The 57,135-nt window shown below is 49.0% G+C and carries 56 protein-coding genes (2 of these 56 only partly in view); 39 read left to right on the top strand and 17 right to left on the bottom strand.

Going from position 1 to position 57,135, the window contains the following annotated elements:
- A protein-coding gene (ppc, locus tag LRP49_RS13090) for a phosphoenolpyruvate carboxylase (RefSeq protein ID WP_274142735.1) crosses the window boundary here: on the bottom strand, positions 1 to 1,453 show its 5' portion. The gene continues 1,178 nt to the left of window position 1, outside the view; only the first 1,453 of its 2,631 coding nucleotides appear in the window; the start codon lies at positions 1,451 to 1,453; its stop codon lies off the left edge, out of view.
- A 471-nt stretch (positions 1,454 to 1,924) separates the two neighbouring features.
- Here ppc and argC point away from each other — a divergent pair, with 471 nt between their 5' ends.
- The 4 genes from argC (at position 1,925) to argH (ending at position 6,915) form a co-directional block, all read left to right on the top strand.
- Entirely contained in the window at positions 1,925 to 2,932 is a 1,008-nt protein-coding gene (gene argC, locus LRP49_RS13095) for an N-acetyl-gamma-glutamyl-phosphate reductase (protein ID WP_274142737.1), read from the top strand.
- A gap of 10 nt (positions 2,933 to 2,942) precedes the next feature.
- Positions 2,943 to 3,722, top strand: a complete 780-nt coding sequence (argB, locus tag LRP49_RS13100) for an acetylglutamate kinase (RefSeq protein ID WP_274142739.1) — start codon at positions 2,943 to 2,945, stop codon at positions 3,720 to 3,722.
- Between the two features lie 62 nt (positions 3,723 to 3,784).
- Positions 3,785 to 4,996, top strand: coding sequence for an argininosuccinate synthase (locus LRP49_RS13105; protein ID WP_274142741.1), 1,212 nt, complete (start codon positions 3,785 to 3,787; stop codon positions 4,994 to 4,996).
- Between the two features lie 41 nt (positions 4,997 to 5,037).
- The gene (gene argH / locus LRP49_RS13110) at positions 5,038 to 6,915 is read left to right on the top strand and encodes an argininosuccinate lyase (protein ID WP_274142743.1); all 1,878 of its coding nucleotides are present in this window, start codon (positions 5,038 to 5,040) and stop codon (positions 6,913 to 6,915) included.
- 31 nt (positions 6,916 to 6,946) lie between these two features.
- Here argH and LRP49_RS13115 read toward each other — a convergent pair whose 3' ends face one another.
- The 3 genes from LRP49_RS13115 to LRP49_RS13125 form a co-directional block, all read right to left on the bottom strand.
- Complete coding sequence (locus tag LRP49_RS13115) at positions 6,947 to 7,219, bottom strand: DUF3624 domain-containing protein (protein WP_274142744.1); 273 nt, start codon at positions 7,217 to 7,219, stop codon at positions 6,947 to 6,949.
- A 119-nt stretch (positions 7,220 to 7,338) separates the two neighbouring features.
- The gene (locus tag LRP49_RS13120; protein ID WP_274142746.1) at positions 7,339 to 8,790 is read right to left on the bottom strand and encodes a dihydrolipoyl dehydrogenase; all 1,452 of its coding nucleotides are present in this window, start codon (positions 8,788 to 8,790) and stop codon (positions 7,339 to 7,341) included.
- Between the two features lie 105 nt (positions 8,791 to 8,895).
- Positions 8,896 to 9,627 (bottom strand): glutathione peroxidase, encoded by a 732-nt coding sequence (locus LRP49_RS13125; protein WP_274142748.1) that lies wholly within the window; start codon positions 9,625 to 9,627, stop codon positions 8,896 to 8,898.
- Positions 9,628 to 9,775: 148 nt separating this feature from the next.
- On the opposite strand from LRP49_RS13125, the gene oxyR reads away from it, so the two are divergent.
- A complete protein-coding gene (gene oxyR, locus LRP49_RS13130; RefSeq protein WP_274142750.1) occupies positions 9,776 to 10,681 on the top strand; it encodes a DNA-binding transcriptional regulator OxyR in 906 nt (301 codons plus the stop codon).
- 88 nt (positions 10,682 to 10,769) lie between these two features.
- Here the strand turns inward: oxyR and LRP49_RS13135 are convergent, their stop codons facing one another.
- Positions 10,770 to 13,292 carry a penicillin-binding protein 1A gene (locus tag LRP49_RS13135; RefSeq protein WP_274142752.1) on the bottom strand — a complete coding sequence of 841 codons (2,523 nt, stop codon included), beginning with the start codon at positions 13,290 to 13,292 and terminating at the stop codon, positions 10,770 to 10,772.
- 146 nt (positions 13,293 to 13,438) lie between these two features.
- Between LRP49_RS13135 and pilM the strand changes: the two genes are divergently transcribed.
- The 9 genes from pilM (at position 13,439) to LRP49_RS13180 (ending at position 22,202) form a co-directional block, all read left to right on the top strand.
- A complete protein-coding gene (pilM, locus tag LRP49_RS13140) occupies positions 13,439 to 14,377 on the top strand; it encodes a type IV pilus biogenesis protein PilM (protein WP_274142755.1) in 939 nt (312 codons plus the stop codon).
- Entirely contained in the window at positions 14,367 to 14,960 is a 594-nt protein-coding gene (locus tag LRP49_RS13145) for a PilN domain-containing protein (RefSeq protein ID WP_274142757.1), read from the top strand. The genes pilM and LRP49_RS13145 overlap by 11 nt, the downstream gene beginning before the upstream one ends.
- Positions 14,950 to 15,543, top strand: a complete 594-nt coding sequence (locus tag LRP49_RS13150) for a type IV pilus inner membrane component PilO (protein WP_274142759.1) — start codon at positions 14,950 to 14,952, stop codon at positions 15,541 to 15,543. Before LRP49_RS13145 ends, LRP49_RS13150 begins: the two co-directional genes overlap by 11 nt.
- On the top strand, positions 15,540 to 16,058 hold the full coding sequence (locus LRP49_RS13155) for a pilus assembly protein PilP (protein WP_274142761.1): 519 nt from the start codon (positions 15,540 to 15,542) through the stop codon (positions 16,056 to 16,058). Before LRP49_RS13150 ends, LRP49_RS13155 begins: the two co-directional genes overlap by 4 nt.
- A gap of 10 nt (positions 16,059 to 16,068) precedes the next feature.
- Entirely contained in the window at positions 16,069 to 17,811 is a 1,743-nt protein-coding gene (locus LRP49_RS13160) for a type IV pilus secretin PilQ (RefSeq protein WP_420791566.1), read from the top strand.
- Between the two features lie 283 nt (positions 17,812 to 18,094).
- Positions 18,095 to 18,613, top strand: a complete 519-nt coding sequence (gene aroK, locus LRP49_RS13165) for a shikimate kinase AroK (protein ID WP_274142810.1) — start codon at positions 18,095 to 18,097, stop codon at positions 18,611 to 18,613.
- An 18-nt stretch (positions 18,614 to 18,631) separates the two neighbouring features.
- Positions 18,632 to 19,708, top strand: coding sequence for a 3-dehydroquinate synthase (gene aroB, locus LRP49_RS13170; RefSeq protein ID WP_274142763.1), 1,077 nt, complete (start codon positions 18,632 to 18,634; stop codon positions 19,706 to 19,708).
- A gap of 30 nt (positions 19,709 to 19,738) precedes the next feature.
- Positions 19,739 to 21,265: an AAA family ATPase gene (locus LRP49_RS13175; RefSeq protein ID WP_337992949.1), complete on the top strand. Its 1,527-nt coding sequence runs from the start codon at positions 19,739 to 19,741 to the stop codon at positions 21,263 to 21,265.
- Positions 21,266 to 21,368: 103 nt separating this feature from the next.
- On the top strand, positions 21,369 to 22,202 hold the full coding sequence (locus LRP49_RS13180; protein ID WP_274142766.1) for a Dam family site-specific DNA-(adenine-N6)-methyltransferase: 834 nt from the start codon (positions 21,369 to 21,371) through the stop codon (positions 22,200 to 22,202).
- A gap of 18 nt (positions 22,203 to 22,220) precedes the next feature.
- Here LRP49_RS13180 and LRP49_RS13185 read toward each other — a convergent pair whose 3' ends face one another.
- Positions 22,221 to 22,436 carry a DUF2970 domain-containing protein gene (locus LRP49_RS13185; RefSeq protein WP_274142768.1) on the bottom strand — a complete coding sequence of 72 codons (216 nt, stop codon included), beginning with the start codon at positions 22,434 to 22,436 and terminating at the stop codon, positions 22,221 to 22,223.
- Between the two features lie 173 nt (positions 22,437 to 22,609).
- On the opposite strand from LRP49_RS13185, the gene rpe reads away from it, so the two are divergent.
- The 11 genes from rpe to LRP49_RS13240 all read left to right on the top strand — a co-directional run bounded on the left by rpe (position 22,610) and on the right by LRP49_RS13240 (position 38,162).
- A complete protein-coding gene (gene rpe / locus LRP49_RS13190; RefSeq protein WP_274142770.1) occupies positions 22,610 to 23,284 on the top strand; it encodes a ribulose-phosphate 3-epimerase in 675 nt (224 codons plus the stop codon).
- A 3-nt stretch (positions 23,285 to 23,287) separates the two neighbouring features.
- A complete protein-coding gene (locus tag LRP49_RS13195; RefSeq protein ID WP_274142771.1) occupies positions 23,288 to 23,986 on the top strand; it encodes a phosphoglycolate phosphatase in 699 nt (232 codons plus the stop codon).
- 71 nt (positions 23,987 to 24,057) lie between these two features.
- Positions 24,058 to 25,074, top strand: a complete 1,017-nt coding sequence (gene trpS, locus LRP49_RS13200) for a tryptophan--tRNA ligase (RefSeq protein ID WP_274142772.1) — start codon at positions 24,058 to 24,060, stop codon at positions 25,072 to 25,074.
- Positions 25,075 to 25,308: 234 nt separating this feature from the next.
- Positions 25,309 to 28,122, top strand: a complete 2,814-nt coding sequence (locus LRP49_RS13205; RefSeq protein ID WP_274142773.1) for an ExeM/NucH family extracellular endonuclease — start codon at positions 25,309 to 25,311, stop codon at positions 28,120 to 28,122.
- A gap of 176 nt (positions 28,123 to 28,298) precedes the next feature.
- Positions 28,299 to 31,637, top strand: coding sequence for a PAS domain S-box protein (locus LRP49_RS13210; RefSeq protein ID WP_274142774.1), 3,339 nt, complete (start codon positions 28,299 to 28,301; stop codon positions 31,635 to 31,637).
- Positions 31,627 to 32,595, top strand: a complete 969-nt coding sequence (locus LRP49_RS13215; protein WP_274142775.1) for a response regulator — start codon at positions 31,627 to 31,629, stop codon at positions 32,593 to 32,595. The genes LRP49_RS13210 and LRP49_RS13215 overlap by 11 nt, the downstream gene beginning before the upstream one ends.
- 93 nt (positions 32,596 to 32,688) lie before the next feature.
- Positions 32,689 to 33,264, top strand: coding sequence for an aminodeoxychorismate synthase component II (locus LRP49_RS13220; protein ID WP_274142776.1), 576 nt, complete (start codon positions 32,689 to 32,691; stop codon positions 33,262 to 33,264).
- Positions 33,265 to 33,594: 330 nt separating this feature from the next.
- Positions 33,595 to 34,809 (top strand): aspartate aminotransferase family protein, encoded by a 1,215-nt coding sequence (locus LRP49_RS13225; RefSeq protein WP_274142777.1) that lies wholly within the window; start codon positions 33,595 to 33,597, stop codon positions 34,807 to 34,809.
- Between the two features lie 43 nt (positions 34,810 to 34,852).
- A complete protein-coding gene (gene astA, locus LRP49_RS13230; protein WP_274142778.1) occupies positions 34,853 to 35,869 on the top strand; it encodes an arginine N-succinyltransferase in 1,017 nt (338 codons plus the stop codon).
- A gap of 11 nt (positions 35,870 to 35,880) precedes the next feature.
- Complete coding sequence (astD, locus tag LRP49_RS13235; protein WP_274142779.1) at positions 35,881 to 37,338, top strand: succinylglutamate-semialdehyde dehydrogenase; 1,458 nt, start codon at positions 35,881 to 35,883, stop codon at positions 37,336 to 37,338.
- A 23-nt stretch (positions 37,339 to 37,361) separates the two neighbouring features.
- Positions 37,362 to 38,162: a DUF1338 domain-containing protein gene (locus LRP49_RS13240; protein WP_274142780.1), complete on the top strand. Its 801-nt coding sequence runs from the start codon at positions 37,362 to 37,364 to the stop codon at positions 38,160 to 38,162.
- Here the strand turns inward: LRP49_RS13240 and LRP49_RS13245 are convergent.
- Positions 38,159 to 38,350 carry a hypothetical protein gene (locus tag LRP49_RS13245; RefSeq protein ID WP_274142781.1) on the bottom strand — a complete coding sequence of 64 codons (192 nt, stop codon included), beginning with the start codon at positions 38,348 to 38,350 and terminating at the stop codon, positions 38,159 to 38,161. The two genes, LRP49_RS13240 and LRP49_RS13245, sit on opposite strands and share 4 nt — an antisense overlap.
- A 164-nt stretch (positions 38,351 to 38,514) precedes the next feature.
- The gene (crp, locus tag LRP49_RS13250) at positions 38,515 to 39,147 is read right to left on the bottom strand and encodes a cAMP-activated global transcriptional regulator CRP (protein WP_002535199.1); all 633 of its coding nucleotides are present in this window, start codon (positions 39,145 to 39,147) and stop codon (positions 38,515 to 38,517) included.
- Positions 39,148 to 39,383: 236 nt separating this feature from the next.
- On the opposite strand from crp, the gene LRP49_RS13255 reads away from it, so the two are divergent.
- Positions 39,384 to 39,791: an OsmC family protein gene (locus tag LRP49_RS13255; RefSeq protein ID WP_274142782.1), complete on the top strand. Its 408-nt coding sequence runs from the start codon at positions 39,384 to 39,386 to the stop codon at positions 39,789 to 39,791.
- A gap of 126 nt (positions 39,792 to 39,917) precedes the next feature.
- Here the strand turns inward: LRP49_RS13255 and LRP49_RS13260 are convergent, their stop codons facing one another.
- The 5 genes from LRP49_RS13260 to LRP49_RS13280 all read right to left on the bottom strand — a co-directional run bounded on the left by LRP49_RS13260 (position 39,918) and on the right by LRP49_RS13280 (position 44,522).
- Positions 39,918 to 40,787, bottom strand: coding sequence for a phosphoribulokinase (locus LRP49_RS13260; RefSeq protein ID WP_274142783.1), 870 nt, complete (start codon positions 40,785 to 40,787; stop codon positions 39,918 to 39,920).
- Positions 40,788 to 40,927: 140 nt separating this feature from the next.
- The gene (locus LRP49_RS13265) at positions 40,928 to 41,143 is read right to left on the bottom strand and encodes a YheU family protein (RefSeq protein ID WP_274142784.1); all 216 of its coding nucleotides are present in this window, start codon (positions 41,141 to 41,143) and stop codon (positions 40,928 to 40,930) included.
- Positions 41,144 to 41,151: 8 nt separating this feature from the next.
- A complete protein-coding gene (locus LRP49_RS13270; protein ID WP_274142785.1) occupies positions 41,152 to 42,132 on the bottom strand; it encodes a DUF3187 family protein in 981 nt (326 codons plus the stop codon).
- 27 nt (positions 42,133 to 42,159) lie between these two features.
- Complete coding sequence (locus LRP49_RS13275; RefSeq protein ID WP_274142786.1) at positions 42,160 to 43,131, bottom strand: hydrolase; 972 nt, start codon at positions 43,129 to 43,131, stop codon at positions 42,160 to 42,162.
- 8 nt (positions 43,132 to 43,139) lie between these two features.
- Positions 43,140 to 44,522 carry an aminotransferase-like domain-containing protein gene (locus LRP49_RS13280; RefSeq protein ID WP_274142787.1) on the bottom strand — a complete coding sequence of 461 codons (1,383 nt, stop codon included), beginning with the start codon at positions 44,520 to 44,522 and terminating at the stop codon, positions 43,140 to 43,142.
- A 123-nt stretch (positions 44,523 to 44,645) separates the two neighbouring features.
- Here LRP49_RS13280 and LRP49_RS13285 point away from each other — a divergent pair, with 123 nt between their 5' ends.
- Both LRP49_RS13285 and LRP49_RS13290 read left to right on the top strand, forming a co-directional pair.
- Positions 44,646 to 45,248, top strand: a complete 603-nt coding sequence (locus tag LRP49_RS13285; RefSeq protein ID WP_274142788.1) for a LysE family translocator — start codon at positions 44,646 to 44,648, stop codon at positions 45,246 to 45,248.
- A gap of 10 nt (positions 45,249 to 45,258) precedes the next feature.
- Entirely contained in the window at positions 45,259 to 45,552 is a 294-nt protein-coding gene (locus LRP49_RS13290; protein WP_274142789.1) for a DUF1330 domain-containing protein, read from the top strand.
- Here the strand turns inward: LRP49_RS13290 and LRP49_RS13295 are convergent.
- Together LRP49_RS13295 and LRP49_RS13300 are read right to left on the bottom strand one after the other, a co-directional pair.
- A complete protein-coding gene (locus LRP49_RS13295; protein ID WP_274142790.1) occupies positions 45,534 to 46,052 on the bottom strand; it encodes a TIGR02444 family protein in 519 nt (172 codons plus the stop codon). The genes LRP49_RS13290 and LRP49_RS13295 overlap by 19 nt on opposite strands.
- Positions 45,995 to 47,917, bottom strand: coding sequence for an ABC transporter ATP-binding protein (locus LRP49_RS13300; protein WP_274142791.1), 1,923 nt, complete (start codon positions 47,915 to 47,917; stop codon positions 45,995 to 45,997). Before LRP49_RS13300 ends, LRP49_RS13295 begins: the two co-directional genes overlap by 58 nt.
- Before the next feature lie 287 nt (positions 47,918 to 48,204).
- Here LRP49_RS13300 and kefG point away from each other — a divergent pair, with 287 nt between their 5' ends.
- From kefG to LRP49_RS13325, 5 genes are all read left to right on the top strand, one after another.
- Entirely contained in the window at positions 48,205 to 48,768 is a 564-nt protein-coding gene (kefG, locus tag LRP49_RS13305; protein WP_274142792.1) for a glutathione-regulated potassium-efflux system ancillary protein KefG, read from the top strand.
- On the top strand, positions 48,768 to 50,564 hold the full coding sequence (gene kefB, locus LRP49_RS13310; RefSeq protein WP_274142793.1) for a glutathione-regulated potassium-efflux system protein KefB: 1,797 nt from the start codon (positions 48,768 to 48,770) through the stop codon (positions 50,562 to 50,564). The genes kefG and kefB overlap by 1 nt, the downstream gene beginning before the upstream one ends.
- 18 nt (positions 50,565 to 50,582) lie before the next feature.
- On the top strand, positions 50,583 to 50,792 hold the full coding sequence (locus LRP49_RS13315) for a YheV family putative zinc ribbon protein (RefSeq protein ID WP_274142794.1): 210 nt from the start codon (positions 50,583 to 50,585) through the stop codon (positions 50,790 to 50,792).
- A gap of 109 nt (positions 50,793 to 50,901) precedes the next feature.
- On the top strand, positions 50,902 to 51,477 hold the full coding sequence (gene slyD, locus LRP49_RS13320) for a peptidylprolyl isomerase (protein WP_274142795.1): 576 nt from the start codon (positions 50,902 to 50,904) through the stop codon (positions 51,475 to 51,477).
- Between the two features lie 80 nt (positions 51,478 to 51,557).
- Entirely contained in the window at positions 51,558 to 52,523 is a 966-nt protein-coding gene (locus tag LRP49_RS13325; protein ID WP_274142796.1) for an isoaspartyl peptidase/L-asparaginase family protein, read from the top strand.
- A gap of 73 nt (positions 52,524 to 52,596) precedes the next feature.
- Here LRP49_RS13325 and LRP49_RS13330 read toward each other — a convergent pair whose 3' ends face one another.
- Positions 52,597 to 52,821 carry a SlyX family protein gene (locus tag LRP49_RS13330; RefSeq protein WP_274142797.1) on the bottom strand — a complete coding sequence of 75 codons (225 nt, stop codon included), beginning with the start codon at positions 52,819 to 52,821 and terminating at the stop codon, positions 52,597 to 52,599.
- Between the two features lie 13 nt (positions 52,822 to 52,834).
- Positions 52,835 to 53,812, bottom strand: a complete 978-nt coding sequence (locus tag LRP49_RS13335; protein ID WP_274142811.1) for a WD40 repeat domain-containing protein — start codon at positions 53,810 to 53,812, stop codon at positions 52,835 to 52,837.
- Between the two features lie 121 nt (positions 53,813 to 53,933).
- On the opposite strand from LRP49_RS13335, the gene fkpA reads away from it, so the two are divergent.
- From fkpA to rpsL, 6 genes are all read left to right on the top strand, one after another.
- On the top strand, positions 53,934 to 54,722 hold the full coding sequence (fkpA, locus tag LRP49_RS13340) for an FKBP-type peptidyl-prolyl cis-trans isomerase (RefSeq protein WP_274142798.1): 789 nt from the start codon (positions 53,934 to 53,936) through the stop codon (positions 54,720 to 54,722).
- A gap of 169 nt (positions 54,723 to 54,891) precedes the next feature.
- Entirely contained in the window at positions 54,892 to 55,614 is a 723-nt protein-coding gene (locus LRP49_RS13345) for a helix-turn-helix transcriptional regulator (protein WP_274142799.1), read from the top strand.
- A complete protein-coding gene (tusD, locus tag LRP49_RS13350) occupies positions 55,611 to 56,003 on the top strand; it encodes a sulfurtransferase complex subunit TusD (RefSeq protein WP_274142800.1) in 393 nt (130 codons plus the stop codon). The genes LRP49_RS13345 and tusD overlap by 4 nt, the downstream gene beginning before the upstream one ends.
- Before the next feature lie 7 nt (positions 56,004 to 56,010).
- Positions 56,011 to 56,367, top strand: a complete 357-nt coding sequence (gene tusC / locus LRP49_RS13355; protein WP_274142801.1) for a sulfurtransferase complex subunit TusC — start codon at positions 56,011 to 56,013, stop codon at positions 56,365 to 56,367.
- A gap of 9 nt (positions 56,368 to 56,376) precedes the next feature.
- Entirely contained in the window at positions 56,377 to 56,667 is a 291-nt protein-coding gene (tusB, locus tag LRP49_RS13360; RefSeq protein ID WP_274142802.1) for a sulfurtransferase complex subunit TusB, read from the top strand.
- Positions 56,668 to 56,848: 181 nt separating this feature from the next.
- Positions 56,849 to 57,135 carry the 5' portion of a 30S ribosomal protein S12 gene (gene rpsL / locus LRP49_RS13365; RefSeq protein WP_002535163.1) on the top strand. It continues 88 nt past the right edge of the window, so 287 of the gene's 375 nt are visible here — the first part of the coding sequence; its start codon is at positions 56,849 to 56,851; its stop codon lies off the right edge, out of view.

Here is a 57,135-nt window from a genome sequence, read left to right on the forward strand (position 1 = left end):
GGTGCACTGCCAGAACATCGGACGCTGTGCGTGCCATAGAGATGACATAAGCACCGAGGGCTTCACGTGGCTGCTCTGCCACAATACGACAAGTATCCAGGACTTCCTGAACCTCATCAGACGGCTCCCAATCACGTGGCAATAGCGGACGTTTTGAGCTCAGCTCACGGATAAGGAACGCTTGCTTGTCTTGCTCACTCCATTGGCCGTAATCGCCCATGCCTAGAGTACGAGTGACTTCTGATAGCACATTCGCGTGGCGAGTGCTCTCCTGACGGATATCCAGTTTAATCAGGTTCACGCCGAAGGTGCGAATGCGTCGCAGGGTATCGAGCAGCAAGCCATCTGCGATGATGCCCATGCCGCACTCATGCAGAGATTGGTAACACGCATGCAGCGGTGTCCAGAGTTGGTCTGCATGGGTCAGAATATCTTTGTTATCTGCACGTTGGCCTTTGATTTTTTCATCGAGGTAATCCAACGTGTTGTTCAGTGTTTTACGCAGTGATTTTAATATCGCACGGTAAGGTTCGTGTTCATCACCAGCCATGGCGCGCACAACGTCATTACAGCGCGTCATTGAAAGTTCACTGATAAGCTCTTGCAGATCGCCAAGGTAGAGGTCGGCGGCTTTCCAGCGAGAAAGCAGCAGCACTTCGCGTGTAACGTCAGACGTCACGAATGGGTTACCGTCACGGTCACCACCCATCCAGCTTGAAATCTGAATTGGAGCCGCTTCAATCGGCAGACCACGGCCTAAATGGTGGTTCAGCTTTTGATCGAATTGGCGCAGGAATTCAGGGACGGCTTGCCATAAGCTGTTTTCAATAACCGCATATCCCCACTTCGCCTCATCTAATGGGCTAGGGCGCTGTTGGCGGATAACGTCTGAATGCCATGCTTGCGCGATGAGCTGCTCAAGTCGAAGCTCAGCTTTGCTTCGCTCACTTGTAGACAGGTCGCTAAGCTCCAGCTTCGACAGGCATTTGTTGATTTGAACGAGCTTATGAATGGTGGTACGACGCGCAATTTCTGTTGGGTGCGCAGTCAAAACAAGCTCGATTTTTAGATCGTTTACGGCTTTATCTGTGTCTGTCGGCGAAACATCGTTTCCTTTCAGACGCATAAACAAATCGTCTATCGAGTCAGGGTTACACACAGACTCTTCGCAGTGGCGAGATACAGAGTGGTATTGCTCGGCGATATTGGTCAGATTCAAAAACTGACTGAATGCACGTGCAACCGGTAACATCTGGTCATTTGGCAGGTTTTGCAGGACATCGATCAATTTCTCATGATCGTCTTTATTGCCTGCTGAAGCAGATTTAGAGAGCTTACGGATCTCTTCTACTTTCGCCAGTAATGCGTCACCATGGGCATCTTTAATCGTGTTACCCAGCAAGTGACCTAGCATACTGACATTACTCTTCAGAGCGTCGTACTTGTCATTCATAATGCGTCCGTTTCGTAACTTTGTTACATCCAAATTGCAATCTTAACGGCTCAATCTAGCCAATTACTGCCCCTTTGGTCAATCGTCCTTGTAGATATAGTTTTGTAATTTCGCTCGCATCCCTTGATAGCACTGGTGTAGGGCGGGATGTAACAAAATTACAATGTATCACGTTACCTTACCCCTTTTTATAAGGTGTCAGTACTGCGTCGGTTTATTTTGTCTTTGTTATTGACATTAGTCATTTATAACGTTAAAAAACACATATAAATTCATTTTATATGAATAAAAATAAAAAATAGCTCATGGAAGCAGAGAGCAGGTACGATATCAAGATGGACACGTTTTCAACATCCCTTCATCAACGACGACGCCGACGTTAATCATTAACGTTGGGTATTTCGTGCCCTCCCGCAGCTGAGCAAGCTGAATGCATCATCATTCACCATTGAACAATAAAACGGATTTTTCATGCTAAAGACAGTGATCGTCGGTGCCAGTGGCTATACAGGTGCTGAGCTGACCAAAATGGTTCATCTTCATCCTGAGCTTGTATTGAGTGGATTGTATGTGTCTGAAAACAGTGCAGATGCAAACACACCCATCAGTGATCTTCATGGCTCCCTAAAAGGACTGGTCGATCTCCCGCTTCAACCCCTTAAAGACATCGCTTCTGTTGCCAAATCAGCGGACGTGGTGTTTTTGGCAACCGCTCATGAAGTGAGCCACGATATTGCACCGACGTTTTTAGCCGAAGGTTGTAAAGTGTTTGACCTGTCAGGTGCATTCCGCGTTCAGTCTGACAGCTTCTACACCGACTACTACGGCTTTGCGCATCAACATGGCGAGTGGCTTGAAAAAGCGGTTTACGGTCTTGCAGAGTGGAATGATAAGGCGATTGCTACCGCAGACTTGATTGCGGTTCCTGGCTGTTATCCAACCGCGTCACAGTTAGCACTGAAACCTCTCATTGATGCTGGCTTGCTTGATCTTAACCAATGGCCCGTCATTAATGCAGTGAGCGGCGTATCAGGTGCTGGACGCAAAGCGTCGATGACCAACAGCTTTTGCGAAGTCAGCCTTCATGCTTACGGTGTATTCACGCATCGTCATCAACCAGAAATCGCCGCGCATTTGGGCTGCGATGTCATTTTCACCCCGCACCTTGGCAATTTCAAACGTGGCATTCTCGCGACCATTACGGCCAAGCTAGCCGATGACGTAGATGTCGATCAGGTGACAGATGTACTCACTGCAGCATACGCAGATAAGGTATTCGTCCGCCCATTAGGCGCAGGGCAAAGTGCCAAACTGCAATCGGTGCAAAACACGGGCTTTTGCGACATCGGCTGGTCTGTAAGCGGCCAGCACATCATTTTAACCTCAGCAATTGATAACCTGCTTAAAGGTGCTGCAAGCCAAGCGATGCAGTGCGTGAACATCCGTTTCGGTTTCCCTGTTTTAACGGCCATTGTGTAGGAGTGTGTTCATGAGTTTACGTCCTTTAGTCGTCAAGTTGGGTGGTGCAGCCCTCTCTTGCACAGAAACACTGGAAAAACTGTTCAGTGCGGTTAGCGAATATAAAGATTCGGCGCATCGAGAATTAGTGATTGTTCACGGTGGTGGCTATTTAGTTGACGACCTGATGAAAGCGTTGAACCTAAACGTCGAGAAAAAACAGGGGCTGCGCGTCACGCCAAAAGATCAAATCAATGTGGTTGCGGGCGCGTTAGCAGGTACAGCGAACAAGCTACTGCAAGGCGAAGCAATCAAAAGTGGTATCAACGCAGTCGGCCTGAGCCTTGCGGACGGTGGCCTTTGCAAGGTTGAACAGCTTGACCCTGTATTGGGCAATGTAGGTAAAGCCTCTCCGGGGGATTCTGCGGTACTGCAAGCCATATTGGCAACAGGCGCAGTGCCAATCATCAGCTCTATCGGTATCGATGGTGAAGGTGAGTTGATGAACGTGAATGCTGATCAAGCTGCCGTGGCAGTGGCAGCAGCACTAGACGCTGAGTTGGTTCTGCTCTCCGATGTGAGCGGGGTTTTAAATGGTAAAGGTAAACTGATGCCAACGCTGGATGAAAAGCTGGCGAAAGAATTGATTGAAAGCGGCGTGATCACTGACGGCATGATCGTCAAAGTGAATGCGGCGTTTGATGCGGCGAAAGCCTTAGGAAGACCGATTGAAGTGGCGACGTGGCGTTACCCTGACAAGCTCGCGGAGCTTTTTAGCGGCGGCAACATCGGCACACGTTTTACCGTTTAATTGAATTTTATAGTCGTTACCGCCTGTACTGACCGTCAGAGCGGTGAACAAGGAGAAGTGACATGAGCGATATCAAAAAGGTAGTACTTGCATACTCTGGCGGTCTGGATACGTCGGCGATCATTCCATGGCTGAAAGAAAACTATGACTGTGAAGTTGTGGCATTCGTGGCGGATGTAGGCCAGGGCGAAGAAGAGTTGGTCGGCATTGAAGAAAAAGCGATCGCATCAGGTGCGTCGGCATGTTACATCGCTGACCTGAAAGATGAGCTGGTGGCTGATTACATCTATCCAAGCCTGAAAACCGGTGCAGTGTACGAAGGCAAATACCTGTTGGGTACGTCAATGGCGCGTCCAATTATCGCAAAAGCGCAAGTGGAATGCGCGCTGGAAGTCGGTGCAGATGCGCTGTGTCACGGCTGTACCGGCAAAGGTAACGACCAAGTGCGTTTCGAAAGCGCGTTCGCAGCATTGGCACCGCAACTGAAAGTGATTGCACCTTGGCGTGAGTGGGATCTTCGCTCTCGTGAAGCACTGCTGGACTACTTGGCGGAGCGCAACATTCCATGTACGGCAAGCCTTGAGAAAATCTACAGCCGTGATGCAAACGCTTGGCATATTTCTACTGAAGGCGGTGTACTGGAAGATACATGGAACGCACCAAACGACTTGTGTTGGGTGTGGACGGTCGATCCTGAGCAAGCACCTGACCAATCAGAAACCGTTTCTTTACTGGTTGAGAAAGGCGAAGTCGTTGCTGTTGACGGCGAGCGCATGACGCCGTACCAAGTGCTGACCACGCTGAATGAAAAAGGCGCGCGTCACGGTGTTGGCCGTATCGATATCGTTGAAAACCGTCTGGTGGGCATGAAATCTCGTGGCTGTTATGAAACGCCAGGGGGCACCATCATGATGGAAGCTTTGCGCGGTGTTGAGCAGCTTGTGTTGGACAAGGATTGCTTTGAGTTCCGTGAAGAGCTGGGTCTGAAAGCGTCTCACCTTATTTATGATGGCCGTTGGTTCACGCCACTGTGTAAATCGATTCTTGCGGCTGCGGACACAATTGCAGAAGCGGTCACCGGTGAAGTAGTAGTGAAACTGTACAAAGGACACGCTACAGTAGTGCAGAAGCGCTCGATCAACAGCCTGTACTCGGAAGAGTTTGCGACATTCGGTGAAGATGAAGTGTATGACCAAAGCCATGCTGGTGGCTTCATCCGCCTCTACTCGCTGTCGAGCCGTATTCGCGCGCTGAACGAGAAAAAACAAAAATAGACAGCAGCTTGGAAGCAATAGAGTTTTAAGGAGAAGTACATATGGCGTTATGGGGCGGAAGGTTTAGTCAGGCAGCTGATACACGTTTTAAGCAGTTCAACGATTCGCTGCGTTTTGACTATCGCCTCGCGGAGCAGGACATTGTCGGTTCAATTGCATGGTCTAAAGCCCTGCGTTCCGTCGGTGTGCTGAGTGAGCAAGAGCAACAGCGTTTAGAGCTTGCGCTCAACGAAATCAAGCTGGCTGTGATGGAAGATCCAGAGCAGATCCTGCGCTCCGACGCCGAAGACATTCATAGCTGGGTGGAGCAGCAACTGATCGCCAAAGTTGGCGATTTGGGTAAAAAGCTGCACACCGGTCGTTCGCGTAACGATCAGGTCGCGACAGACCTAAAGTTGTGGTGTCGTCAGCAAGGCCAACAACTTCTCCTTGCACTCGACAAGCTGCAAAACCAAATGGTTCAGGTGGCGGCAGAAAACCAAACCACGGTGCTGCCGGGTTATACCCACCTTCAGCGTGCTCAGCCAGTGACGTTTGCGCACTGGTGCTTGGCGTACGTTGAAATGTTTGAACGTGATTATTCTCGTTTGAATGATGCACTGAGCCGACTCGATACGTGCCCGTTAGGCTCTGGTGCTTTGGCTGGTACGGCGTACCCGATTGACCGTGAAGCTCTGGCGCATAGCTTGGGTTTCCGTCGTGCAACCCGCAACAGCTTGGATTCAGTGTCCGACCGTGACCATGTGATGGAGCTGATGTCTGTTGCCTCAGTATCCATGCTGCACCTTTCTCGCATGGCAGAAGATCTGATTTTCTACAACTCAGGTGAATCAGGGTTTGTTGAGCTGGCGGATACGGTGACATCCGGCTCCTCGCTCATGCCACAAAAGAAAAACCCAGATGCACTGGAGCTTATTCGTGGTAAGACAGGCCGTGTTTACGGTGCCATGTCGGCGATGATGATGACAGTGAAAGCACTTCCTCTTGCCTATAACAAGGACATGCAGGAAGACAAAGAAGGTCTGTTCGACGCGCTGGATACCTGGTTTGACTGTATTGAAATGGCTGCACTTTGTTTTGATGGTATCAAGATAAACAAAGCGCGTACGCTGGAAGCGGCGATGCAAGGCTACTCGAATGCCACTGAACTTGCTGATTACCTTGTAGCTAAGGGTATTCCGTTCCGTGAAGCGCACCATATCGTGGGTGTTGCGGTGGTTGCTGCGATAGAAAAAGGCTGCGCGCTCGAAGAGATGTCGCTGGAAGAGATGAAGCAATTCTCTTCTGTGATAGATGAAGACGTGTATCCAATATTGACGATTGAGTCTTGTCTTGAAAAACGCTGTGCCCTCGGCGGAGTCGCCCCCAATCAGGTGGAGTACGCGATCAGTCAGGCTGAGAAGCGTCTAGAAAAACGTTACTCTCCGAGAGTGAAAGTGCGTGGTGCTCGCTTGACGGATCTCGATGCGATTGAAGGCATGGTGGTGTACTGGGCCGGTCTTGGTGAAAACCTGCCACGTGAGCGCAACGAATTGGTGCGTGATATTGGCTCATTTGCAGTAGCAGAACACCAAGGTGAAGTCACAGGTTGTGCCTCGCTATACGTATACGACTCCGGTTTAGCCGAAGTGCGTTCTCTGGGTGTGGAAGCCGGTTGGCAAGGTCAAGGGCAGGGCAGTGCAATTGTTGAGCACCTGCTGAAAAAAGCGCAGAACATGGCCATTAAGAAAGTGTTTGTGCTGACGCGTGTGCCGGAATTTTTTATGCAGCAAGGCTTTATTCCGACCTCTAAGTCACTGTTGCCTGAGAAGGTGATGAAAGACTGTGAGCGTTGTCCACGCTTACACGCGTGTGACGAAGTGGCGTTGGAGTTCACGTTTGATCAAGACAGATTGATTGCCAAGGTCAACGTGGCGTAAAGACAAGCCACATAAAAGACTCTCGATATTGCTAAGAACCGACCTCTGGTCGGTTTTTTTTCGTCTCAGGTAACGGCTTTCTAAACGGCATAAGCACGAGATGGAGAGATAGCAAGAGCGCGCTGGCACCGGCGGCAAAGAGCAAGGAAATGGACTCGATAGACTTAGGCGTGTCACTGAATCCGACAAACCAAAGTGGCCAAAGGATGACATTCATGACGGCAAGCTGAACCATACAGCGCTTACAACGGCCAAGCTTGGCGCGAAGGGAAAGGGAGGCATCTTTGCAAAAACGGCAGCTCATTGTTTCTCAGTCAGTTATTGAGTTACTACGATGAGCCTACAAAGAAAAAAGCCCTCCGTAAAGGAGGGCAAAGTGCAAGAGTTAAGGGGATTAACTGTTTGTGGAAAGTAATTATGGGATTAACAGCCTGGTCCACAATCCAGACAGTGTTTAATCATTTCAGGACCGAGGTGCAGTTTTGCATTCAGGTCACGCAGTGCCGTGCGGACACCTTCTTCGATAACCGGATGGTAGAACGGCATGTCCAGCATCTGTGAAATCGTCATCTGGTTTTGGTGTGCCCAAGCCAGCAGGTGCGCCAAGTGCTCAGCGTTTGGCCCCATCATTTCTGCGCCAAGGAAGCGGCCAGTGCCTTGCTCGCCATAGACGTGCAGAACACCTTTATTACGCAACATCACACGTGAGCGGCCTTGGTTTTCAAAAGACACCATGCCCGTTTCGAAACAGCCACAGGTGCCTAGGCGTGCGGTAATTTCTTTGTAGGTTTCACCGACCATCGCGATTTGTGGATCGGAGAACACGGCAGAAATCTTGCTGCGGCGAAGGCCTGCGCGGATATCTGGGAAACGACCTGCGTTATCACCTGCAATGCGACCTTGGTCCGCGGCCTCATGAAGAAGCGGGATTTGGTTGCTTGCGTCACCCGCGATAAAGATCGACGCGACAGACGTTTGCATGGTGTACGGGTCAGCCGTTGGTACGCCGCGGGCATCCAATTCCATACCTGTGTTTTCGATATCCAGTTTGTCGACGTTTGGACGACGACCAGTCGCGGCCAGCACATAATCGACTGCGATACGCTGGGTTTCACCTTGCTTGTCGAGGTAGCGGATATGGACTTTGTCGCCCTCACGCACCATCTCTTCGACTTTTGCATCCGCGTCCAGATAGAACTCTTCATTAAACGCTTTATCGGCGTAGGCCATGACAGTAGGGTCGGTGAGTGGGCCAACTTGACCACCAACACCAAACATCTTCACTTTAACGCCTAAGCGATGTAAAGATTGGCCAAGCTCAAGGCCGATAACACCTGGGCCGAATACAGCAACAGACTCAGGTAGGTCATCCCACTCGAACACATCATCGTTAATGATTAGTCGGTCACCCAAATCATTCCAAGGTGCTGGCCATGTAGGACGAGAACCGGTTGCGATAACAATGCGCTTTGCTTCAATACGAGTATGGTCATCAACCATCAGCGTGTTGTCATCAAGGAATTTTGCGTAGCCTGACACTTTGTCTTCTGCAGGAATTTCTTCAACGCCTTCAAGAACAAAACCAACGAAACGGTCACGTTCGCGTTTTACGCGGTCCATGACTTCACGACCGTTGATCTTGATGTCGCCTTGAGGGTAAACACCAAAGCCTGGTGCTTTCTCAATGTGGTGGACAGCTTCTGCTGCAGCAATCAATAGCTTTGATGGCATACAACCAACGCGTGCACAGGTTGTACCGTATGGGCCGCCTTCGACAATCACGACATTGTCTGCGTGAGCTTTTGCGGCACGATAGGCACCCAGACCTGCTGTACCACCACCGATTACGGCTACATCAACGTTCAAGGTTTTCATTGTTCTTCTCCAGATAAATCTCATTCCAGAAGGCGCGAAAAAGCGAAGCGAAATAAAGTGAAACGGTTTAAATGATTAGGGCAGCTTGCGCTGCCCTATTGATGATTATGCGAAGTAAGCTTCTAGCTCGTCGCTGCCACCAATGTGCTTACCGCCGATGAACACTTGAGGTACTGTTGCACGACCGCTTACAGCGCGCAGGCTAACAGTGGTTGCATCTTGGCCAAGTACAATCTCTTCAAACTGTAGCTTGTTGTCGATCAGCGTTTGTTTCGCTTTCGCACAGAACGGACAACCTGGTTTGCTGAATACCGTAATTGATTCTTGCAGTTTGTGCTCTGGTGCTACGTAAGCCAGCATGGTGTCTGCATCAGAAACTTTGAACGGGTCGCCCGGCTCGTTTGGCTCGATGAACATTTTCTCTACCACGCCGTCTTTCACCAGCATGCTGTAACGCCATGAACGTTCGCCGAAGCCCAAGTCATCTTTCGCTACTGCCATACCCATGCCACGAGTGAACTCTGCGTTACCGTCTGGGATGAAGGTGATGTTTTCAGCTTCTTGGTCGGCTTTCCACGCGTTCATTACGAAGGTGTCGTTTACCGATACACACAGAATGTCGTCAACGCCGTGCTCTTTAAATACTGAATGCAGTTCGTTGTAACGTGGCAGGTGCGTTGAGGAACACGTTGGTGTAAATGCACCTGGCAAGCTGAATACGACGACTGTTTTACCAGCAAATAGCTCATCTGTGGTCACGTTAACCCATGCATCACCCTGACGTGTTGGGAATGTAACGCTTGGTACTTTTTGACCTTCTTTAGTAATAAATTCCATGGTAATACCCCTTAAATGATTTCTTTGTTTTCAGTTCTTTAATCCGGCGTTCCCGGTTGATGTGTGTATATTAGTGCCATTCGGGTGGATAGATCTAATTGATTGGGTTTATCATTTCGATAAGCAAAACCTATCGAAGGGGTATAGTGTGAACATTCGTGATCTTGAGTATCTGGTTGCCCTCTCTGAGCACCAGCACTTTCGTAAAGCCGCAGAGGCCTGTTTTGTAAGCCAGCCAACGCTGAGTGGACAAATCCGTAAGCTGGAAGACGAGTTGGGCGTGGTGTTGCTGGAGCGTACAAGTCGCAAAGTACTATTCACGGATGCAGGGATGCAGCTTGTCAGGCAGGCGCAGAAAATCTTAATGGAAGTAAAAGTGCTGGAAGAAATGGCAAGCCAGCAAGGCGAAGAAATGTCAGGTCCTTTGCACGTCGGCTTTATTCCGACTGTTGGGCCATACTTGCTGCCCCACATAGTGCCGGCCATCAAAGAAGCGTTCCCAGAGCTTGAGCTGTTCTTGCATGAAGCGCAGACGCACCAACTGGTACAACAGTTGGAAGAGGGTAAGCTTGATTGCATGATTCTGGCGACGGTGAAAGAGACGGAGCATTTTATCGAAATGCCGCTCTACTACGAGCCGATGATCCTCGCCGTTCCAGAAAATCATCGTTGGTCCAAAGAGAAAGAAGTGTCAATGGACTCGCTTCAAGGTGAAACGTTATTAATGCTCGCGGACGGTCACTGTCTTCGCGATCAAGCCATGGGGTTCTGCTTCGCTGCTGGTGCCAATGAAGACTCTCGCTTTCGTGCAACCAGTTTAGAAACGCTGCGCAATATGGTGGCGGCAGAAACCGGAATCACCTTGCTGCCTAAACTCTCGGTGCCGAAAAGTATGCATCGAGATGGTGTGGTGTATATCAAAGCGGTTGATCCAGAGCCCCAAAGACTCATCACATTGGATTACCGACCAGGTTCGCCATTGCGTGCACGCTATGAGAAGCTGGCTGGGGTAATCGCTACGGCGATGAAAGCGACCTGTAACGCAGTGGAGTAATTGACGAATACTGCGTTCAGCGGCAATAAAAAAGGCACCTTACGGTGCCTTTTTTGTCTCAATGCGTTTTTGACTCAATGATTGAGGGTTAAAACAGCTCTTCACCTTCTGATTCATAGATGTTGCCGCCGCTTGCTGCGGCCGAGGAAACATAATCAGTCGGCTCTGTGCCTTTTTTGAAGTACTCAAACATTGAGCTGCCATCAGACTTACGGGTCAATAGACCTGTCTCGCGGTCAATGCGCACTTTCACGATATCTGATGGGATGACTTTGCTCTGAACTGGCACGTCAACCAAGGCGTCAGACATAAAGTCGATCCACGCAGGTTGTGCTGTTTTTGCCCCTGCTTCCGCACCAGAGATCTGGTCTTTGTCGAGGTTAGCGTTACGTGCTGTTCTGCCAAGTTCACGCGCGTGATCGTCAAAACCAACCCAAACGGTTGCAACGAGACCTGGTGCAAAGCCGGTGTACCATGCATCTTTTGAATCGTTGGTAGTACCGGTTTTACCACCGATATCGCGACGTTTCAGTTTCTGAGCGCGCCAGCCTGTGCCGTTCCAACCTGTGCCTTGGCGCCAATCACCGCCACCCCAGATATTCGCTTCCAGCATTTCGCGAACCAAGAAGGCATTCTGCTCAGTGATCACATGCGGTGCGAAGTTCTTGGCAGGTGCGTTTTCCATGTCAGCAGTGTTGTCTAGCAGACTTACTTCTTCTTGCATGTTGCTTGAATCAAGCTTGTCTGTATCCGAGGTGCCTTCGCAGTTATCACGACAAATTGTCTGTGGGTTGGCGACGAAAACTTCTTTGCCAAATGGATCTTCTACTTTGCTAATGTAGTAAGGCGCAAGGTAGTAACCACCATTTGCAAAGACGCTGAACCCTTGAGCCACTTCCATTGGGGTCAAGCTACCTGCTCCCAATGCCAATGTTTCAGAGCGAGGCAGGTCGTCGTGTTTGAAGCCAAAGCGGGTGAGGAAGTCGATAGTCTCATCCAGACCTACTCGGCGAAGAACTCGAACGGCCATGACGTTTTTAGATTGCGCTAAACCAATACGCGCGCGCGTTGGACCGTCATAAGTTGGTGGTGAGTTCTTTGGACGCCACGCAGTCCCTTGGCTCGAATCCCACTTATTGATCGGGGCATCGTTAATGAGTGTCGCCAGTGTCATGCCTTGTTCAAGGGCGGCCGAGTAAATAAACGGTTTGATCCCAGAACCGACCTGACGGACAGATTGCGTCGCGCGGTTAAACTTGCTGTGGACGAAGTTAAAACCACCTACCAGTGCTTTCACTGCTCCGTTTTCAGGTGACATCGCCACCATGGCAGTATTGGCATCCGGCACTTGGCTCAGGTGCCAAACATCATTCACCTTGCGCACCCAAATTTGCTCACCTACAGCCAGAATGTCTGCGGCTTGTTTTGGTGCCGTGCCTTGACGCGTATCTGTTTTGTAACGACGCGCCCATTTCATACTATCCCAAGGCAGGCTTGCTACAACCCCATCTTGCAGTTCAACGTCAGCCGTTTGGCCTTTGACCTTGACGACAACAGCAGGTTCAAGCTCACCATAAGTTGGCTGCTTTTTGAGGTGTTTTTGGATTTGTTCAGCGTCCCAAGGGGCTGCACCGTCTTTCCAAAGAGTCGCTACTGCACCGCGGTAGCCATGACGTTCGTCGTAAGATAACAGGTTGTTTACGGCAGCGGTTTGAGCGGCTTTTTGCAAGCGTGAGTCTACCGTGGTGTAGATTTTCATGCCTGACTCGTAAACGCCTTCACCATAGTGTTCTACTGCCCAAGCGCGAGCAAGCTCGGCCACATACGGGGCATTAAGCTCGATTTCAGCACCGTGGTAGCGTGAAACAATGGTTTCTGCTTTCGCTTGTTCATACTCAGAACGCGTGATGTAGCCTTCATCCAGCATACGCTTTAGAACAACGTTACGGCGGTGCGTAGCGCGTTCAACCGAGTAGATGGGATTCATGGTTGAAGGGGCTTTTGGCATGCCTGCCAGCGTAGCGAGCTCGCTCAGCGTCAGATCTTTTAGGTCTTTGCCAAAATACACGCGCGCGGCGGCACCAAAACCATACGAGCGGTAACCCAAGAAAATCTTGTTAACGTAAAGCTCCATGATTTCTTGTTTGGTCAGCAGTTGCTCAATGTGGATGGCGATAAAAATCTCTTTGATTTTACGCATGATCTTCTTCTCGTTTGAGAGGAAGAAATTACGTGCTAACTGCTGCGTGATGGTACTCGCACCTTGCTTCGCTGAGCCGGATAAGGCCACGACAATTGCTGCACGTGTAATACCAATCGGGTCAATACCCGGGTGGTCATAAAAACGGCTGTCTTCGGTCGCAATCAGCGCGTCAATGAGATCTTGTGGGATTTCATTGTAGGTGACTGGGATTCGGCGTTTTTCACCAAACTGGGAAATCAGCTTCCCATCGGCACTATAAACCTGCATCGGTGTTTGCAGTTTGACGTCTTTAAGAGTGGCAACATCTGGCAGTTCTGGCTTCAGGTAAACATAGAAACCAAAAATTGTACCCACTCCAATAAATATGCAAACAATTGCAAGAATAAGCAGTCGCTTAATGAACTTCACTTGATATTTCCTGTAACGTTTTTAGTCGCACTGTAGGGAGACTCAATGTCCGTAGTATAAAGAGAACTGAATAAAAAATAACGAATCAGCCGCCAGAACTTTAAAAAAGTTACTGAATGCTGACATTTAGCGGGACGGACCTGTAAATGTTTCGAGGCAAATGGGCCATAGGGCTCGATATTGGTAATCATTCAGTTCGCGCAGCTCTGTTGGAAAGTCGAAGCAGCGGTATTGTCGTCCGAGATTTGTGTTCAGTTAGGCTAGAACACGCATCCCTAGGCGAAGCACTTAAGAGCTTGCGAAAAAAATTCTCTGTCAGCAAAGCATCACTGCGATTTGCGACGAAATCACAAGTAATGGGTATTGCCCAAAGTTCGGTAGCCATCAAGCGCCTTCCAGCTAGTCAGAATGTGTCTGAGCAAGAGCAATACATGCAGATCGGATTGCAGCTCTCAGAAAGTCTAGGGTTGGCGATGGACGACTTGCTGTATGACTATCGAAACTTACCGTCAGGTGAAGGTATCGAAGTGTTTGCCTGCCGTAAATCTGTCCTAGAGCCAACGTTTGATGCTTTGGCAGCATCAGGCTTTCGACTCTCAGTTGTCGAGTTAGAGTCACATGCCTTGCTGCGCCTCTATGGTCGGCAGCAAGGAACGCTGTCCTCCTTCAACCATGCGCTTATGGCAGATATTAATACTGAGCGATTACAGCTGTGTTTCGGCGTGAATGAGAAAGAGCCCATCATGCGAGACCTGCCCCTGCCGATTTCAATTGGTTTAAACGGTGATGGCGGTGAGAAAGCCTATTTCACCGAGCAAATCGCCGACACTATTCGCCGTCAATGCCAACTTGTCCGAACCCAGTTTGCAGAAGACCAAGTGACGACACTATGGCTGTCAGGAGAAGGTAATAGCTTGATCGATAAAGAACAGTTAGAAGGCCTTTTGGGTTGGGATGTACAGATGCTCAATCCGATTAAAGATCTGATCTGCCAAAACAGTGTGATTAGTAAAATGCAAGAGCCAGCAAGCTATTGGTCGACTGCCGTGGGGCTAGCACTGCGAGGGATGGACGATGAGAAGTAACATCAACCTCCTGCCATGGAGAGAAAACAATCGTCTTGAAAGGCGACGCCAGTTCTACCTCGAGGGCTCGATTGTCGCGCTGTTGGTGATCGGCTTCTTAGGTATCGCCTTTTTCAATGGGCAGCGTCTTCTTTCTGCGCAAGAAGCGCGAAATGCGCGTTTAGATACTGAGATTCAAATCCTTGACCAGAAACTTGCAGAATTTTCAGAGAAAAAACTGGCCAGGGATGCCCTTGAAAAACGATTGAACTTGGTCAATAGCCTCCAGACGCAGCGAAACAACACCACAATGTTGTTCAACCTGCTGCCGGAAGTGACGCCGGATGGTGTCGTGCTGGACAGCGTTTCACTTAAAGCAGGAAAAGTGAATGTTAAAGGCAGGAGCCGCTCTAACGCGCAACTGGCTTCCTTACTTGCCTTATTAGAATCGAAACCCGGCGCAACGGATGTTCAGATCCACTCCATCATTAATAACGATAACAGACAGCAAGAAGACGGCGCGGTAAACAGCTTTATGTTGACCTTTGCGTTGACGGAGTTTGTCTCTCCTGAACTGTCCGAAGAGGTGAAAAATGGAAGCTGATTGGAGAGATTGGGAACTCGACGAAATACCTGAATGGTCAGCCACTGCACGAAGAGTGGTTCTCACTATTACCGGTCTTATTGTTCTGGTTGCAGGATTGTTTTTCGTGGTTGCTCCAAGTTACGACCAAATTACGCAAGCCGAACAACAAGAAATGTTATTGAAAAACTCGTTTCGGTTTAAAGCGCAAAAAGTGGCGGCATTACCGGATGTTGATGAGCAGGTAGAGGCGTTGAATCGTTTCTATATCAGCTTGACCCGTCAACTGCCTCAGGATGAGGAGCTCGCCCAACTTCTGGCAGGGATAAACGACATTGGCCAACAGTATGGCTTGTCGTTTGAACGGCTTGATTGGGGGTACAGAGAGCAGGTTGGTTGGTTATACAAAGTGCCTCTGGATATTGTTGTGACAGGGAATTACCAAGGGATCGGCCAGTTTTCTGAAGCCATGGCTAGGTTGCCTCGAATCGTTGCGTTGCAAGATTTCAACTTAAAGCGAGAAGGTGATCAGGGTGAGATACTGAATTTTTCAGTGGCAGCACATACCTACCGTTACGTAGACCGTTATATGGAGGGGCAATGAGAGTACCAATAATCAGTCTTGTATTGGTTTTTGCCGCAGGGTGTTCTGACAGTGGCAATAATCAGGATCTTGAGGGTTTCATTACCAAAACCTATGCCGTCGCAGAAGTGACATCAACTCCGCTTCCTCCAGCACCGAAGTTTGAACCGCTTGTGTTCGCGCCAACGGTGACGACTGACCCCTTTGTCATGCCCATTGCTCAGGAAGAAGATGAATATGCTCGCGTGGACTGCTGGCAACCTCAAAACTTACCTGCAAAAGACGCGTTAGAAGGGTTTGAGTTGTCGGCACTGCAGTTCAAAGGTGTCATTGGTACGCCAGGAAGTTACTGGGCGCTGGTGCAGTCACCAGATGCCACTATTCATAGAATTGGACCCGGACGCATGCTTGGAAATAACCGAGGTCGGGTTGAAAGTATTAGTCAGCACACGTTATCGCTGACTGAGCATTTGCCCGACGGGTTAGGATGCTGGACAAAGCGTAACGTTAAAGTGGCGATGGTTAATAAGGATTAAAGAGGTTCGAATGAAAGGACTTTGGAACGGAAGCCCAAGCATGCGCAAAGTCGTGCATTGGCTCAGTACACTGGCGATATGTCTCCCTGTAGCTCAATTGGCTTTCGCCAGTAATCAGCTGAATAACATTGAGTTGTTGGAGAAGGAAAACAATGCGTACAGCTTAGCATTGACGTTAGAGAACCCTGAAATATTGGCTAACTTTGATAAAACCAGTAGCGAACTTGCGATCGTATTGAAAGACACCATCGCATCAGAAGAGTTAGCGGTAGACCGCGCAGTCAACGCGGGTGTGCTTCAACATATTTCGCTTTATCCAAAGGACGATGGGCTCGCGATAAGGTTGCAAGCCAATAGCCATTTTGGATACGACTATTTTCAATCAGACAACATTCTGACGATCGATGTGTTTCCGTCACTAACCGTGGTGAAATCGGGTGACGATACACTGGCAAAAACGACAGATAGCGGGAATATATCCATTAACTTTCAGGACATTCCTGTTCGCTCAGTTCTACAAATTCTCGCAGACCATAATGGGTTTAACCTCGTTATTTCAGATTCAGTAGAAGGGAGTTTAACCCTCCGACTTGATAACGTTCCTTGGCAAAAAGCTTTGGATACCATTCTCACCGTTAAAGGGTTGGACAAGCGACAGAAAGGCGACATTCTTCTGATCGCGCCGAAAACAGAACTGGATGAGCAAGAACGTTTAGCGTTGGAGAAAATTCAGTTTGAGCGTGAAATGGCGTCACTGCGTTCCGAAGTCATTCAAATTCGCTACGCCAGTGCAGAAGCCTTTAAAGAAATGCTTGAAGGCGATGACGAGAGTGGCGAAGAGACCGTTGCTCTGTTGTCTGAGCGAGGTAGCGTTGCCGTTGATCCTCGAACTAACTCGCTGATTGTTACCGACCTCTCTGACAATATTGACGTTGTCACTGCACTGCTTGCGAGCCTTGATGTCCCAGTAGACCAAGTGGAAATTGAAGCGCGTATTGTGACGGTCGATGAAGGCACCTTGGATGAATTGGGCGTCCGTTGGGGTGTCGTCAATCAAAATGGCGATTTCACAACGGGTAGCTCCATAGAAGGAAACTGGCAACACACAGATCGCATTGACTGGCTGGGGGATGGCGAGCAACCCGATATGGTCAACATTGATGATTACCTTAACGTCAACCTAGGCGCTGTTAGTCCAAACGCAACCAGCATTGCATTCTCAATCGCCAATTTAGGTCGTGATCTGTTGTTGGACTTAGAGCTTTCTGCGTTGCAGTCAGAAAACCGTGCAGAAATTATTTCAAGTCCACGTCTGCTGACCACCAATAAGCGTCCTGCCTACATTGAGCAAGGTACTGAACTTCCGTATCTAGAAGCGTCGTCAAGTGGCGCGACCGCCGTGTCGTTTAAGAAAGCCGTTCTTAGTTTGTCAGTGACACCGCAAATCACGCCAGACAATATGCTGGTGTTAGATTTGGTGGTGACTCAAGACAAGCCCTCTGTGACAGTAAAAGCGGGTAATGGTGAGGCGATGGCCATCAACACCCAACGGATTGGCACGCAAGTGCTGGTGAACGACGGAGAGACCATCGTATTAGGCGGTATTTTCCAGCATGAGGTAGCGAACATTGAGGAAAAAGTGCCTTTGTTGGGTGATATTCCTGGTTTAGGTATGCTTTTCCGCCGAAATTATGAGTCGATGGGTAAGCGAGAATTACTTATTTTCGTCACGCCAAGGGTCATGGTGCAATAAAAATACTGCCAGCTTGATGCTAAGTGGCGGAAAAACCGATATTCTTCAATAGGTCTGAAAGCTGCAGTCTCTGCGGCTTTCAGCCTCTCTCTTTGCCCTACATTCTCTGAGAAGCGACTTAAACCCCAACATTGGCGTATTTTAAGTTGCCAAAGGGCTAGTTGACCTGAGATAATTTTTGGTCTGATCACGAATTATCTGTGAGGAATTTGGCGCCTCGGGCTTTCGGATAGCGAGCCTGCGGGCGGTGTTGTTTTCATTAACCGCGCGTAAACTGCTTAAAATGGCTGAAAAACGAAATATCTTTCTTGTAGGTCCAATGGGGGCTGGCAAAAGCACAATTGGTCGACACCTTGCACAACAACTACACATGGAATTTTTTGACTCGGACACCGTGATCGAAGAGCGTACTGGTGCTGATATCGCATGGGTGTTCGATGTTGAGGGTGAAGAGGGATTCCGCGCTCGTGAAGAGCACGTAATCAACGACCTTACTGAAAAACAAGGTATCGTTCTGGCAACGGGTGGTGGTTCAATTAAGAGCCGTGAAAGCCGCAACCGTCTGTCTGCTCGTGGTATTGTGGTTTACTTGGAAACCACCATTGAAAAACAATTGGCGCGTACCCAGCGTGATAAGAAGCGTCCGTTGCTTCAAACTGAACAGCCTCGTGAAGTGCTGGAAGCACTGGCTGACGAGCGTAATCCACTGTACGAAGAAATTGCTGACTACGTTGTTCGCACTGACGATCAAAGTGCAAAAGTGGTAGCAAACCAGATCATCGAACTGCTGGAAAATCACTAAGAAATAGAAAGGAATTCCATGGAAAGGATCGACGTAAACCTTGGCGACAGAAGTTACCCCATTTCGATAGGCGCAGGATTACTCGCTGATCCCGCCTTATTCTCTGACGCTAAAGGCCGTCGTGTGGTGGTAGTGACCAATGAAACCATTGCGCCGCTTTACGCCGATCTTTTATTGGAAACCTTAAGTAAAGCTGGCGGAGAGCCAGCTTTATTGTCCCTGCCGGATGGCGAGCAATACAAAACACTCGATACTTTCAATACCATCAATTCTTTCTTACTCGAGGGGAATTATGCCCGTGACGTACTTATTGTTGCGTTGGGTGGCGGTGTGATTGGCGATGTTGTGGGTTTTGCTGCTGCGTGCTACCAACGGGGCGTAGACTTTATTCAGGTACCAACCACACTGCTGTCACAAGTTGACTCATCAGTCGGTGGAAAAACAGCGGTCAATCATCCTCTTGGTAAGAATATGATTGGCGCATTTTACCAGCCGAAAGCAGTTGTGATTGATATCGACGTACTTAACACCTTACCTCAGCGAGAATTTGCTGCGGGCATGGCTGAAGTCATTAAATACGGCATCATTGCAGATAGCCCATTTTTCCATTGGCTGGAAGGCAACTTGGCTCCACTAAACCAGCTTGACGCTGGCGCGCTTGTTTATGCGATTAAGCGTTGCTGTCAGATTAAAGCTGATGTGGTGGAAGAAGATGAGAAAGAGTCGGGCGTTCGCGCTTTACTTAATCTTGGCCACACCTTCGGGCATGCTATTGAAGCGGAAATGGGGTATGGCAATTGGCTGCACGGTGAAGCTGTCGCGGCAGGTACCGTGATGGCGGCAACAACGGCACATCTTCAGCAATTGCTTTCAAAAGAAGATGTTATCCGTATCACTTCCTTGCTCGAAAATGCAAAACTTCCCGTGAAAGCACCGACCTCTATGGGCTATGATGCTTTTATTAAGCACATGAAGCGCGATAAAAAAGTGCTTTCAGGGCAACTACGTTTTGTTTTGCCTACCTCAATTGGAACGGCGGAAGTGGTTTCTAATGTATCTCCAGAAACGCTTGCAGAGGTCATTACGACACATTAAGCGGGTTTGTATATGACAGGCTCCCATGACATGATTGCGTTGGATTTGGATAGCCAAATCCAATTATTGTCGCGCATTCAATTTCTGACACGCTTTAGCTCTAACCTTGTTCAAATCACGGGGGAAGCGGGTGCTGGAAAGACTTGGCTGAGCGAGCGCTACCTCGAAAACTGGGCTAACGAGCCCACGCAATCTCTCCTCATTTGTAACACTAGCCAACAGGATGCGCAGCACCGCGCGATTATCTTGCGACAAATTGTGCGCGATGGTGTCTTCAACGAAAACGACTCTATGCTTCAAAGCTTGGAGTACATGTTGGAAGGGAACAGTGTTCACGCCCTGATTGTGATCGACAATGCGCAGCGACTCAGTGCGAATATTATCGCTGAGCTTTGGGCGTTGGTGACAGAAGCACAGCAACGAAACAATTGGCAAATCAATGTACTGCTGTTTAGCTTACGAGGTAAGCTGAACAAATGGCTCCACAAAGTCTCCTATGGCCAAGGGGTGAAACCGCTTGAGCTTGAGATCAGCCCGCTCGCCGATAACGAGCGCGAAATGTTTATTGAAGTCATGATGGTCAGTCGTCAATTAGATGCCGCACAACGGCGGGCACTGAAAGCGAAAGCAGCGTTGTTACCGTCATTACCTGGTGCGTTAAAAGGCTTAGGCCAACAGGAGATATCGTCAATGGAAGAGAAGAAGCGCCGCTCACTTATTCCTTTGGTTTTGCTCGTGCTGTTTCTTCTCGTCATTGGTGGTGGTTTGGTTTGGTGGGCAGTGAAACCACAAATGCAAACAGTCCCGGTTGAGATCGCTGAAACCGTGACAGATGGCGTGAAGTCACTGAACGAAATCCTTGATGAGCAAGAAAAAGCATTGTCAGAAGCGGGCAGTCAAGCCGATGACGAATTGGTCGCAACCGGTGAAGTCACTGACGATACCATCAATCTGCCAGATGAACCTGTGGTTGAGGGGATGACAGTAGGTCGCAGAGACCCTAGTCGTCGTATTGTCGTGCCGGATAATGTGGTGGATGCCATCATTGATGATCAAGAAACCGGCGGCGATGGTACAGCCGCAGTGCAAGAACCACTCATCCCTGAGTTAGCTGCGAATGCGCCTGTGGTTGAAGAGACGAAACCTGTTGCTGTTGCAAAGCCAGAGGTGGAATTGGTCGCTGAAGTTATCGCGCCAAAACCTGAAGCAGTTCCGGCACCAATAGCAGAGCCAGCAGCGGCACCGTTAGTTGATGTTCCGCTTGCAAATAAAGTGTTGCTCACTGTTCCAGCCTCTCGCTACGCACTGCAATTGGCTGCATTGCAATCAAAGCAGGCAGCGAATGAGTTTATGCAAGAGTACGAGCTTGGTGGAACGGCACTTGTCTACGAAACGCGCAGAAACGGTGAGCCTTGGTTTATGGTGCTTGTCGGTGACTACCCTTCAGTGGCAGATGCACGACGTGCGGAAGTGGCGTTGCCTGAGAGTGTTCGTAACCTAACGCCATGGGCAAAATCATTCACGCAAATCCATAAAGAGATTGCACTAGCAAATTAACCCCGTACTTCGGTACACAAGGCACGAATTAACGCTGATTGATGGTGAAAAATAAGATACAATCCGCCACCTTTCGTACAGCAGTGGTGGTGGATACACATTAATGAAAAAGCATCGTGCCTTTCTTAAGTGGGCCGGGGGTAAATACTCTCTGGTTGAAGATATCCGCAAGCACCTGCCTGAAGGCAAAAAGCTGATCGAGCCTTTTGTCGGGGCGGGGTCTGTGTTTTTGAACACGGACTATGAGCATTATCGCCTTGCTGACATTAACCCTGATCTCATTAATCTGTATAACCTGCTTAAGCAGGAGCCTACGCGCTATATCGATGACGTGAGAAAACTCTTCACTCAAGAGTACAACCAAAAGGGTGCGTACCTCTCTATTCGAGAAGAGTTCAATAAGACGAAAGATCCGTATCTTCGTTCTCTGTATTTCCTGTATATGAACCGCCACGGGTTTAATGGCCTTTGCCGTTACAACAAAAAAGGCGGCTTCAATGTGCCGTTTGGTTCATACAAAAAACCGTATTTCCCACAAGCTGAGCTTGAGTTTTTCTCTGAGAAATCAAAGAAAGCGACATTTGTGTGTGAAGGGTATCAGCAGAGCTTTAAAGCGGCTCGCCGTGGCAGTGTTATTTACTGCGATCCACCGTATGCGCCACTATCAACGACGGCGAATTTCACCACCTATGCCAGTGGGGGATTTAGCTTGGACGATCAAGCTCTGTTGGGTGAACACGCGCGTAAAGCCGCGACTGAAAAAAGCGTGCCTGTGCTGATTTCGAATCATGACACGCCGTTGACACGTAGCTTGTATCATGGCGCACACCTGAATGTTGTGAGAGTGAAGCGCACCATCAGCCGAAATGGCAGTGGTCGCAACAAAGTGGATGAATTACTGGCACTGTTCGCCTGTGAAAGCCCAGAGTTGCCCTAAGCGAGAGTCGCTTTCAGGTTAGGATGGCGTGATTAATGACACCACGCCAATCAAACCAAGTACAAACAGAATAACGAAGACAACACCGACGACAATGTATGGCACCATGCTGGCTTGCTGGAAATCGCGTTGTCGGTTTTTGTCTGATTGCACGCCAAACATTGCCGCAAAAACACTTTTGACTATCTCCAATATACCAACCTTGTTGTCCTTGGGTTCTTCTGTCCGTTTCACCTTCATCACTCCTTTTCTTTCCTCTGCCATCAGCTTAGCGCATCCTGTTTCTGCCGGTTGTACCAGCACTAAAACCTTCAGGTTATGGTATGAATCAAAGTATCTGATAGGACAGCGCGTTCTGGATCGGGTAGAATTGCGCCGACTTTTTAAGTGGCAAGTGAGGCTATAGGATGAAGGATTTTCTCATTGCGCCGTCGATTCTGTCGGCGGATTTCGCACGGTTAGGTGAAGATGTCGAAAAAGTGCTGGCAGCGGGTGCTGACGTGGTGCATTTTGACGTGATGGATAACCATTACGTGCCAAACCTGACATTTGGTGCACCTATCTGTAAAGCACTTCGTGACTATGGCATCACTGCGCCAATCGACGTTCACCTGATGGTGAAACCAGTCGACCGCATTATTCCGGACTTCGCGAAAGCGGGGGCCAGTATGATCACTTTCCACGTCGAAGCCAGTGAGCATGTAGATCGTACGCTGCAACTCATCAAAGAGCACGGCTGTCAGGCGGGTCTGGTGTTTAACCCTGCAACCCCGCTGCACCACCTTGACCACGTAATGGATAAAGTGGACATGATTTTGCTGATGTCGGTAAACCCTGGTTTCGGCGGTCAGTCTTTCATCCCTGAAACGTTGAACAAGTTGCGTGAAGTGCGTCGTCGTATCGACGAAAGCGGTCGCGACATTCGCCTAGAAATCGACGGCGGTGTGAAAGTTGACAATATTCGTGAAATTGCAGAAGCAGGTGCGGACATGTTCGTTGCAGGCTCGGCGATTTTCAGTCACCCAGACTACAAAGCGGTGATTGATGAAATGCGTGCAGAATTGAGCAAAGTAGGACAATAAACAGTGACGGTAAATTTCGACACAATCAAATATGTGGCGTTTGACCTTGATGGTACGTTAGTAGATAGCGTACCCGATCTGGCTGAAGGCATTCGTATGGCACTGGCAGATGTGGAACTCCACACAGTGACTGATGACGATGTCCGCAACTGGATTGGCAACGGTGCTGAAATCATGTTGAAGCGCGCTTTGAGCCAAAGTGTCACCATTCGTGCAGATATCGACGAAGCACTTTATACCCAAGTCCGTGAGCGTTTTGACTTTCACTATGCCAATAACGGCCACGGTAAAACCATTGTTTACCCTGGTGTAAAAGAAACGCTGACCGAACTGAAAGACGCCGGTTACACCTTAGGTATTGTGACCAACAAACCGTATCAGTTTGTGCCGGAAATCTTAGCGGATCTGGATTTGGCGCAGTACTTTACCGATGTGATCGGTGGTGATTCTCTGCCAACCAACAAGCCAGAGCCAGAAGGTCTTTTCAGTCTTCGTGATAAGCATGGCCTGAGCAATGAAAACATGCTGATGGTCGGCGATTCGAAAAACGATATTCTTGCCGCAAAAAATGCCGGTTTTGCCTCTGTTGGCCTGACTTACGGGTACAACTATGGAGAGCCGATCAGCGACAGCACACCTGAGTTTGTTGCTGAGCACTTCAATCAGCTATTAACGGTTCTCAGCACCGAAAAAACAGCGTAAATTAAACACAAATAAATCACAGCCGATGCGTGGTCGCGTCGGCTGATTCTACTGATAGGAACAAAAAGACCATGAGCAATCCTTCGACCAAACCCATTGTACTTAGCGGTGTTCAGCCTTCAGGTGAACTCAGTATCGGCAACTACATTGGTGCTTTGCGTCAGTGGGAACAAATGCAAGATGATTACGATTGCCAATATTGCATCGTAGACTTGCATGCGATCACCGTTCGTCAAGATGCAGAAAAACTGCGTCAGGCGACACTGGACTCGCTGGCTCTGTGTCTAGCAGTGGGCGTGACTCCAGAAAAAAGTAACCTGTTTATCCAGTCTCACGTGCCTGAGCACGCGCAACTGGGTTGGGTGCTGAACTGCTACGCGCAGATGGGTGAACTGAACCGTATGACCCAGTTCAAAGACAAGTCTGCTCGCCACGCTGAAAACATCAACGCAGGCCTATTTGGTTATCCAGTGCTGATGGCAGCGGACATCCTGCTGTATCAAGCAAACCAAGTGCCTGTGGGTAACGATCAGAAGCAACACCTCGAATTGGCACGCGACATCGCGACCCGCTTCAATAATCTGTATGGCGATGTATTCACTGTTCCAGAACCTTACATCCCACAAGTGGGCGCGCGCGTAATGAGCTTGCAAGATCCGACCAAGAAAATGTCGAAGTCGGACGACAATCGCAACAACGTGATTGGTCTTTTGGAAGACCCGAAAGCCATTGCTAAGAAAATCAAACGTGCTGTGACGGACTCTGAAGAGCCACCTCGCGTTGCGTTTGATATTGAGAACAAGCCGGGCGTAGCAAACCTGATGGGACTGTTGTCAGTCGCGACAGGAAAATCATTTGCAGACATCGAAGCAGAGTACGTCGACAAAATGTACGGCCACTTGAAAACGGATACTGCAGACGCCGTTGTTGCAATGCTCGAGCCAGTGCAGACACGCTACAAACAGTACCGTGAAGACCGCGCTTACTTGGATTCAGTGATGAAAGCAGGTGCCGAAAACGCGTCTGCGCGTGCGGCAGAAACGCTGAAGAAAGTGTATGACGCAGTGGGTTTTGTGGCGCGTCCATAACCACTCACTGACCGAGAAAAAGCAGCGATACGTCGCTGCTTTTTTTATGCCTGCATGTTAACTACGCCCAAACTCATGTTCCCTTAACGTGTTGAAAGCGTAAGCCCCTCCTCAAATTCCTTAGACACTCCATGTCTTGATACAAAGACTTGAGAGATTCATCACTTAAATGACATCTATGGCTGATAAACCATTTGCTGTGTTTATGACTTCACACGCAAAAAAGGACAGCTAATGAAGATCTCAACATGGAGCCCTCTGGCTCTGGCGTTAAGTACTGCGTTTCCGGCAAGCGCGGATATTCTCATCACGGAGTACGTTGAAGGCTCCTCCAACAATAAGGCGATAGAGCTGACCAATACGGGGGGAGCAGACGCTTCGTTAGACGGGCTATTTATTAAAGTTGCTTCCAACGGCAACACCTCGTTCAATGGCTCGGTGAGCCTCTCGGGAACATTGCCAGCGGGTGACAGCTATGTGGTTGCCAACTCAAGTGCTGCCAGTGACATTCTGGATGTTGCCCAACAAACCTCTGGATCTGTCAATTTTAACGGTAACGATGTGGTGGCTCTGGTCGATGCCAGTGACAACGTGCTCGATGGACTAGGGCAGTTAGGGAATAGTGATTCTTTTGGAGCGAATGTCACGCTTCGCCGCACAGAGGGTAGTGGTGCTCGAACGGACCTCTCGTCTGCGTTCAATGCATCAGAACAATGGCAGTCTTTTGCTTCAGATACCTTTGATGGCCTAGGATGCAGCGGTATTGGTGCGTGTGATGGCGGTGGCGGAGGAAACACTTTCAGTTGTGAAGGCGAAACCCTAACCCCCACATATGCCATTCAGGGAAGTGGTGACCGTAGCCCATTAGTGCCTGATGGCAGCTTTGAGGCTGAGGGAACTTACTACGTAGAAGGTATCGTTACTGCGGTAACCACAAGCCTCTACAAAGGTTTTTGGCTCCAAGATGCTATCGGTGATGGCGATGGTGCCACGTCAGATGGTTTGTTTATCTTTACTGGCAATGCGCCTGATGGCATTGCGCCCGGTATGCAGGTGTGTGTCGCCGGGACAGTGAAAGAGTTCTTTAACCTGACAGAACTGGATGCGTCAGATAAAAAATGGGAAGTGATTGATACCGTTGATCTGCTACCTGTAACAGACATCGAGGTCGGTGAAAACGAGACGCTCGATCAGGCACTTGAACGCTATGAAGGCATGAAGGTTCGTTTGACGCAGGAGAGTGAGCTGGTTGTCACCCGAAACTTCGGTTTTGATTTTGATGCCTTCCGCAATAACATGGTGTTGTCGCATGCCGCACCAAATTTCAAACCGACACAGCGTTATATTGCAGGCTCAGACGAAGCGGCGTCATTGGCGGCCGCCAACGATGCCAACCAACTCTTTATAGAAACGGATCAAAAAGCCCCTAACGGTGTCATTCCTTATTTCCCTGGTTTGGATGCGGATCAGGGCTACATCCGGATTGGTGATACCGTGACCAATCTAGAAGGCGTGTTGGGTTACAGCTTCAGCGATTATCGTCTGGTGGTGACCAATGAGTTGGTTGCCAGTGATTTTGTGCGTGATGGCGACCGAACCGCAGCACCTGAGAACGTTGCAGAAGCCAATATCAAGGTCGCAAGTTTTAACGTGCTGAACTACTTCACCAGTGCCAGCGCCATTGGCGGTGACCTCAACGTGACCTGTGATGACCAAGCAGACGCGGATGCATCTCGTGGTTGTAACCGAGGCACAAAAGACGCCGCAGAGTTCACGTTGCAACAGGCAAAAATCGTTAATGCATTGACTGCCATGGATGCCGATATCGTTGGCTTAATGGAAATTGAGAACAATGGTTTTGGCGAAAACGGTGCGCTGGCAAATTTGGTGACAGAGCTTAACGCCCAGTTCCCAGACGAAGCACAACACTATGCCTATGTGGTACCCGCCAATAGTGATTTGACCGAAGGTGCCTACCTTGGCAGTGATGCGATTCAAGTAGCTTTGATTTACCGCCCAGCCGTTGTCACGCTTGAGAGCGATGCGGTTGTTGTGCGTATGCCAGAGCAACACATCTCCGGTGAAAATCCGGATGGCGAGACCCGCCAGTTGGATAAATTCCAGCGCGATAGCCTGCTTCAGAGCTTTTGGGTTATGGGTGACCAAAAGCTCTCAGTAGCTGTCAGTCACTTCAAATCGAAGGGCTCGGGTTGCTACGAAGACTGGGTTGCAGGCGAGTTTGAGGACGATCCGGCTGACCTCCAAGGTCGATGCAATGAGTTCCGTGTCTCTGCTGCAGAAACACTGGGTAAGGCATTGGAAAACCTTGATGGCGACATCATCGCGCTAGGTGACTTCAATGCGTATGGAAAAGAAGACCCCATGCGTGTCATGACGGATTACGACACCGATACCGCGGTGCGTAAAATTGTCACGGCAGCGGGTACTTCGATAGCCGGTGTTACGCTGGATGAGACGGCACGTGAAGTCGGTGATGGCTTTGGCTATGTGAACTTAGCGAGCTATGCGCTTGGCGACGAGGCGTTTTCTTATACCTTTGACGGTGAACTTGGCAGCCTTGATCATGCAGTGGGCAACACTAGCGTGGTAGAAAAGGTTGTTGGTGTAGAGGATTGGCACATCAACTCGGTGGAAAGCACGTTATTCCAGTACTCAGGACGCTTTACGGGCGATCTTGTTAAGTCTACCAATCCCTACTCGTCGTCTGATCATGATCCTGTGATCGTGAGCCTTCATTATGAAGAGCAAGTTCAGCACTTCAAACTTCGCTTTAAGAACAAGAGCTTCTTCTGGGTTCAGCCTGTGGTGAATGGTGAAATTGATAGCGACAAGCCTTGGCTTCGTTGGAAAAGTAACCGCAAATATACTGAGCAAAGTGTGTTCCTTCAGGATTTGGGCGTGGAATACGGAGATACGGTCAGTTTAAGCGTGCGCTTGTGGGGCATCTTTGATATTCCATGTGGCAGCGCAGAGATTGATGAGAAAACCGTTGCTGTCTATAAAGGATTCCACTGCAAGATAAAATAGCGGTCTGATGACAGATGATAGGCTCCCTCGGGAGCCTATTTTTTTGTTCCGTTTTAATGGGTTGCCCAGAGATTATTTACTACGCTTTATATATGTCTCATTAGAGGAGCGATGCTATCACTCTCGGGAATGGCCCACTCTCTAGTGTTTCTTTCGTCTCTTAGTGGGAAAGATGCATGTCGGTTATCGAATCTCTGTCGCTTTTTATATTGTCACCACCGAGCGAGCAGCCTGTCCTCGGCGGGCAGTATGATCCTTGGTTACTCTTAATGGCGGTAATTGCGGCATTTGTGGTGCTCTCTCTCTCCTTTGTACATCGTCCTTTAGAAGCCGGGAGGAAAACGGATTGGCAATACCTGCCTTTGTCGATTAATACACTGGCAATGACTTTTGGCTTTGTCGTGCTTCCTGTCGTCAATGTCTTAGCCCATGCTGCATTTCGAGACGTGGGTTTCTCTCCTGCCATTCTGATTTTGAGTGTAATCCCCGCTTTTATCGGCATTTACTTTGCGCAGAAGATGGTCGCATCCCCTGATAATTCGTTGCTTAAGACCGCTGCGGCAGCATGCCTTGTTACGCTGACACTCATCGTGCAGTCACTGATGATCTACGCGTGCATTAATGGGATTGCGGTGTCTCAGTTTGATGTCACCAATGGGCTTGTGATGGCAGTGATAGCAGGTCTTATCGTGATGCTAAGTCTGTGGATTCGCTATTCACCTAAGCTTGATGAATGCTGGGACATTAATGTATCTCGGTCATTGACGGCGGGTGCCTTGCTGACTATTGCCGTCTTGTTAGTCTCTGTGTTTTCACGCAGTGTTTTACATCTCTCAGCTTTGCCCGCCAGATTAGACGCCACGTTATTTTTAGGGCGCGATATGTTGATCGCATTGGTCTTTATTTCGCTGCTAATTACGGTCATCTGCCCTCTAGGTAATGCCTTCTACCGCATAAGAATCCGCGAACGTTATTTGCAGACCAAAGGTCAAGATCTTGAAGGTGTGATTCAGACCATTTCAGATGCCATTATCGCCATTGATCAAAATGGAACGATTACCTTCTTCAATCAATCTGCTGAGCGTATTTTTGGTTGGTACGCCACTGAAGTGATTGGCAGTAACGTACGAATCCTAGTTACTGATGAGCACCAGCATCGGCATGACTCCTACATCCACAATTTTATCCAAAAGCGCGATTCCTCCGTTGTCGGCACGGTTCGGGAAGTGACTGCAAAGCGAAAGGACGGCTCATTACTGCCAGTGAGGCTAGCTATCGGGCATCAAGCAAACCATGGAAAGCATGAGTTTGTTGCAGTGATATCCGATATTTCTGATCAACGCCACTTGGCGTGGGCATTGCGTGAAAACGCTAAACAATACCGATCATTAGTGGCCAATTTACCCTGTATGGCATTTCGTGAAATGACGGGAGCCGCGAGGCATATTGTTTACATCAGTGATGCAGCAAAATTGATTACAGGCTACAGCGCCTCAGTGCTGACAGGTGAAAATGGCGTGTCACATTTTGTTGATCGTATCAACACGAGCGATGCAGGGAATTATCGCAGAGCACGAGAACTAGCGTCACATCGAAACGGAAAGTATGACTGTGAATATCGGTTTATGACCCGTGATGAACAAGAGAAGTGCTTTTGGGAAATAGGACATAGCTACCGAGCAGACGATGGCAGCACGTGGATTGATGGCGTGATCATCGACGTCACTGATAAGCGAGAGGCAGAAGAAGAGTTCGAGGAGAAAATGCGATTGGCGGAGAAAGCATCTCAGTCGAAAGCATCGTTTTTAGCCAATATGAGCTATGAGTTTCGTTCGCCGATGAACTCCATCCTTGGTTTGACAAATGTCTTGATTGACCAAGAGCAGAATCCAGCAAATCGTCACCACCTTGAAGTTATCAGAGAGTCAGGGGAAAGCTTGATGAAGCTTATCAATGACATTCTTGACACGTCGAAGCTAGAGAGTCAGTCGTTGCCTCTGGATATGGCGGATTTTTCTTTGGCGCAATTGTGCCGGCAAATTGAGTTTATTGCCCGAGAGACTGTGAGGGCGAGAGAGCTCAATGTCACCTTGCATTACAGTGATCTTCTCGGTGAACACTATGTCGGTGATGCTAGGCGTGTAAAACAATTGCTCCAGAATATGATGCGAAGTGCGCTGACCAAAACGGAGCAGGGCAATGTTGCGCTGCACGTTTTACCCGTTAATGACATGATTCGCTTTGTGGTAGCTACCTATCCATCTTGTACACAAAAACGCGCCCAAAATGAGATGGAAAATACTGGGCAGACATTGTCGGCGACGTTGATCACCCAACTGGTGGATTTGATGCGTGGCAATCTATGGTTTGATGGAGAGACCGCGAATAACTCACTGGTGTATGCCGACCTTCCGCTCATACCCGCACAGGGGATGTCATCATCCCCGACTGCACCTATTCAGCACTATGCATTGCCACCGATAGAAGTGTTGGTGATTGATGATGTTCAGCGCAACCAGCAAGAACTTAGAGATATCTCCCTCAGGCAGGGTGTGAAAGTCCTTACTTTTACCGACATGGTATCGGCGGAAGACGTCATCAAAACGCAACCGGTCGATGTGGTAATGCTCGATGCCTATCTCAATGAAGAATTTCCCGATCCAAAAACACTGAAAGAGTGGGCGAAGCAGTGGGCAAAAGAGCCGCCCAAAGTGATCGCGTTGACGCTATCCGTTGATCCGACAACAAACAGTGAGTGGCTTGATAGGGGCTTTGATGGTGTGATTACCAAGCCTTTTGAGAATGCGCAAATCTTCGCCGTTCTCAAGCAGTGTTTGGGCGTTGATGAAGAAACCAGCAACGTGATGCCGTTTAGCTCGGCAAAAGGAGAAGCTGAGCTGGAGTACTTTGATGAGCATGCCGCGCACAAGCGTTGGCCTACTTCAGAAATATTGTTGAGCGTCGTGCGTGACTTTTTTGTCAGTTATCACCAATTACATAGCGACGCATTAACGATGCTTTCTGACTCGCCCGACGCCGCGATTGAGCATTTGGGCAAAGCGGGTGAGGCGGCTCACTACCTTGGTTTTGTCAGGCTGGAAATGGACATACAAAGAATTAGCCAAAGCTTGAAAACGGGCGACAGTTTGACAGCAGAAAATCGCTTAAAAGATTTGGGTGCCAACCTAACAGCAACCATTGAGCGAGTGTTGGCCTACCTTGGGGTACGTATTGATGACCTTGAAAATGCCACACATAGTCAAACCTTGAGTGCGGAGCAGTTTGCTCGGTCTGCAGAGATATTTGCATCGAAACTGTCAGAAGGTCAGCTCGATGAAGGCTTGTACAAGGAACTGATTCCCTCCATGACAGGGTTAGTGCCTCCCGCGTTATTGGCGAAGTTCGTTGAGTCTATTGAGAATTTTGAATTGGATGATGCGTACCAACTTTTCTCGGCGGTCATTGCACAATTTCCATCATCTGAAAATACAGGAGTAACAGGCTATGGCGTATAAAGTATTGGTGGTGGATGACGAGCCGAGCAACCTGCATGTAATGCGTACCATCCTTCAGGACCAATACACCTTGGTGTTTGCCAAAAGTGGAGAGCGAGCCATTGAGCTGACCATACAACAGCGGCCAGATTTAATACTGCTCGACATCATGATGCCTGGCATGAACGGTTATGAAGTGTGCCGCCAACTGAAACAGGAACGAACTCTCAGCCATATTCCTATTGTGATTGTGTCGGCTCTAGATGAATACCAAAGTGAAGTCGAAGGGTTAAAAGCCGGAGCGGCTGATTTCCTGATTAAGCCCGTTTCGCCAGAGTTGGTGAAAAGTCGGGTCGCAAACTTGCTCGGTGAGGCCCGTGCTGCAACCATGCGGGAAAACTATCAATTGGTCATGAATCAAATCGCTGCGGTGGCAGCACTCCACAACAATGACGTTGAGATTTCCGCTCCGCGCATTGCCAAGCTGTGTGAGTGGCTATCGATCAAATACGGCCTGACAAAAGCCAAATCTGAGGATATTAGCTTGGCCTATCCACTCTGCTTCTTAGGGGACTTATGGAATGACGAGGGAAACAACACGACGGCAGAAAGTCGCAGTCTGTTGCTTTTATCCGAAGCCACGAAGGGTTTTGCTTGTGTAGCGGCAACCTTGCTCACATACAAAAACACACGTTGGGATGGTTCAGGTTTTCCTGAAGTTGAAGGGGATAAGATCCCGGAAGAATGTCGAGTTGTCACCGTTTGTGAGCGACTAGACAGTGAGATCGAGCACTTGGCGGGCAGTTGTGAAACCCGCGTGCAAAAAGCGATTCAGACCATAGCAACGGATGCAGGTACCCTCATTGACCCGCGACTTATTTATTTGTTGGATGAGAACAGTGAAGAGTTGTGCGCTCTTTATGCAACCTGGTTATCAGAGCCATGGCCGACACCCATATTGCCAATAAATGCATTCTGACTGTTAGGGGTCGTGCAGCCAAGTTTGGGCTGTGATAGCATTTGCGCCCAGCCTCGCTGATGTAATGCGAGCAGGACGTGATGGGATCCATTTGTGCTGTTAATTATTGATAACTACGACTCTTTTACTTACAACCTGTACCAGTATTTCTGCCAGTTAGGGGTAACGGTAGAAGTTCATCGTAATGATGCGATCTCGCTGGCTGATATTGAAATGATGGCCCCAAGCCATCTGGTCATTTCTCCGGGGCCGTGTACACCGGATGATGCGGGTATTTCCCTTGAAGCCATTCAGCACTTTGCAGGCAAGTTGCCCATTTTAGGTGTTTGCTTGGGGCACCAAGCCATGGCTCAGGTTTTTGGTGCGAATGTTGTGCGTGCGCAGCAGGTCATGCACGGTAAGACAAGTCCGGTTACGCATACTGACACGGGTGTTTTTAACGGATTAAACAACCCGCTGACAGTTACTCGCTATCACTCATTAGTGGTGGAAGCGTCTTCTCTGCCTTCCTGTTTTGAAGTCACTGCTTGGACAGAAAAGGACGGAGAGTTTGATGAGATAATGGGGATTCGTCACCGAACATTGCCACTTGAAGGCGTGCAGTTTCATCCGGAAAGTATTTTGACCGAACAGGGTCACCAACTACTCGCCAACTTCCTTTCTTTGTAACCCCTCGTTTCGGTCGCCATTCTCCCACCATGAATCACCTTTGGTGGGCGATCTGTATCACTAATTTTACATTTTAGTTTCACCGTTTTCTGCGGGGGAACAGTGAAACCTTATTCACTTCTGATCTGACAGACTTCCTTTATTTCCCAATAGGAAAGACACTATTACCTGTTGCTGTATTACTTACTTGGGCCAAATTGCGCATAACTATGGCATCAGGGTGAATTTCCCAACGTTTACAGTTTAGGGTTATAAAATTATCTGCTATTGATGTGGTTAAGAAATTGTAAATACTATGCTTATAGCAGAATCGACAGAAGGATATGAGCGATGACGGCTAATTTTAAAGTAGAACGTAAGCTGTTTGATGAAGTGATGGTGCCTTGCTATGCACCGATGGAGATGATTCCTGAAAAGGGAAAAGGGTCTCGCATCTGGGATCAAAACGGCCAAGAATATATTGATTTCGCAGGTGGGATAGCCGTGAGTTGTCTCGGTCATTGCCATCCAGTGATGGTCAATGCACTGAAAGAGCAGGCGGATAAACTCTGGCATCTCAGCAATGTGATGACCAATGCTCCGGCTCTGCGTTTAGCAAAAAAACTGACCGAAGTGAGCTTTGCCGAGCGAGTATTTTTCGCGAACTCAGGTGCAGAAGCTAACGAAGCGGCGTTAAAGCTGGCTCGTCGCTGGGCGGTTGATACGCATGGTCCAGAAAAGAGCGAGATCATTGCTTTTACTCAAGGCTTCCACGGCAGAACCTTCTTTACGGTTACCGTTGGTGGTCAAGCGGCCTACTCGGATGGCTTCGGGCCTAAACCGGGTGACGTTACACACCTGCCTTATAACGACCTCGATGCTCTGGCAGCCGCTATGTCTGACAAAACGTGCGCGATCATGATGGAACCACTGCAAGGTGAAGGTGGCGTGGTATCGCCGGACGCCTCATTCCTACAAGGGGTCAGAGAGTTGTGTGATAAACACAATGCCCTTTTGATTTTTGATGAAGTGCAAACGGGCAATGGCCGTACTGGCACTTTCTACGCCTATCAACAAACCAGCGTCACTCCAGATATTCTGAGCACCGCGAAATCACTAGGCGGCGGCTTCCCTATTGGTGCCATGCTGACGACGGAAAAGCTGGCAGCGCACATGAAAGTAGGGACGCATGGTTCCACCTATGGCGGTAATCCACTGGCGTGTGCAGTGGCAGAAGCTGTGGTGGGAGAAATCAGCAAGCCAGACGTGCTTGCGGGTGTCAAAGAGCGAGAAGGCTGGTTCCGTGAAGGGCTGGACGCACTGAATGCAAAATACAATCTGTTCGCGGATATTCGTGGTCAGGGTTTGTTGATCGGTGCCGAGCTTAACGATGCATGGAAAGGTCGTGCTCGTGATGTGCTGGTGGCAGCGGGTGAAGAAGGGTTGCTCGTTCTAGTAGCCGGAGCCAACGTGGTCAGAATGACCCCATCGCTGGTCATTACCAAAGATGAAGTACAAGAAGGGCTGGCGCGTTTAGATCGCGCACTGTCCAAGCTGGTGGCCTAATTTAATAAACCACCCGTGAAGCAACGCATCAGGAGGGAGTAAGATGCTGGTAATTCGCCCAATCAAGGAAACTGATTTCGATGCATTGATGCTATGTGCTGAAGAATCAGGGCACGGTTTTACATCGCTGCCGGTCGACGAAACACTAATTCGTGGCCGCATTGACCATTCATTGGTGAGCTTTGACCGTGACGCGCAATCCCCTGGAACCGAAGGCTACCTGATGGTAGCCGAAGACACGGAAACCGGTGAGATTGCGGGGACAACAGGCATTGAGGCCGCTATTGGGCTCGATAATCCCTTCTACAGCTACCACATCAGCAAAGTGGTCCACCATTCGCGCCGCCTTAACGTACACAACGTGGTTGAAGTGCTGACGTTTGGTAACAACTACACAGGGGCAACTGAAATTTGCACCTTGTTCCTTCGTCCTGAGTTTCGCGGGGGGCTAAACGGCAAGTTGTTGTCAAAATGCCGCTTCTTGATGCTGGCGCAGTTTCCTGAGAAATTCGATGATGTGATTTTTGCCGAAATGCGCGGTGTGTCTGATGACGACGGGAATTCTCCGTTCTGGGCGTGGCTGAAAGAACACTTCTTTTCTATTGATTTCACACTCGCAGACTACTTGACCGGCACGGGGCAAAAGGGCTTCATCGCCGATCTGATGCCGAAGCTGCCAATCTATGTGAGTCTGCTGAGTGACGAAGCAAAAGCGGTAATCGGGCAGGTACATGAAAAAACGCGTCCTGCACTGCGCATGCTCGAGAAAGAGGGTTTCTCATGTCGGGGCTATGTCGATATTTTCGATGCGGGCCCTACCGTTGAGTGTCTTCGTCAGAACATAGATTCAATCCGTCGCTCATTCACTGCACGCGTGAAAATCGTGGAGCACACCAGCGCGCAGGACTATCTGATTTGCAATAGCGACTTCCAAAACTTTCGCGCAACGGCTGCAAAGATTGGCGTAGATGAAGAGCGCAACAAGGCGTTGATCAGTCAGGAAGTTGCAGACGCACTGAATGTAGCGAACGGCGACACAGTCCGATTAGTTTCCCTTTAAGAGGTAGGAAGATGACGCAATGGATTAATAACCTTCCTTTGGAAGGCGACGGTGGCGCGTTTGATTCACTCAACCCGTTCAACAGCCAAGTGATTTGGCAAGGTAAGGCTGCAACCCCTGCGCAGGTCGAAAGCGCAGTTGCGGGCGCGAGAGAAGCGTTCTTCCACTGGAAGCACACCACGTTTGAAGAACGCAAGGCGCTAGTCGAACGTTTCGCTGAAAAAGTGAAGGAAAACAGCGAGAAAATTGCGACCGTAATAGCGGAAGAAACCGGAAAACCGCTTTGGGAAACGCGCACAGAGGCCGCTGCCATGGTAGGGAAAATCGGTCTTTCTCTGCGTGCTTATGAGGAGCGTACTGGCGAACGAAGCAAAGATGTCGCAGGTACCCAAGCCGTGCTTCGTCACCGTCCCCTAGGGGTTATGGCTGTATTCGGTCCCTACAACTTCCCGGGGCACTTGCCAAATGGTCACATTGTTCCCGCACTGTTGGCCGGAAACACCGTGGTGTTCAAACCCTCAGACTTAACGCCGAAAACGGCGGAAGAAAGCTTGAAGCTTTGGATTGAAGCTGGTTTACCTGCGGGTGTGATTAATCTCGTTCAAGGCGGTCGAGAAACTGGAGAGGCGTTGGCGCAATCTAAAGGGATTGATGGTTTGCTTTTTACTGGCAGTGCAAACACTGGGCATATTCTGCATCGCCAATTTGCCGGACAGCCAGGGAAGATGTTAGCACTGGAGATGGGCGGCAATAACCCCATGGTCATTTCCGAGCAATACGGAGAGCTGGATGCCACGGCCTATACCATTATCCAATCTGCCTTTATCAGTGCGGGTCAACGTTGTACTTGCGCCCGACGCTTGTATATCCCAAAGGGAGAACGTGGAGATGCGCTGTTAACGCGATTGGTTGAGATGACACAGAGCATTCGCGTCGGTGGACAGTTTGATGATCCCGCTCCGTTTATGGGCGCACAAATCTCTGTACGAGCCGCTGAAGGGATTATCGCTGCACAGGCTAACCTTGAGTCATTGGGTGGTAAAACGCTGTTAAAAGCGGAACTGCTGCACGATGCGGTGGTTTCACCTGGCATCATTGAAGTCACTTCGATTACGGCGCTTCCTGACGAAGAATACTTTGGACCGTTGCTACAAGTATGTCGCTACGACTCACTCAAGCAAGCCGTAGAGCTTGCAAACGACACACGCTACGGGCTTTCAGCGGGTCTCGTGTCGACCGACGACAAAGAATGGGCATATTTCCTTGATCATATCCGCGCGGGCATTGTGAATCGAAATCGACAGCTGACAGGTGCAAGCGGTGATGCGCCCTTCGGCGGGCCGGGAGCGTCAGGCAACTTACGCCCAAGTGCATACTACGCAGCAGATTACTGCGCATATCCTATGGCATCAATGGAAGGGAGTGATGTCACCTTGCCAGCGCAGATTAGCCCTGGTCTATCCTTGTAAGCACGACGATATGGGAGGATGTAATGGAACGAGTACACGCACTATTTGATGCACTATGGCAGGATTACACTGTACGACTTTGCCCGTCAGCGGCGAAAGTGCACGCGCTATTGGAAGAAGGGTCTCCGCTGATCAATGATCATATTGCGCTAAGAACATTTGCATTACCCAAGGTGGGGCTTGATAGGTTGGCAGCACCATTTATTGCCATTGGTTACGAGCCGAAGGGGCAGTATCACTTCGAAGCAAAGAAGCTCAACGCACATCACTATGAGCATCCAGATCCCAATGCGCCGAAAGTTTTCATTAGCGAATTGATGGTCGGGCAATGTTCGACAGCACTGCAAATGGCCGTCCGAAAGCTGGTCGATCAGGTGGACGATGCGTCGATGCAAGGCTCGGCGTTTCTATACAGCGGCCGACCATGGGAGCTTGATGGTGACACGTATCGTACCTTAGCAGCAGAAAGCGAATACGCGGGGTGGTTGGCTGCACATGGGTTTGGTGCAAATCATTTTACCGTGAGTGTAAACCAGCTAAGTACGGTTACTGATGTCTCAGAAGTAAACGAGGTTTTGCGACAAGCTGGATTCGCAATTAATGAATCTGGTGGAGAGGTGAAAGGGAATCCTGAGGTCATGCTAGAGCAGTCGTCAACCATGGCTGACAAGGTAAGTGTGAAGTTTAGCGACGGGGAAGCAACCATTCCTGGTGGATTCTATGAATTTGCAAAACGCTATCCGTTACCGGATGGGAGCCTGTATCAAGGGTTCGTTGAGGCCTCAGCAGATAAAATCTTTGAAAGCACGGATAAAGCGAGTTAACTGCGTTCGTTGATCAGGCTTTGTGGCCATTCATCAGCGTCAGACTTACGCTTTTCTTCCCCAAGCAGTTTTTGCAAATGGTAGTGGGAAGGTCCATTAAATCCTGTGAGTTCAACACTGGTTCGAGACCATGTCGAAGGCGTAGATAGACTTGCTGAGCTGCTAAAGAGGCCGTGTTCCATATCCATATGACGTCACCTTTTAAATATGCATGCAAATTCATACATGCTTCGAATTGAAAGGTAGCACCGAATATTGGAATTGGCCGATTTTTTGGCGAGATAAAGATCACGCAATAACAAAAAAGCCACCGTTTACGCGGTGGCTTTTTTAATTGTCACATCGAGCTGTATTAGCGAGTGCCGTATACCACGATGGTTTTACCGTGTGCAGAAATTAGGTTCTGCTCTTCCAGCATCTTCAAGATGCGGCCTACGGTTTCACGAGAACAGCCAACGATTTGACCAATTTCCTGACGAGTGATCTTAATCTGCATACCGTCTGGGTGAGTCATCGCATCCGGTTGTTTCGCCAAATTCAGTAGCGTTTGCGCGATACGACCTGTTACGTCTAGGAACGCCAAGTCACCAACTTTTTGGCTGGTTACTTGTAGACGGCGAGCCATCTGAGAAGAAAGACGCATCAGAATATCAGGGTTTACTTGAATTAGTTGGCGGAATTTCTTGAATGAGATTTCAGCCACTTCACAAGGAGATTTCGCGCGAACCCAAGCGGTACGCTCCTGATCTTCCTCAAATAGGCCCAGTTCGCCAATGAAGTCGCCCTGGTTGAGGTAAGAAAGGATCATCTCTTTGCCTTCTTCATCCTTGATCAGCACTGCCACTGAACCCTTAACGATGTAGTACAAAGTCTCTGCTTTTTCGCCAGCATGGATCAGCGTACTTTTCGATGGGTACTTGTGAATATGACAGTGTGAAAGGAACCACTCTAGTGTTGGGTCTGTCTGAGGTTTTCCTGGAACCATATATCTCATTTCCTCTGCATTTGTTGCCTGATGAGTCTTCCTTAGCCCATCGTCCTGCGGCACCTGTCCGTTGGATAGCATAAAGTTTCAGCAGTCAGGCTACAAGCTCTCTGTTTGAGTCATTGAGTTTATCCTTTTTCACGCACGATTTCTTGATTTTGATATGGACTTCGTCCCCTATTAAAGGCTAAAAACGTGGACAAGATCACGACCCTGAAAGTAAGTGGAGGAAAGCGATGCAAGCAAGCGTCAAGTGGTGCGGAAATAAGACGTTCTTGGGACTGTCAAATTCGGGTCACAACATTGTAATGGATGGCAATGGTGGAGAGCATGCACCTAGCCCAATGGAAATGGTTTTGATGGGAGCGGGTGGTTGCAGCTCTGTGGATGTTGTTGCAGCACTCGAAGAAGCCAATCAAAACGTACTGGGGTGTGAGGCGCAATTGTCAGCTGAAAGGCGTGAACAAGCCCCACGCTTATTTACGCATATCAATATTCACTTTGTTGTGAAAGGTGACAAAATTGATGAATCGATCGTCGCTGCGGCAGTGAAAGACAGTTTAGAGAAATACTGTTCAGTTTGTTTGATGCTTGGCGCGGGTGTTGAAATGACCCACTCGTACGAGATTCAACAGTTAGCGTGAAGACAGTTTTTCAGTAACTAAAGAAGGAGGAATGCCCCTCCTTCTTTTTTCCTGTCGATATTTTAAGGCAGAGTGCCGACGGCAGGCCGTCGCGTCTCGAAGCGCAAATTGGCGTGTGAGTGCGCGTTAGCTGATTTTCCCCGTTTCAATAAGCTGCTGAATGAGTGGGCGAATAATGAGTTCCATGGCAAAGCTCATTTTCCCGCCAGGTACCACAAGGGTATTATGACGAGACATAAATGCACCTTGGATCATCGTAAGCAGATAAGGGAAGTCGACGTTTTTGATACCGCGGAAACGAATAACGACAAAGCTTTCATCAAGGCTTGGGATCGCTTTGGCATTAAGTGGGTTGGACGTGTCTACGGTGGGTACACGCTGGAAGTTAATGTGCGTGCGACTGAACTGTGGCGTGATGTAATTTAGATAATCATCCATCGAGCGAACAATGGAATCCATCACCGCTTCGCGTGAATGGCCTCTGTCGCGCGTATCGCGCACGAATTTTTGAATCCATTCCAAGTTAACGATTGGCACCATGCCTATCAGTAAATCGACGTGTTGCGCCACGTTGATGTCGCCGTCGACCATACCGCCATGCAATCCTTCGTAAAACAGCAAATCTGTGTTTTTAGGTAGGTCTTGCCATGCGGTGAATGTCCCTGGCATTTGATTATAGGGAACGGCTTCATCAAACGTATGAAGATAGCGACGGAATTGGCCGGTGCCTTGCTCCCCGTACTCTTTAAAGAACGACTCTAGTCTCGGGAAATCATTGGCTGTCGGGCCAAAGTAACTGATATGGCGTCCTTGATCTTTTGCTTTTCGAATTTCAACGTCCATTTCTGGACGGGTAAATCGATGGAAACTGTCACCTTCTACCCATGACGCACTAATGTTCATCATGTTGAAAATTTTCCGAAACGCATCGGACGTTGTTGTTGTTCCTGCGCCGGATGAACCGGTGACTGCAATGATCGGATGTTTTGCAGACATGACAAACCCTGTCAAAAAAAACGAATGACAAAGAATTAACAGGGAGTCAGAGTTTGGTCAAGTTGGGGGCATACCCAAACGCTGTGAAGATCCTGAATATCAGAGATCATCGGCAACTTCATGTCGCTTGGGTACAGATTTTATCCAAGTGAACGTGTCAGTTTGATATCGATCGTTTCGTGTAATTCAGAGTAAACAACGACCGCTTCTCGGTTCTTTATCAAGAGCAGTACCTGCTCGACTTTTTGTTCAAAACTGATTTCTTGCTCGCCGTAATCGGTGCCTTCACGTAATACAAAGTGCTCGACCAAACTTTTCAGGTTTTCTTCAGGAATTTCCTGCCAGGGGACAATCATCTCGCTACCTACAACGTTAAGCGGTGTCTGAACGTGGCCGAAAACACGATATCAGTACTGTTATCGTGATTGAACATGTTCTCTAAGGCCATCAATTCTATCGCACTGTCGTCAAAAAGGTAGCGATAGCCTAAGGCAAATTCATGCACGAGAGACGTTAACTCTCCAAGATTATCGTTATCACCTTTTCCCTGTGAGATGAGGTATTCAGCGATAAGTTCATGATGTTTTAGCAGGGCATATTGATAACTCACTCCGGCGTTAATGCCCCAAGGTTTTACGTCGACAAAATGTTGTGGTTTATCAGGGCGATGTGTAAGGCCCAGTGACGCGGTCAATTTGTGTTTGTCTCGCTGGTAGCCGTAATTTACCTGCATAGCTTGTTCAAACGTGGTGTTGGTAAATACACCGTGACTGACGCGGTTAAAAAAGAGTGTCGCTCCAACACTGATGGCATGATGTTCATCATGATAAAGCGTCTTCTCCCCGTAGAGACTGAAGGCACTAAGCAGCGGATCGCCACCAAACCCTTCAATGGGCTCTGCCATGTCGTTGGGAATATGAATATAGAACCTATCTTCGTCGACCTCGGTACGCCCATTCTGATCGATTCCAAAAATGCTATGAAACTTTTCTGTTAAGCCATCAAGACGATTATTTGCCGCATAGCGGTATTGATACCAAACGCCAATTTTTGTGGTCTCTGACGGGGCATTCATAAAGCCGGCCATGATTTGATTGTGGTAATAATCAAACAGGTAATCCGGCGTATTCGCCCAGACACTTGCAATAGTGAGTGATGCAAAAACTTCGGTTTCGTCTGTGGCGAGTGACATTGGGTCATGCATCATGGGAGCCAGCCCCGTGACTTGAAGGGGAGCCTGACTTTGCGCAATCAAAGGGCCGAAGCGCACGGTATCAGCGTTGGTTGGGTAGGAAAAACCAAGCAGTGTGAACAAACAAACTAAGGCAGTGCGAGATAATGCCATGTTTCACCTCTCTCGCCCTGCGTCGTGTTAATTGTCCATATGCAGGGCTAACCATCGAGGAACTTCCTGTTCCAACCAGAATTCAGGTTTTTTCAATGTGCCGGAAATGAATCCAACATGACCGCCGTATTCGGTGAGGTGATAGTGAATGTTCTTGGGTAGTGGTTCGGTTGGGATCACCGCTTCAGTCATAAAAGGATCATCTTTAGCATGGACCACTTTTAGAGGAGTCGCAATGTCATGCAATACGCCTAACCCACTGCATTGTTTGTAATAATCCTCAGCATTGAGAAAGCCGTGAAGTGGAGCGGTAACCGTCTGGTCAAACTGGAGGAGCGTCGAAATATTGACCTTGTCATGGCTTCTCCAGTGCCCGATTTCGGGGTGACGAGCGAGCTTATTATTGAGTGAGCGATTCATGGAGCGAAGCAGGTAGGCTTGGTAGACCTTGGAAAAGCCTTGATTGATTCGACTAGAACAGGCTGCGAGGTTTAACGGAGGGCTGATCACGCATCCTGCGTTGATAAGCGGGTCGTGATTAAACTCTGCAAGGTAGCGAACCAGCATATTCCCACCAAGTGAGACACCGGTTGCCACGCGGGGTACGTCAGGAAATTGTTCGCTGAGGTAGGACAGGAAGAAACGCGCATCGCTCGTTTCGCCGGAATGATAGGTTCTTGGCAATCGATTCAGTGAACCACTGCATCCGCGAAAGTGCATGATGACACCGAGCCAGCCTTGCTCGCGAAATGCATTCAAAAGGCCATTAGCGTAAGGACTGTAAAAACACCCAGCCAGACCATGAAAGAGCACGGCGACCGGCTTGCCTTTTGCCTGCTCAGGTGGCTCTGTCCAGCCGATATCCAAAAAGTCACCATCGGGTGTATTTAGTCGTTGCCACACGGGTTCAAACAAAGGGTTTCGGCGTAAAAAGCGCGGAAGTAATGTTTGAATGTGGGGGTTGGTTGCCCCTTTTAAAGGTGTAAATGTTGATGTCATGGTTAGGCTCATAATGCAAATTCACTGATTGGCGGATTGGCTAGCAACTGCGCCAACTTCTTACAGCCAAGCTCTAATTCACCCATTGTTGGTGGTGCGCTCACTGCAATGCGAATATAAGGTGGCGCGCCATAGCCTGGTGGAACGAAGAGCTCTGCCGATTTTACCTCTAAGCCATTCTCTTTACATGCAGCAAGAAAATCACTCAACGCCCAGTCATCGGGTAGCTTTAACCAGCCGTGAAATCCGTTAGGTTGATAACGAAGTTCGACATCGTGCAGATAATGCGCCACGCATTGCCACCGTTTTTCCATTTCAGCCCGAATGGTATCCAGTACTTGGTTTGCGGCACCATTTTCTAAAAGGATTGCCGCCATCGCCGTTAATAAAGGGCTAATCATCCAACTGTGATTTTGTAGCGCATTGACGAAATGCGGGTAGTACCGCTCTGGCAGATGTAAGAATCCCAACCTCAAACCTGGTGCTAATGTCTTTGCGAGGCCGCCGATATAAATCACCAGATCGGGTGCTAAATTTATTATCGGCTCCGGACGTTCTGTTGGCAGAAGCCCATTAATGTCGTCTTCAAGGATAACCAGTTGCTGCTCGCGACAGATCTCAATGATCGCCTTGCGCCTCGTTTCACTCATGGTCGCTGTGGTGGGGTTTTGCAGTGTCGGCGTGAGGTACACCAAACGTGGTTGATACTGCTGACAAGCAGCGCACAGAGCGTCAGGTATCATGCCCTCGTCATCCATCTCGACAGGTTTAATGGTTAATTGAAGCTGCTTAGCAAGGCTCATTAAGCCTGGATAAGTAAATTTGTCTGCCAGGATAGTATCGCCCGCGCGACATAGGGTAAGTAAACAAAGCTGCATGGCATTTTGTGCGCCAGAGCAGAACAACAACTGTGAGGGAGAGGTGGTCACGCCATGTTGTGCGAGCCACTGCGACAGGATTTCACGGTGACGGACAATGCCTGAAGGGGGTTGATACAGCATCAAGCTGTTTAATTCATTCGGGTGAGCGGCCAATTGCTGGAGTGCATCAGAGAAGACATCGGCACGGTTGAGTGATGGCGGTACATTGTAGCCAAAGCTTGTGATCCCCGGACGCTCTGGAGCTGAAAACGTCCACAGCGGCTTGTCTGCCTGAGTGATGTAAGTACCTGCACCGACCCTAGCTTCAACAATGCCTCTCCGCTCGGCTTCCGCATAAGCACGGGTGATGGTACCGACAGTGACAGACAGCGCATCGGCCAGCGCGCGATGGGTTGGCAGCTTCTCCCCCGGTGCCAGCTCTTTAGTGCTCACCTTTTCCCCAATCGCATCGGCAATTTGTCGATACATAGGGGCACCTGATTTATCTAGCGTGATATTGATGATTGTCATGGTGACAATAAACCTTTTGATCCGAAAAATGATCCCTGTTAGCGTGATTTTTAACCATTAAAGGCGAATTAATCAACAATTACTCATAATTGTATCGATACAATGTGAGCGGGGAGACAGAAGATGATGGAAATATCTTTTATCGCAGCACTGGCGATATTCGCGGCGACCATGACGGGCACGCCCGGCCCTAACAATATGATGCTGACAGCGTCAGGGGCTAATTTTGGCTACAAACGTACCATTCCGCACCTGTTAGGGATCTCTGCGGGGGTTGCTCTTCTCATCGCATTGGTTGCTGGCGGGTTGGGCGCAATATTTAAAATGTACCCATGGGTTCAAGAAGGGCTCAAATATATTGCCAGTGCCTATCTTTTATACCTTGCTTGGCGTATTGCGGGATCGGGAGCACCGTCAAGATCTGACAGTACCAACAGAAGGCCCATGACGTTTGTGGAGGGGGCTCTGTTTCAATTCGTGAATCCAAAAGCGTGGGCGATGGCAGTGAGTGCTGTCGGTACGTTTACCCTTACTGGAGGAGAGTATTGGTGGTCAGCAATGGTAATTGTGCTGACTTTTGTCGCGGTAGGTTTACCCCTGACATCACTTTGGGCGGCATTTGGCGTTTGGGTAGGCAAGGTGCTCTCTACGGAAAAAAGCTGGGTGGCGTTTAATCGGTCAATGGGGTTTCTGACCGCGGGGTGCTTGATCTTTATTTGGGCATAAGGAGTGACAGATGACTGTACTGAATTTTTCCTACGCCACCATTAAAGATGCCGGCAAGTTTCGAGAGTATGTCGTGGCAGCGAAAGTACTGTTGGATGAGGCAGGTGTAGACGTGGTGGTGAGAGGTGATTTCTTTGACGTTATGCGGGGAGACAATATGAATCCACATGTTGTGGCCGTTTTCCGCTATCACGACAAAGAGGCGGCAAAACGATTTTATGCATCCCCGTCTTATCTAAAATTGGTGCCACTTCGTGATGCAGCATGTGACATGCAAATTGTGCTTTACGATGAGATGGTGTGAAGGCCTTTCATCAGAGTTGGGTAAAGATAGCGAGCACCGCTATCAAGGTGTGCACAATAATTCTCAAGGGCTGATGGGCCGTATTCTTCCCACTCAAGTTGATTCACACAGGTGAGCAGCTCCTGTTGTTGGAATTTTTCGAGTGTCAGTTCGTAATTGAGCATTTTCTGATAAGCACCACGAGAGAGCTGAGGCTTGAGTTCACGGCGCATAAGTCGGTATCGGCTCAGTAGCGTTTCTGAGTGCGACATGGCTTTACGAAGTGCGGATTGAGATGGGAGAGAAAGGGTGAAACCTGCATCTTCAATCCATGCGAAAAGCAATGCGAGGTTCACGTTCCCTTTGAACTGGTCTTGAAGTTTCAGGCAGGCATGCTTCACTTCCTGCTGACCATAGTGCTGCAGGCAAAACTGCCACAACCCATCGGCTGTGGCATTGTTCTTTATCGGCCTTGGAACTCGGCTTCCATGACTTCCAGTTGTTCCTGCAGATCCATCCATTCCAGTTCGACCTCTTCGAGCGATGATTTCGCTTCGGCCTGTCGACGAAGCAATTCTGTCAGCTTGTCTTTGTTTGACGCTTCATAAATAGAAGGTTCCGCCAATGCTGATTCTACCTCGGCAATTGTCGCAGAAAATTTCTCTAACTTTGTGTCCAGATTGTCAATTTTCTTTCTGATCGGTGCCGTTAGACGGCGAAATTCTGCTTCCATACGTTTTTGTTCTTTACGGGCAGCTTGTGTGTTGGCACCTGCAGGCTTGGCATTTTCAGCCTGTTCTTGTCGACGCTCAGAACGTTGTTGCTCGGTCAGCCATTGATGATAATCATGCAGATCGCCATTGAACTGGGACACTTGGCGGTCATGAACAAGGTAAAGATCATCGGTGGTCGCGCGGAGTAAGAAACGGTCGTGACTGACGATTACCATTGCCCCTTCGAATGATTGCAAAGCCAGTGTCAGTGCCGAGCGCATGTCGAGATCCAAGTGGTTTGTTGGTTCATCGAGCAGCAAGAGGTTTGGTTTTTGCCAAACGATCAGTGCCAGTACCAATCGGGCTTTTTCACCGCCTGAAAAAGGGGCAATCACATCCAGTGCTTTTTCACCATGAAAACCAAAGCTACCCAAGTAATCACGAAGTTGCTGTTCGGTGGCTTCAGGGGCCAAACGCATTAGGTGTTGCAGTGCTGTTTCGTCAGTACGCAGTGTTTCTAACTGGTGCTGAGCAAAATAGCCGATTTTCACGCCCTGCGAGTAGCGAAGCTCACCCGCTTGTGCAGGAATGCTGCCAGAGAGTAACTTTATGAGCGTAGATTTACCTGCACCGTTGCGCCCCAAAAGGCCAATACGGCTGCCCGGTACTAAGTTCAGGTGAATTTTCTCTAGAATAAGGTTGTCACCGTAACCCGCAGCAACGTTTTCCATCATCAAGATAGGATTTGGCAGCGCGGCTGGTTCGCGAAACTCGAAGCTAAATGGGTTATCGAACTGTGCAGGCAGCACTTTTTCCATTCTCTCCAGAGCCTTGATGCGGCTCTGCGCTTGACGTGCTTTGCTTGCTTTATATCGGAAACGGTCGATATACGACTGCATATGCGACATTTGCTTTTGCTGCTTCTGAAACTGAGCTTGTTGCAAAATCAGTTTTTCGGCGCGCATGGTCTCAAAGCTTGAGTAGTTGCCGGTGTACTCATTCAACAGTTGGTTTTCGATGTGGATGATGCGATTAACAACAGGGTCAAGAAAATCACGGTCATGAGAAATCAGTACCATGGTGCCACGGTAATTCTGCAGCCATTTTTCAAGCCACATCACTGCATCCAAATCCAAGTGGTTGGTTGGCTCATCGAGTAGCAGTAAATCAGAACGGCAAAGCAGTGCCTGTGCAAGGTTAAGACGCATCCGCCAACCACCAGAAAACTGAGTCAGGTTCCAGTTCATTTGTTCTTGGCTAAAGCCAAGACCATCCAGCAGCTCGGCGGCACGTGCACGAATGCTGTAACCACCAACCGCATCAATCTTGTCGTGAAGCACGGCAACCTGATGACCGTCATCGGCAATTTCTGCCGCGCGAAGCGCAGTTTCCAGTTCGCGGTATTCGCGGTCGCCATCGATGACATACTCAATGGCTGCGCGTTCTAGTGCAGGTGTCTCCTGAGCAACCCACGCTAATTGCCAGCCGCCAGGGACGTTGTAGTTACCGGCATCCAGTGACAGTTCATCTTTTAAAAGGGCAAAAAGGGTCGATTTACCACAGCCATTTTTACCGACCAGGCCGACTTTATCACCAGGGTGTATGGTTGCTGAAGCTTTGTCGAGAAGCGGTTTGCCGCCACGAAGAAGCTGAATATCTGAAATTGTAATCATGACTACTGGCGGCCTTGCCGCATGCAAAGGAGTAGAAAATTCAGGCGCATTTATACCACAGGCTGGCGGTTTACATAAGGCGCGTGACGATAGTTGGGGGTGTTCTTAAACTTGAACGCGTGCGATCCGTGAAATCTGCGTTTGTTTACCGTATGGTGGAAAGATGACACCCGAGTCATCAAAAGTGGGCGTTTTGTGTCATGATAAAAAGACCATAAAAAATACTGTGTTATCACGACTCAAGCGTGAATAAGAAGTCTCTCAGTGATAAAGGAATTTGCTGCGAAATGGAAAACACGAAAACATCGCTTTTTCGGTCAAGAGTACTGGTGCTTTTTGCGCACCCTGATCCGCACGAGTCGGTGGCCAACAAATCCATGATTGATGCGGCAAAGCAATTGCAGCATGTCACTGTGCACGACCTCTATGCAGCGTACCCTGACTTCATCATTGATGTGCATTATGAGCGTGAGCTGCTGCTCGAGCATGATGTCATCGTCTTTCAACACCCCCTCCAAATGTACTCTTGTCCTTCTTTGTTAAAAGAATGGATTGATGTCGTTCTAGGAAAAGGCTTTGCCCATGGTGGTGGCAACGCGCTCGCAGGAAAAACCTGCCGCTTTGTGATCACCACAGGAGGGGCTGCGGAAGCCTTTAGTCAAACGGGGTACAACAAATACAGCATGGAAGAGTTGCTTCAACCTTTTGAGCTGACAGCGTTGCTTTGTCAAATGCGTTGGGTAGATCCGTTGATTCTACACTGGGCGCGTCGAGTGACTGACGATGACAGAAGTGCGCATGCTGAATTGTATTCAGACTGGCTTTGTAACCCTGTGTCGGAGGTGGTTTGATGGAGCATAACTACCTATTAGATGCGCTGATCTTTCTTGCCGCCGCTGTGGTGGCCGTTCCTCTAGCGCAGCGTTTAGGGATTGGCTCTGTTTTAGGGTATCTCATTGCAGGTGTCGTCATTGGCCCATGGGGATTGGGACTTATCAGTGATGTCGAAGCCATATTGCATTTCGCTGAACTGGGTGTGGTACTTCTGCTGTTTTTGATAGGCCTTGAGTTGAACCCCAAGAAGCTCATTCAAATGCGAAAACCTATCTTAGGGTTAGGCGGTAGCCAAGTGCTTATCAGCAGTGTTGTTATTGCCGGTTCCATGCTGATGTTTAACGTGGGGTACGTTGATGCCATTGTGGTCGGTATGGGTCTGGCTCTGTCATCTACCGCGATTGCAATGCGAATTATTGAAGAGCAGCGGATGATGCGAAGCGAAGCGGGGCAGTCTGCTTTTGCGGTTTTGCTGTTTCAGGATATTGCGGTGATACCGATGCTGGCCATTCTGCCCGCTCTGGCCGGCGGCGCAGGGGGAAGTTGGGCGGATGTCGGCATGATGTTTGGGGCTATCATTTTGCTGCTTGTTGGTGGTCACTACCTATTGCGGCCATTACTTCGTTGGATTGTTCTTAGTCGCGTCAAAGAAATGTTTACGGTCACGGCATTGTTATTGGTCATTGGTATTGCATTGGGGATGCAAGCACTGGGGCTATCAATGGCACTTGGGACGTTTCTTGCTGGTGTGCTGCTTGCCGAAAGCGAGTTTCGCCATGAGCTCGAGATTGCTATCGAACCGTTTAAAGGCTTGTTGCTGGGGCTGTTCTTTATTGCCGTTGGTATGGCAGTTGACCTTGGACTATTGGTTGAATACCCCGTTGAAATCATCGCTGCGGTGGTTGCCTTAATTAGCGTAAAAGCGGCCATTATCTATGGATTAGTCCGCGTGTTTGGCGGGAGTGAACGCTCACGCAGTCAAGTGGCTATTTTGCTAAGCCAAGGTGGAGAGTTTGCGTTTGTGCTGTTCACCGCTGCACGAGGTGAGCAACTACTGGACCCGCAATTAAATGCCTTCTTGCTGGTGGTGGTGAGCATTTCAATGATGACGACGCCGTTGCTACTGATGTTGCAGTCCCGTTGGTTTGCGAGAACCATCAACGCCAATGTCACCGAACCGTCGAACGATCAATTTGAGGACGCGGGTGGCCGGGTCATCATCACTGGGTTTGGTCGATTTGGTCAGGTAGTTGGGCGATTACTGTTTGCCAACAAAATCAAAGTGACTATTTTGGAGCGTGACCCTTCTCAAATCGCGTTTCTTAGAAAGTTTGGTTACAAGGTGTATTATGGCGATGCAACGCAGTTGGATTTATTAAGAGCGGCTGGGGCGGCGTCAGCCGAAGCGATTGTGGTGTGTGCTGATTCACCTGAAGAGGTGATGGAAATTGTAGAGCTTTGCCAGCAACACTTCCCCAACCTGAAAATTTTAGCGCGAGCGCGCAGCAGAGTTGAAGCCAACGAACTGCTCGGTCACAACGTTCAGGGTTTTTCGAGGGAAACCTTCCTTAGTGCGTTGGACTTAGGTAAGCAGGCACTAATTGCACTGGGTATGCATCCGTATAAAGCCAAGCGTGCAGAGGCTTTTTTCCGTAAATTGGATGAAATGCGTCTTCATGAGTTGCAACCACATCACAGTGAAGATGTATTGGCAGCGTCAAGAACTAAAGAAGCCAGACTGGAGCTTGAAGAGCTATTCGACCTTGAAATGAAAGGGGACAGCGAGCGGCATCAGAGCTGGAACAGAGAATAATGCAGTACAAGGAATGTCATGAGTAAGAAACGATTTATCGCGGGAGCGACCTGTCCAGCATGCCAATCGGCAGACACATTGCGCTGGTGGCAGGAGCATCACGTCGAAGTGGTCGAGTGTGTGAGTTGTGGTCATTCTGACCGCCGTTCTCCGGTTGCTTCAGATACCTCTACTTCAGAACCCACTGAGCAAGACGCACAAGTGATCGGGATATTTAAACCACAGTGATGGTCGCAGGCTCAAGTTTTCGGTATTATCGGCGCCGAATAAGCCGGTGACGATAATGCGAACACATTTCGGCGACACCGAGCCTTAAATAACCGCTTCCGGAGTAAAGATGAAAATCACTAAAGACGTGGTAGTAAGCATTGCTTACCAAGTGAAAAACGAAGATGGCATTGTGGTTGATGAATCAACCAAAGACATGCCTTTGCAATACCTGCAAGGCCATAACAACCTGATCGTTGGTCTGGAAAATGCGCTGGAAGGCCGTGAGGCTGGCGACGCGTTTGAAGTGACTGTTGCGCCGGAAGACGCGTACGGTGATTACATGGACGCAATGGTTCAGCGTGTACCTGCTGACGTATTCCAAGGCGTTGACGAGATCATGGTTGGCATGCGCTTCTTGGCGGATACCGATCAAGGTCCAATCCCAGTTGAAGTGACTGAAGTTGACGGCGACGAAGTTGTTGTTGATGGTAACCACATGCTGGCGGGTCAAACACTGACGTTCAACGTTGAAGTTGTAGAACTTCGTGCGGCGACCGAAGAAGAAATCGAGCACGGCCATATCCACCAAGCGGGTGGTTGCTGTGGCGGCCACGATCATGACCACGAAGGTGGTTGTTGTGGTGGCGAAGACAAAGGTGACGATCACGAGTGCTGCGGTGGCGGCGGTTGTGGTTCACACTAATCGCTATTAGAGTCGTAGTACTCTGATTGTTGAAGACGCTGTTCGAGAAATCGGGCAGCGTTTTTTTATAAGGATTATTCATGCATTCTCCCTTCTCGATTGCGATTCACGGCGGGGCTGGCACCATTGAACGCCGACTGATGACAGCAGAACTCGAAGCGGCTTACCGCAGCACGCTTGCCCAGTCCGTGTTGGCAGGCCACGCTGTACTCGCTAACGGTGGCACTGCCATTGATGCCACAGTTGCGGCAGTGACCGTGATGGAAGACAGCGAGCTGTTTAACGCAGGTAGAGGCTCCGTACTGACTCATAACGAAACCGTGGAGATGGATGCCAGTGTCATGGATGGTCAAAATCTCGACCTCGGTTCGGTCACTTTAATTAGCCATGTTAAAAACCCTATCCAACTGGCGAGAGACGTAATGTTAAAAAGCCCCCACGCCATGTTGGCGGGAGAGGGCGCAGAACATTTTGCCTTTAAAGAGTGTGGGCACGAGTATGTCGAACAGGATTACTTCTTTACGGACCGCCGTTACAACGAACTGTTAGCCATGAAAAAGACGGGGGACGTTGCCCTTTCTGAAGCCCGCTATCCGGATGAGAAAAAATTTGGCACTGTGGGCGCGGTTGCACTGGATGCAGAAGGTAACCTTGCGGCAGCGACTAGCACGGGCGGGATGACCAACAAACGTTGGGGACGCGTGGGTGATACGCCGATCATTGGTGGTGGCACCTATGCGAGAAACGGCAATGTCGCCGTGTCTTCCACTGGCATGGGAGAGCTGTTGATGCGTTGTACAGTGGCCGGTGATATCGCTGCACGCATGCGTTATGCGGGAGCGTCTATTCATGATGCCTGCTACGACGTAATCCACGGAGATTTTAGGGAGCTTGGCGGGCAAGGCGGTGTCGTGGCCGTTGATGCCGAGGGCAAGGTGAATTTTGCGTTAAACTGTGCCGGCATGTACCGCGCGACGGTGGACGAGGATGGCATTGCGTTGGTGGCGATATTTGCCGATGAGCCCCTATCGCCCGTCACGGAATAACGGAAAAGAAAAAGGTCAGCACATGCTGACCTTTTTCTTTTAATGACCACGGAGCCGACAAGGCGCGGGGCACTTAGTAATGCGGAGGTGGTGTCTCTTCGCTCATGCTGGCGATGTTGGCTGGCTCCATGGCTTTCAGTTTTGTCACCAGAAACGCAATTTGCGTAGTCATCTTATCGATGTTCATTTGCTGTTGGGTGATCGCATCGTTCAGCTCTTCAATCGTATGCTCTTGAAAAGCTTGCTTGATTTCCAAATCATCAATTTGTTTCTGCAGACGCAGTTCGTTGTCGGTCATGATGTTTTCTCAGTTAGTCTGCTATCCACGCTTGTGCGATACCGGCAGAAGTGCCGGAAATTACGCGTCCAGTTGGATCAATGGCGACATCATACACTACTGCGCTAGGTGGACGGGTATTTTGTTGCTCCTGAGCCAGCCAGCGTCCTAGGTTATCGCCCGTCGCTGTATCCCAAGATTCAACGCGTCTTCCTGGTGTGCCTGTCACGAGTGTTGAGCCGTCATCTGAAAAGCGAGCGGTGGAAAAGTTGGGATGGCGATGGAACATCTGCAATTCACTTTTAGGCTCTCCTGTCGACAAGTCCCAGATGATCGCGGTGTCATCCCCGTCAGCGGAAAAGGCAAATTTACCTGAACGATGAAGCTCTACGCGGGTGATTCGGTGATCGTGAGGAAACTCATTAAGCACTTGACCGGTTTCTGTGCTCCAGAAGAACGCGTTGTGATCATTTCCGCCCGACATAGCAAACTTGCCATTAGGTGCCAAAGATACGCTATTTACTTTTTCTCGGTGCGCAAGGAACTCTAGTCGTCTCCCTGTGCCTAAGTCCACAAAGAGAGCTTTACCATTTGATAGTGCAAGCAGCACTTTCTGACCATTGTTGCTGATATCGACATCGCGAATGATGCCATCGGAGATAGACCACAACCCTTCGGCCTGTCCCCATGCCAAATCCCATACGGCGAAATTTTGCGATGTAGCGGTAATGGCGTATCGGTTGTTGTCTGAAATTTGACTGGCGATCACAGTATTCTTATCTGGGTCTTGATATCCAAACTCTGCCAATTGTTTGTTTTGCATAAGATCCCAGAGCACGATACCTTGTGCTGTAGAAGTCATAAGCGCAAATCGGCCGTCTCGGCTAAGACTAAAACTGGTTACGCCCGTCGGCTCCAACGTCCAACGTTGTGCCTCGTGTGTCGAGTGAAAGCATCCAGAAAGTGCTAACAGTGTCAGAATTAAGCAAATTGTGCCGACGAATTGTCGCATCATGCTTGAGTTCCTTATCTTAGGCCCCTATAACGTCGAGTATATTGATCGTTTCGGGCTTTCGCATCGTTATCGCGTAAGCGAATTAGAGAAATGTGGTTTTATACCAACGGAGTAACGAATGAAATCTGTTTTTAAAGTGTCACTGCTGGCAGCGACTGTTGCATTTGCAGTTGGTTGTCAGGAAGAAGCAAAAGAAGAAACAGTAAAAGTTGAAGCCCCTGTTGCCGTAGAGCAGACAGTCACTTTTGCAACTGAAGACGACAAAGCTGCTTATGCGATTGGTGCCTCTTTGGCGCAATACCTAAAAGCAAACCTAGAGCAGCAAGAGCAAATTGGTTTGGCATTGGACGCTGATCTGGTTCTGCAAGGTGTACAAGATGCATTTGCAGACAAGTCAAAACTGACTGATGAAGAAGCGCAAGTGACTCTGCAAGCACTGGACAAGCGAGTGGCAGAAATGGCACAAGCTCAAGCGTCTGAAAAAGCAGCCGCAGCTGTTCAAGCGGGTGAAGATTTCCGCGCTGACTTTGCAAAACAAGACGGTGTGAAAACCACGGATTCTGGCTTGATGTATCAAGTGGAAAAAATGGGTGACGGTGAGAAGCCAGCTGCAGAAGACACAGTGGTTGTTCACTACAAAGGCACCCTGACCGACGGCACGCAGTTCGACAGCTCATACGATCGTAACCAGCCAGCAACCTTCCCACTAAACCGTGTGATCCCAGGTTGGACTGAAGGCGTTCAATTAATGCCTGTTGGTTCTAAGTTTAAGTTTGTTATCCCACCTGAGCTTGCGTACGGTTCACAAGATACGCCTGCTATCCCTGCAAACTCTACGTTGGTATTTGACGTTGAGTTGCTGGAAATCAAAGGTAAACCAGCGAAAGCAGACGCAAATAACGGCTAATCTACATTCGAGATAGATAAGTCTGATGAATAAAAAAGCCCCGACCTAGGTCGGGGTTTTTGCGTTTTCTTGAACTAACTCTGTTAAACTTATCGCCAGATTTTAAAATTTGCAGCATTCGTTTATCGTCTGCTGAAGATAAAAAGCCAAGCAAAGGAAGAGTAAGCCTGTGGTATCGACAGACAGCTTTGGTGCGGATGTGATCGTCGAGAGTGATTTAATCGAAAGCAATCCGTTCACAGAACAAGACCGCGTAATCCTTAAATCCTATGAGGCAGTGGTTGATGGTTTGGCAGCGTTGATTGGCCAACACTGTGAAATCGTCTTGCACTCTCTGGAAGATCTGAATCGTTCGGCAATAAAAATTGCCAATGGCGAAAATACTGGACGCCAAGTCGGCTCACCCATCACGGATCTAGCATTGCGTATGCTACGAGACATCGAAGGGTCAGAGCGTAATTTCTCTCGTGCTTATTTTACGCGAGCGAAAGGTAACACCTTGATGAAATCCATTACGGTGGCGATTCGTAATAGCGATACACGTATCGTTGGCCTGCTATGTATCAATATCAACCTTGATGCGCCATTTTCTCAGGTACTACAGGCCTTTATGCCAACTGATGAGGCGCGCCAAGCTGCGTCTTCGGTCAACTTCGCAAGCGATGTCGACGAGCTTGTGGATCAAACGGTTGAGCGCACCATCGAAGAAATTAACGCCGATAAATCGGTATCGAACAATACCAAAAACCGTCAAATCGTGATGGAACTGTTCGATAAGGGCATCTTCGATATCAAAGATGCTATCAACCGTGTTGCCGATCGCCTAAATATCTCTAAACACACCGTTTATCTTTACATTCGTCAACGTAAAGGCGAGGACGGCGAGAAATGAGCCTGACTTATGTGTTGGTGGTGAATGGTCCCGTATATGGTCGCCAGTCATCACTTACCGCGTATCGTTTTGCTAATGCAGTGATAGAAAAAGGACACACGTTAACACGTGTGTTTTTCTATCAAGATGGCGTGTCAAATGCGTCGTCGCTAACGGTGCCAGCCAATGATGAGTTTGATTTGGTGGCTGCGTGGCAGGCATTAGGCAAAGAAAATGGTGTTGAGCTCGAAACGTGTGTTGCAGCAGCACTTCGCCGTGGTCAAGTCAGCGAAGACGAAGCCAAACAGCATGCGTTACCCTCATCTAACATGGCCGCGGGTTTTACCCAAGCAGGGTTAGGGTCTCTCTCTGAAGCACTTCTTACCGCTGACCGCGTTATACAGTTTTAGGTGATTCATGGAAAAACTGGGATTTGTCTTCTCTTCCGCACCGCATGGTTCAGCCAGTGGTCGAGAGGGACTTGATGCCGTCTTGGCGACGTCAAACTACAGCGAAAATTTAGTACTGATGTTTTTGGGTGATGGCGTAATGCAGCTGGTTGCAAATCAGTCACCCGATGCCATTTTATGCCGTGACTACATATCGACGTTTAAAATGTTGTCGCTGTGTGATGTTGAGGAAATCTATGTGTGTAAAGATTCCTTGACTGAGCGGGGGCTCGGCGAGGTGCCTTTGATTATCGATGCACAAAAGCTGTCGGCTGAAGAAATCAGAGGGCATTTGCTTGGCTGCACCAAAGTGCTTAATTTTTAAGGGAAGAAAATGCTTCACACCATCAATTCCTCTCCCTTTTCTACTTCATCGCTAAGCAATTGTCTGCGTTATGCCGAGCCTAATTGCGCGATCTTGCTGATCGAAGATGCCGTAATTGCGGCAATCAGTGGGGGAGAGTGGCAACAAAAGCTGGCTGCGTCAGGTCATCGAATTTACATATTAAAAGACGATGTTATTGCACGTGGCATTCTGGATAAAGTTGCGTTGACGTTTGAACTCATTGAAATGAAAGACTTTGTTGGGCTTACTGAACAGCATGTCACGCAAATGAAATGGTGATTTGCGTATCGATAAGCTAGCGTAAAAGCTTGGGATTACAGTGTTTATAAAGTGATCTAAGTAAAGATCGTTGTATAAATCTTGACACCCTAAAAGACGACATCTAAAATTTCGCGTCCCTACTTCTGTGGGGCATAGATTTTTCACACTTATATACGTAAGTAATATCAGGAGCTATTTAATGGCAACTATCAACCAGCTGGTACGCAAACCACGCATCAAGCAAGTTGCGAAAAGCAACGTGCCTGCGCTGGAAGCGTGTCCGCAAAAACGTGGTGTTTGTACTCGTGTTTACACCACTACTCCTAAAAAACCTAACTCGGCACTGCGTAAAGTTTGTCGTGTTCGCCTGACCAACGGTTTTGAAGTTACTTCATACATCGGTGGTGAAGGTCACAACCTGCAAGAGCACAGCGTTGTTCTTATCCGCGGTGGTCGTGTTAAAGACCTTCCAGGTGTGCGTTACCA

This window comes from Enterovibrio qingdaonensis, from assembly GCF_028683135.1.
Classification (GTDB): Bacteria; Pseudomonadota; Gammaproteobacteria; order Enterobacterales; family Vibrionaceae; genus Enterovibrio; species Enterovibrio qingdaonensis.

What these genes read in the sequence shown, in the direction of transcription:
- argH (WP_274142743.1), top strand. Translation starts at nt 5,038, where the DNA reads ATGGCGTTATGGGGCGGAAGGTTTAGTCAGGCAGCTGATACACGTTTT.
- kefG (WP_274142792.1), top strand. Translation starts at nt 48,205, where the DNA reads ATGGAAAACACGAAAACATCGCTTTTTCGGTCAAGAGTACTGGTGCTT.
- LRP49_RS13125 (WP_274142748.1), bottom strand. Translation starts at nt 9,627, where the DNA reads ATGGAATTTATTACTAAAGAAGGTCAAAAAGTACCAAGCGTTACATTC.
- rpe (WP_274142770.1), top strand. Translation starts at nt 22,610, where the DNA reads ATGAAGGATTTTCTCATTGCGCCGTCGATTCTGTCGGCGGATTTCGCA.
- trpS (WP_274142772.1), top strand. Translation starts at nt 24,058, where the DNA reads ATGAGCAATCCTTCGACCAAACCCATTGTACTTAGCGGTGTTCAGCCT.
- slyD (WP_274142795.1), top strand. Translation starts at nt 50,902, where the DNA reads ATGAAAATCACTAAAGACGTGGTAGTAAGCATTGCTTACCAAGTGAAA.
- LRP49_RS13280 (WP_274142787.1), bottom strand. Translation starts at nt 44,522, where the DNA reads ATGACAATCATCAATATCACGCTAGATAAATCAGGTGCCCCTATGTAT.
- LRP49_RS13270 (WP_274142785.1), bottom strand. Translation starts at nt 42,132, where the DNA reads ATGGCATTATCTCGCACTGCCTTAGTTTGTTTGTTCACACTGCTTGGT.
- LRP49_RS13300 (WP_274142791.1), bottom strand. Translation starts at nt 47,917, where the DNA reads ATGATTACAATTTCAGATATTCAGCTTCTTCGTGGCGGCAAACCGCTT.
- LRP49_RS13295 (WP_274142790.1), bottom strand. Translation starts at nt 46,052, where the DNA reads ATGGATGGATCTGCAGGAACAACTGGAAGTCATGGAAGCCGAGTTCCA.
- LRP49_RS13155 (WP_274142761.1), top strand. Translation starts at nt 15,540, where the DNA reads ATGAGAGTACCAATAATCAGTCTTGTATTGGTTTTTGCCGCAGGGTGT.
- LRP49_RS13160 (WP_420791566.1), top strand. Translation starts at nt 16,069, where the DNA reads ATGAAAGGACTTTGGAACGGAAGCCCAAGCATGCGCAAAGTCGTGCAT.
- LRP49_RS13180 (WP_274142766.1), top strand. Translation starts at nt 21,369, where the DNA reads ATGAAAAAGCATCGTGCCTTTCTTAAGTGGGCCGGGGGTAAATACTCT.
- LRP49_RS13335 (WP_274142811.1), bottom strand. Translation starts at nt 53,812, where the DNA reads ATGCGACAATTCGTCGGCACAATTTGCTTAATTCTGACACTGTTAGCA.
- LRP49_RS13120 (WP_274142746.1), bottom strand. Translation starts at nt 8,790, where the DNA reads ATGAAAACCTTGAACGTTGATGTAGCCGTAATCGGTGGTGGTACAGCA.
- LRP49_RS13240 (WP_274142780.1), top strand. Translation starts at nt 37,362, where the DNA reads ATGGAACGAGTACACGCACTATTTGATGCACTATGGCAGGATTACACT.
- aroK (WP_274142810.1), top strand. Translation starts at nt 18,095, where the DNA reads ATGGCTGAAAAACGAAATATCTTTCTTGTAGGTCCAATGGGGGCTGGC.
- aroB (WP_274142763.1), top strand. Translation starts at nt 18,632, where the DNA reads ATGGAAAGGATCGACGTAAACCTTGGCGACAGAAGTTACCCCATTTCG.
- LRP49_RS13145 (WP_274142757.1), top strand. Translation starts at nt 14,367, where the DNA reads ATGAGAAGTAACATCAACCTCCTGCCATGGAGAGAAAACAATCGTCTT.
- tusD (WP_274142800.1), top strand. Translation starts at nt 55,611, where the DNA reads ATGAGCCTGACTTATGTGTTGGTGGTGAATGGTCCCGTATATGGTCGC.
- LRP49_RS13290 (WP_274142789.1), top strand. Translation starts at nt 45,259, where the DNA reads ATGACTGTACTGAATTTTTCCTACGCCACCATTAAAGATGCCGGCAAG.
- fkpA (WP_274142798.1), top strand. Translation starts at nt 53,934, where the DNA reads ATGAAATCTGTTTTTAAAGTGTCACTGCTGGCAGCGACTGTTGCATTT.
- tusC (WP_274142801.1), top strand. Translation starts at nt 56,011, where the DNA reads ATGGAAAAACTGGGATTTGTCTTCTCTTCCGCACCGCATGGTTCAGCC.
- LRP49_RS13285 (WP_274142788.1), top strand. Translation starts at nt 44,646, where the DNA reads ATGATGGAAATATCTTTTATCGCAGCACTGGCGATATTCGCGGCGACC.
- LRP49_RS13225 (WP_274142777.1), top strand. Translation starts at nt 33,595, where the DNA reads ATGACGGCTAATTTTAAAGTAGAACGTAAGCTGTTTGATGAAGTGATG.
- LRP49_RS13115 (WP_274142744.1), bottom strand. Translation starts at nt 7,219, where the DNA reads ATGAGCTGCCGTTTTTGCAAAGATGCCTCCCTTTCCCTTCGCGCCAAG.
- argB (WP_274142739.1), top strand. Translation starts at nt 2,943, where the DNA reads ATGAGTTTACGTCCTTTAGTCGTCAAGTTGGGTGGTGCAGCCCTCTCT.
- kefB (WP_274142793.1), top strand. Translation starts at nt 48,768, where the DNA reads ATGGAGCATAACTACCTATTAGATGCGCTGATCTTTCTTGCCGCCGCT.
- LRP49_RS13255 (WP_274142782.1), top strand. Translation starts at nt 39,384, where the DNA reads ATGCAAGCAAGCGTCAAGTGGTGCGGAAATAAGACGTTCTTGGGACTG.
- LRP49_RS13150 (WP_274142759.1), top strand. Translation starts at nt 14,950, where the DNA reads ATGGAAGCTGATTGGAGAGATTGGGAACTCGACGAAATACCTGAATGG.
- LRP49_RS13325 (WP_274142796.1), top strand. Translation starts at nt 51,558, where the DNA reads ATGCATTCTCCCTTCTCGATTGCGATTCACGGCGGGGCTGGCACCATT.
- LRP49_RS13330 (WP_274142797.1), bottom strand. Translation starts at nt 52,821, where the DNA reads ATGACCGACAACGAACTGCGTCTGCAGAAACAAATTGATGATTTGGAA.
- crp (WP_002535199.1), bottom strand. Translation starts at nt 39,147, where the DNA reads ATGGTTCCAGGAAAACCTCAGACAGACCCAACACTAGAGTGGTTCCTT.
- LRP49_RS13175 (WP_337992949.1), top strand. Translation starts at nt 19,739, where the DNA reads ATGATTGCGTTGGATTTGGATAGCCAAATCCAATTATTGTCGCGCATT.
- LRP49_RS13315 (WP_274142794.1), top strand. Translation starts at nt 50,583, where the DNA reads ATGAGTAAGAAACGATTTATCGCGGGAGCGACCTGTCCAGCATGCCAA.
- LRP49_RS13260 (WP_274142783.1), bottom strand. Translation starts at nt 40,787, where the DNA reads ATGTCTGCAAAACATCCGATCATTGCAGTCACCGGTTCATCCGGCGCA.
- astA (WP_274142778.1), top strand. Translation starts at nt 34,853, where the DNA reads ATGCTGGTAATTCGCCCAATCAAGGAAACTGATTTCGATGCATTGATG.
- argC (WP_274142737.1), top strand. Translation starts at nt 1,925, where the DNA reads ATGCTAAAGACAGTGATCGTCGGTGCCAGTGGCTATACAGGTGCTGAG.
- pilM (WP_274142755.1), top strand. Translation starts at nt 13,439, where the DNA reads ATGTTTCGAGGCAAATGGGCCATAGGGCTCGATATTGGTAATCATTCA.
- LRP49_RS13205 (WP_274142773.1), top strand. Translation starts at nt 25,309, where the DNA reads ATGAAGATCTCAACATGGAGCCCTCTGGCTCTGGCGTTAAGTACTGCG.
- astD (WP_274142779.1), top strand. Translation starts at nt 35,881, where the DNA reads ATGACGCAATGGATTAATAACCTTCCTTTGGAAGGCGACGGTGGCGCG.
- LRP49_RS13105 (WP_274142741.1), top strand. Translation starts at nt 3,785, where the DNA reads ATGAGCGATATCAAAAAGGTAGTACTTGCATACTCTGGCGGTCTGGAT.
- LRP49_RS13245 (WP_274142781.1), bottom strand. Translation starts at nt 38,350, where the DNA reads ATGGATATGGAACACGGCCTCTTTAGCAGCTCAGCAAGTCTATCTACG.
- LRP49_RS13275 (WP_274142786.1), bottom strand. Translation starts at nt 43,131, where the DNA reads ATGACATCAACATTTACACCTTTAAAAGGGGCAACCAACCCCCACATT.
- LRP49_RS13265 (WP_274142784.1), bottom strand. Translation starts at nt 41,143, where the DNA reads ATGATTGTCCCCTGGCAGGAAATTCCTGAAGAAAACCTGAAAAGTTTG.
- LRP49_RS13215 (WP_274142775.1), top strand. Translation starts at nt 31,627, where the DNA reads ATGGCGTATAAAGTATTGGTGGTGGATGACGAGCCGAGCAACCTGCAT.
- LRP49_RS13210 (WP_274142774.1), top strand. Translation starts at nt 28,299, where the DNA reads ATGTCGGTTATCGAATCTCTGTCGCTTTTTATATTGTCACCACCGAGC.
- tusB (WP_274142802.1), top strand. Translation starts at nt 56,377, where the DNA reads ATGCTTCACACCATCAATTCCTCTCCCTTTTCTACTTCATCGCTAAGC.